We start from the raw sequence: 49673 nt of genomic DNA on the forward strand, positions 1-49673 counted from the left end.
TTTAATACAGCATCTGATTAATTCTTATATCGCATGGTGTGTGTGGTGGTTAATTCGTCAAGTTATTTATCGTGGTATTACTGTATCTTCTCGTCGCTTGGCTCATCGTCGTTTAGAAGAAAAACTCCGTCAAAAACAAGCAGGCTTTAATGATGGTTCGACATCCGATGATGTTGTTGTTCTGAATGAAAAAGAAGAAGGTTTAGCGTTAAATGAAGTGCGTAGTCAATTATTGCGTTTTGCGGATCTTTTCATTTGGACTGCTTTGTTCGGTATTTTCTATTATGTTTGGTCAGATCTTGTCACGGTGGCTAGTTATTTGCGTGAAGTGACCTTATGGCAGCAAACGACGACTACTGAAGCGGGCACAGTGATGGAAAGTATCACTTTATTTAATCTTCTCGTTGCTTTGGTTATTGTAGGGATTACTTATGTGTTAGTACGCAATATCTCAGGTATTTTAGAAGTATTAATTTTCTCACGGATTAAACTTTCACAAGGCACACCTTATACTATTACTACATTGTTAACTTATGTTTTAGTTGCGGTTGGTGGTGCCTGGGCATTTGCTACATTAGGCATGTCGTGGTCTAAATTGCAATGGTTGTTTGCTGCCCTTTCAGTTGGTTTGGGCTTTGGTATGCAAGAAATCTTTGCAAACTTTGTATCTGGGATTATTTTATTGTTTGAACGCCCAATTCGAGTGGGCGATACCGTTACTATAAACGGTGTCACAGGTACGGTAGCAAAAATCCGTATTCGTGCTATTACGATGATTGATCCAGATAGAAAAGAAGTGATTGTACCTAATAAATCGTTTGTAACAGGGCAAGTGACCAACTGGGCATTATCAAATACCATTACTCGTTTAGTCATCTCTGTGGGAGTTGCTTATAACTCCGATTTAGAATTAGTAAAACGTTTGTTGTTACAAGCGGCTAATGAATTGCCAAGTGTTTTAAAAGAGCCTGAGCCAAGAGCGTTGTTTTTAAATTTTGGTGCAAGCACTTTAGACCATGAGTTACGAGTTTATGTTGGACAGGTTTCAGATCGTAATGATACGCTTGATTTATTAAATCGTCGTGTAAATCAATTGTTTAAAGAAAATAATATAGACATTGCTTTCAATCAATTGGATATTTTTATTAAAAATAAAGACACGGGTGAAGAGATTCCTTTTATTAATATGGAAAAATTAACTAAAACTAATTAAAGAGAAATAATATGGCGGGTAACACAATTGGACAACTTTTTCGTGTGACAACCTTTGGGGAGTCACATGGTATTGCATTAGGCTGTATCGTTGATGGGGTACCGCCAAATCTTGAATTATCAGAGAACGATATTCAACCAGATTTAGATCGTCGTAAACCTGGGACATCACGATATACCACGCCGCGTCGTGAGGATGATGAAGTTCAAATTTTATCTGGTGTGTTTGAGGGAAAAACGACAGGCACAAGTATTGGAATGATCATTAAAAATGGTGATCAGCGTTCGCAAGATTATGGAGAGATTAAAGATCGTTTTCGTCCAGGACATGCGGATTTTACCTATCAGCAAAAGTATGGCATCCGTGATTACCGTGGTGGAGGGCGTTCGTCAGCGCGTGAAACAGCAATGCGAGTTGCAGCGGGAGCGATTGCAAAAAAATATTTACGCGAACATTTTGGTATTGAAGTCCGCGGTTTTTTAAGTCAAATTGGCCATGTGAAAATTGCGCCGCAAACCATCGGAGACATTGATTGGAAAAAGGTAAACAGTAATCCATTCTTTTGTCCTGATGAAAGTGCGGTAGAAAAATTCGATGAATTGATCCGTGAACTTAAAAAAGAAGGGGATTCTATTGGCGCTAAACTTACTGTTATCGCTGAAAATGTTCCAGTAGGATTAGGTGAGCCAGTATTTGACCGTTTAGATGCGGATCTTGCTCATGCATTAATGGGAATTAATGCAGTAAAAGGCGTCGAAATTGGTGATGGTTTTGCTGTGGTTGAGCAACGTGGAAGTGAACATCGTGATGAAATGACACCAGATGGATTTGCAAGCAATCATGCAGGTGGCATTTTAGGCGGAATTAGTTCTGGTCAACCGATTATCGCCACTATTGCGCTAAAACCGACTTCAAGTATTACGATTCCTGGCCGTTCAATCAATCTTAATGGTGAACCCGTAGAAGTTGTAACAAAAGGTCGTCACGATCCTTGTGTGGGTATTCGTGCTGTACCCATCGCAGAAGCCATGATGGCGATTGTCTTATTAGATCATCTATTACGTTTTAAGGCACAGTGTAAATAATCTTAGTATAAGATGGGAGTCTGTGCCTAGGGTAGGTATACCCTAGGTTAGTTTGATACTACCCTTTTGGGGTGGGTGTAAAGTTCCCCAAAGGGGAACTATTTTTCTAACCGTGGGTATACTTACCCACGGCAAGACATAGGATATACTTACCCACGGCAAAACCTAGGGTATACTTACCTACGGTAAAACTTTAGAATGAATAAAATTTTATTAAAAACAACCATAATTTTTACCGCACTTTTCTCTATAAATGTTGTTGCCTCTCCTCTAGATTGGCAAAAAGTGAAACGTCCTATTCCAAGTGACGATGGGAAAGCAAAACCTATTGGTAGTTATACCAATGGGTGTATTATAGGGGCGCAAGCACTACCGCCGAAAGGTGAAGGTTACCAAGTGATTCGTATGAATCGCAATCGCTATTATGGCCACCCAAATATGATTCAGTATCTTGAACGTTTGGGACAACGTGTTAAAGCGGCTGGGTTGCCAACGATGTTAGTAGGCGATATTGCCATGCCAGGTGGCGGACGATTTTTAACTGGTCATGCTAGCCATCAGATGGGATTAGATGCGGATATTTGGTTAAGAATGGGCGAAATGTCAGATGCCGATGCACTGAATTCTGATGGTAAAGGTTTATTAGTTGTAGATAGAAAGGCGCAACGAGTGGATGAACGCGTATGGAATGGCAATCATGCGACGTTAATCAAGTTAGCCGCGCAAGATCCAAATGTGACGCGTATTTTTGTTAATCCTGCGATTAAGGTAAAATTATGTCAAACCGCTGGCAATGATCGAGGTTGGCTACACAAAGTTCGTCCTTGGTATGGTCACGACTCTCATTTTCATGTTCGTTTAACTTGCCCAGCAGATGCGCCTTATTGTGAAAATCAAGCCCCCGTTCCTGCTGGTGATGGTTGTGGAGACGAATTATATTCTTGGTTTGAACCGCCAAAACCAGGCGCTTCAGTGAGCAAACCTAAAGTTACACCACCAGAGCCGTTTTTGTGCCAACAAATTTTGAACTCACCGAATCGGAGTGAATGGTTAGAATAGCATTAAGGTAAATCAATATGGATATCGGAATTGATCTTTTAGCAATATTGTTTTGTGTTGGTTTTGTTGCATCATTTATCGATGCGATTGCTGGCGGTGGTGGATTAATCACTATTCCAGCGTTGCTCATGACAGGTATGCCACCTGCAATGGCGTTAGGCACCAACAAATTGCAAGCTATGGGGGGCGCATTATCTGCAAGCCTTTATTTCTTGCGAAAAAGAGCGGTCAATTTACGCGATATTTGGTTTATTTTGATTTGGGTTTTCTTAGGTTCATCCCTCGGTACATTATTGATTCAATCAATTGATGTGGCGATTTTCAAAAAAATTCTACCTTTTTTGATTTTAGCCATTGGTCTATATTTTTTGTTTACCCCTAAATTAGGTGATGAAGATCGGAAACAACGAGTAAGTTATCTGTTATTTGGTCTTTTAGTTAGTCCATTTTTAGGTTTTTATGATGGCTTCTTTGGACCTGGGACTGGCTCAATTATGAGTTTAGCCTGTGTTACTTTGCTAGGATTTAATCTCCCGAAAGCGACAGCACATGCAAAAGTGATGAATTTCACTTCGAACCTTGCTTCTTTTGCGCTTTTTTTATTGGGGGGGCAAATTCTTTGGAAAGTGGGTTTCGTGATGATGGCAGGGAGCATTTTAGGAGCGAATTTAGGTGCCAAAATGGTGATGACGAAAGGTAAAACCTTGATTCGACCGACGGTTGTTATCATGTCTTTTATGATGACGGCTAAAATGGTTTACGATCAGGGTTGGTTTCATTTTTAGTTCGGAAAGCGCGCAAAAGTGCGGTTAAAATTAATTACATTTTATTATGTCGGATAATCAACAAAATTTACGTTTGACGGCGAGAGTGGGCTATGAAGCGCACTTTTCATGGTCGTATTTAAAGCCTCAATATTGGGGAATTTGGCTCGGTATTTTCTTTTTATTGTTGTTAGCATTTGTACCTTTTCGTCTGCGCGATAAATTGGCGGGAAAATTAGGTATTTGGATTGGGCATAAAGCAAAGAAACAGCGTACGCGCGCGCAAACTAACTTGCAATATTGTTTCCCTCACTGGACTGAACAACAACGTGAGCAAATAATTGATAAAATGTTTGCGGTCGTAGCTCAAGTTATGTTTGGTATTGGTGAGATTGCTATCCATTCAAAGAAACATTTACAAAAACGCAGCGAATTTATCGGTCTTGAACATATTGAACAGGCAAAAGCTGAGGGCAAGAATATTATTCTTATGGTACCACATGGCTGGGCGATTGATGCCTCGGGTATTATTTTGCACACTCAAGGCATGCCAATGACTTCTATGTATAATCCACACCGTAATCCATTGGTGGATTGGCTTTGGACGATTACACGCCAACGTTTCGGTGGAAAAATGCATGCTCGCCAAAATGGAATTAAACCTTTTTTAAATCATGTTCGTAAAGGCGAAATGGGTTATTACTTACCAGATGAAGATTTTGGTGCGGAGCAAAGCGTATTTGTTGATTTCTTTGGAACTTATAAAGCGACATTGCCGGGATTAAATAAAATGGCAAAACTTTCTAAAGCTGTTGTCATTCCAATGTTTCCTCGTTATAACGCTGAGGCTGGCAAATATGAAATGGAAATTCATCCAGCAATGAATTTAAGTGATGATCCTGAACAATCAGCTCGAGCAATGAACGAAGAAATAGAATCTTTTGTTACGCCAGCGCCAGAGCAATATGTTTGGATTTTGCAATTATTGCGTACAAGGAAAGATGGCGAAGATCTTTATGATTAAGAATAGGGTTTGAAAGTCATATTCTCGAAAACGGATATTCAATAAGGTAAATAAAAAATGGAAGAAAAAATTCGGCTGACGCAATACAGCCATGGTGCGGGTTGAGGTTGTAAAATTTCGCCTAAGGTGTTAGGGACAATTTTACATTCAGAACTGGAAAAATTTTATGATCCAAATTTGCTCGTTGGCAATGAAACTGCTGACGATGCAGCGGTGTATGATCTTGGTAATGGAACTGCAATTATCAGTACCACCGACTTTTTCATGCCGATTGTGGATGATCCTTTTGATTTCGGACGAATTGCCGCGACCAATGCCATTAGTGATATTTTTGCTATGGGCGGTAAGCCGATTATGGGAATCGCCATTTTAGGTTTTCCAACCAATGTATTACCTGCAGAAGTTGCACAGAAAATTGTTGATGGCGGTCGCTTTGCTTGCCATCAAGCGGGGATTGCTTTGGCGGGAGGGCATTCCATTGATTCGCCTGAACCTATTTTTGGTTTAGCCGTGACAGGTGTGATTGACACTGAAAAAGTGAAACGTAATGCTTCTGCAAAATCAGGTTGTAAGCTTTATATGACTAAACCGCTTGGTATTGGTATTTTGACGACGGCGGAGAAAAAAGGAAAACTTAAGCCAGAACATCAAGGTTTAGCCACTGCCGCCATGTGTCAAATGAATTCTATTGGCAGTCAATTTTCCCAAGTGGATGGCGTCACAGCAATGACGGATGTCACAGGATTTGGTTTACTTGGTCATTTAATTGAAATCTGTGAAGGTTCAAATCTAAGTGCGGTAGTTTTTTCGGATAAAATTAAAACCTTGGACGGAGTCAAAGATTATATTGCACAAGGTTGCGTACCTGGTGGAACAGGGCGTAATTTTGATAGTTATGGACATAAAGTTGGGGTATTGACGGAAGAACAAAAAGCGATTTTGTGTGATCCTCAAACATCAGGTGGTTTATTGGTGGCAGTTGAGCCTAATAGCGTTCAAACGGTCATTGAAATAGCCAAAGATGCGGGCATTGATTTATATGAAGTGGGTGAATTAAACCCTAAATCAGAATCCGATGTCGTCGTTGAAATAGCTTAATAAAAAAGCGTGGAGATTTTAAAATCCACGCTTTTTTATTTTATACAAGGATTATTTGCCGATAACGTCTAATCCGCCCATATATGGACGTAGCACTTCTGGCACAGTGATTGAACCATCCGCATTTTGATAGTTTTCAAGCACTGCCACTAAAGTACGGCCAACAGCCAAGCCAGAACCATTTAAGGTGTGCACTAAGCGCGTTTTCTTATCACCTTTCGCTTTACAACGTGCTTGCATACGGCGAGCTTGGAAATCCCACATATTTGAGCAAGAAGAAATTTCGCGATAAGTATTTTGTGCAGGCACCCACACTTCTAAGTCGTAAGTTTTGCAAGAACCAAAGCCCATATCGCATGTGCAAAGTAAAACTTTACGATACGGAAGATTTAATAATTGCAATACTTTTTCTGCGTGACCAGTTAATTCTTCAAGCGCTTCCATAGATTTATCTGGATCAACGATTTGTACCATTTCCACTTTATCAAATTGGTGCATACGAATTAAACCGCGAGTATCACGACCGTAAGAACCTGCTTCAGAACGGAAACATGGCGTATGTGCGGTCATTTTTATTGGTAATTCTGCTTCATCAATAATCACGTCACGCACTAAATTAGTGACGGGCACTTCTGCGGTTGGAATTAATGCATAAGGTTGTTCGCCTTCTAAGGCTAAAGTATGGAATAAATCTTCACCGAATTTTGGTAATTGACCTGTTCCGTAAAGTGTTGCGTGATTCACTAAATAAGGCACATAGGTTTCTAAATAGCCGTGTTGTTCAGTATGAAGATCTAACATGAATTGCGCTAATGCACGGTGCATTTTGGCGATTTGACCTTTCATCACGGCAAAACGTGCACCAGCCAATTTAGCCCCTGCGGCAAAATCTAAGCCATTTGCTTCTTCACCCAAAGTGACATGATCTTTCACTTCAAAATCAAATGCACGCGGAGTGCCCCAACGTAAGATTTCTTTATTTTCAGAGTCATCTTTGCCTAATGGCACTTCATCTGCTGGTAGATTTGGAATACTTAATGCAATTTGATTGATTTCCGCAAGTACCGCATCTAATTGTGCTTTTGCTTCAGTCAATTGGTTGCCCATATTATCCACTTCAGCCAATAATGGTTCGATATCTTCACCACGCGCTTTGGCTGCGCCAATGGCTTTGGAGCGAGTATTACGTTCAGCTTGTAAGTTTTCTGTAGTGACTTGTAAGTTCTTGCGTTGTTCTTCTAATGAGGTGAGTTTTGCTGTATCAAGAATAAAGTTACGTTTTACTTTTAATTTTTCTGCGACTTCCGCTAAATTATTACGGAGTAAATTTGGATCGATCATGGTATTTCCTTACTTTTTTCGTTGAAATGAAAACGGTTTTATTCTATCGCACGTTATTGAAATAAACCAGTTAAAAGCTGAAGGAAAAGCAAGATTCTGAAAATAGAGAAAAATACATCGCCTCAAACATTAAATAATGGATTGATTACAAAATGGAAATCGTTATTCGAATAAGTGAAAAATGCTGCAGACGCTAAAATTGACGTTTCTTGGGAAAACAAATTGAAAATGATGCAATCTGTTCAACCGTTAGATAATAATTTGGTGGCATTCCATTTTGTTCAACAGCCTAATTTTGTGATGTCAGAGAAACCTTATGTTATCTCAACGGGTATTGGTGCTGGTTTTGGAATTATTCTTAGTTTGTTAGCTATGCTGATTTTAGGTGCTGGAAGAAATAAAAAAGCAAAAGAGTAAAGGATAATTTGCGAGAAATAAATTTTTGTGATCATTGTCAAATTTTTAAGATCGTCTTCTGTTTATTTGGGGCGAATGTAGTAAACTGAAACCAGTTAAAACCACTATAGGAGCAACGCTATGTTTCCCGAATACCGAGAATTAATCACCAAACTTAAAAGTAATGATGCTTATTTCGATCGTCTTTTTGAAAAGCATAACGAATTAGATCATGAAATTAAGAATATGCAGGAAAACATTCAGCTCGCCACTCATATGGAAATTGAGGCTTTGAAAAAAGAGAAATTACGGATTAAAGATGAGCTTTATGAATATCTCAAGAAAAAATCACAAGAATAGTAAAAAACCGGCTGATGCCGGTTTTTTTTGTTGCACTGTTTTAGCTTACACCACGGGTTTTTGTCGATAAAACAATAAGCCCGGTAAAGCTAGTCCAAATACTATTGCGCCTAGGATAAAACTGGTATTAATAAAGGAACTAATCATTTGTTCAAATAAAGCATCGGAAAAGCCGAAATGGTGGATTTGTACCATTGAAATCATTGCTTTATAGGCATGAACACCGGGGATCATGGGGATAATTGCGGCAACGGTGAAGGCTTTGGGATGGGCTAAATAACGATGGGAAAGATGCACGCCTAAAAATCCAATTACGCAAGTGGCAAAGAAGGTGGCAAATACAATAGGCATATTAATATGCAGTAATAATGTGCGTGTAACATGCCCTAGTGCGGCTAAAATTGCGCAATATTTTAAGGCTTTGGGTGGCACATTAAATACTAAAGCAAAGCCTACAGCTGGAATTGCGGCAAATAACATATCATCAAGTAATTTCAAGATAAATATTGTGATATCTAATAACATTTTAATGCCCCCAAGTTGTAATATGTAATACGCTTAAAGCGAATACAATACCAAGACATGCGCCAAAAGTGAGAATAGTCGCAATTGTCCAACGGCCTAATCCCATATTGACATAACCTTTTAATATATCTGCCAAAGAATTAATCAGCGGAAATCCTGGCACAAGTAATAACACACTAGATGCTAAGGCAATTTGAGGATCGTTACCTAAGTTATATTTTAAGCTCATTCCAGAAATCAGCGAGGCGACAAAAGAGGTGATAGAAAAGACGATAAGGGGATTATAGTGCCGTTTAGAAAATTCTTGTCGCACAAACATTGCAATGATTGCTGCAATAAAGGTAATGCCACAAATTATCCAATCGCCACCCGATAAATGGGCGAATGCCGCACAAGATAAGCCAATCATAAACACTACTAACCAGCGGTTATATTTAAGCGGTTTTAATTGGTCCAATTTTCTTTGTGCGATTTCTAAGTCATACAAATGATGTTCAACGGCAATCACAATGCGCTGAACATCTGTTACCATTTGCATATTAATGCCTTTATCTGTATTTTTTCGTGCGGTGGTAATGCAATGATTATCTGATAAGGTCGTTAGCACAACTGCATTTGCCGTGAGCGCACATTCTACACTTTCTACGCCAAGTGCTATGCCTAAACGCTGCGCCATTTGCACTACCACAGTGCTTTCTGCCCCATGTTGTAACAAGAGCAGTGCCGTTTGTACGCACACGCGAGTCACCGCCCGTTGATATTCGTGTTCCATATCTTTCTTCTCTATCAAAATATACCTAGAAAGAATTATAAAAATCTTTTCTGAAAAATGCGCAAAAAAGAACCGCACTTGTGATTTAAGTCAAAAAATTTTTAGTGAAAAATTTTGTTACATCGATCACAAAATAAACAATTTTTCTTTGCTGATACAAAAAAACAGGACTAACATTTAAATGATAATTGTTATTGTTTGATATGGAGATTAAAAAATGAAACATAAATTTTCCTTTATGCTCTGTCCACTCACCTTGCTTATTCATCAAAGTATCTATGCTTCCCCACAAATAAATCAGCTTGATACGATCTCTGTTTTAGGGACTTCTGAAAGTAAAGCCGAAGCAGGTAAAGATAAAATGTTTTCAGAAAACCAAGTAACCGAATATAAAAGCAAGAAAGAAATTGAAACTTACAAAGGACATTCTGTAGCGGATTTATTGACAGGTACAACGGGCGTATATAGTGGTGATGCACGCAATAGTGGTGCGTTGGATCCTAATATTCGTGGTGTACAGGGGCAGGGTAGAATTCCTGTTTTAGTTGATGGCACAGAACAAGCTATCACTGTTTGGCGTGGTTTTGCGGGTGTGAGCAACCGTAACTATCTTGATCCTTTCTTAATTAGTAGTGTCTCTGTTGAAAAAGGCCCAAATTTGAACCGCACTTTAGATAGTGGCGCAGCGGGCACTATTCGTTTAAGCACATTAGAACCTGATGACATTATTAAAAAAGGTGAAAAATTTGGTATCGAATTTAAAGCTGAAACAGCTAATAATTCTATTAAGCAACGTGGTTATCCTATTTCTATTGGTGTCGATTACCGGAGTTTAGAACATCCAGAAGATGTAACTGCGGGAGAATATGCAGCATATTTTAAAACGTCGGATCGCTATCCTGCACGATCTCAAGGTCGTAATAAATTTTTCAAAGACAATGCTTATCGTTTAGCTGTCGCGACCAAAGATGAACACTTTGAAGGATTATTATCTTATGCCTATCGCAGTAAAGGCAATTATTTTTCTGGTGGTCATGGTGGGCATAATTATGGTGAGGGGATGACAATTTGGGACTATGACAAAATCCATAACTTCGGTTCAAATTACACTACTGATGATCCTTATATTCCTTGGATTGCTACCGTATACACACCGAAAAAAGAAGTGCCGAATACTTCTTTTGAATCCAAATCTTACTTAGGTAAAGCCACATTCAAATTTAATGATGAAACCAAACTTAAATTCGGTGTGCGTCATAGCGATATGACTTACGGAGAAATTATGCCTTCACGTTTATGGCAAACTGGTTACCAACAAGGCACGGTGTTGCAATGGCCACTTGCCAATGTAAAACAAACTGCCGTGGATACTCACTTTGAATACAACCCACAAAATAACCGCTGGATTAATTTTGCTTTTGGTGCTTATGCGGTGTTTAACAAAGCAAAAACCAATACTTCTGGTGCTTCCCCAGCTGATGTCTTAGCAAGGGACAACGATTTTAATAGTAAAGGTTTGAATATTAGTGGTAAGCCTGCCCCCTGCTACCCTGGAGAAGCCTGCTACAATGAAAACTATTTACGCGCGGTATCAGAGTATATGAAACGAGTACAAGAAGAATGGAGAAAATATTATACATCTAATACAAAAACGCCAAATCTTTATGGCTTATTTAATACCCAAGAAGCCCAAGCGCAATGGGCGAAAGATAACCATTATGGTGTAAATGCCAGTAACCGTTTTGAGTTGCATAAAAAATTAAATTTAGATGTGATGGCAGCTTATAAATGGGAAGATTTAAATTCAACTAATGTTTATGCCCAAAAATTGGGGGATGTAAAAAAACTTTGTAATGCTAACGAAGGTGGGTTTGGAAATGGTTCAAAGGAGCATAGTCAAATTTATTGTAATAGCATAGAAAATTATGTTAGTGGAGAACGGATGGGGAAACGAAAAGAATTAAATATAGGATTTAATTTTCAGTATAACCCAGTAGATTGGTTAATTTTAGATGCTGGAGCAAAATATACTCATTATAAATCTCGAGATGATGGGTTAATTAAGTTATTACAGGATAAGATGAGAGAAGATGTGAAATATGGCGGAGAGATATTATTAGAAGTAGTAAAAAGACATAAAATAACACAAGAAATGGTTGATGAGTATAATAAATATAAAAAATCAAGAAAAGAATATAATAAAGCTCTCGATTATTATAATAAAAAAGAATACGAATTTACTAAGGAGTATCGACCAAATCAGCCAGATGATAAGGATTCTACTAAATATTGTGAACTTGAAGAAGATGGAACCTGTGATATTAATGATGAAGGTGGCTTTGCTCTTAATGACAAATATTATGAGGATTATGAGATTTATCGGAAAAAAGAAAAAGAATATGTTGAAAATAAACTAAAGGAAAATAATATAACGAAACCTGAGGAACCTAAAGATGTTAATATTGATTCAATGATATTAGATATTATAGATAATAACAAAGAAAAGAAAGAAACATTTTCTATAAAGAGAAATGCGTATGGTAAATTTGATTTAGAAAGTAATCAAGCGGCTAAACAATTGATTCAAGATAAATTAACTGAAGAGCAATATAACGCATATACAGGAAAAATGGAAAAAGTTATTAAAAGAGTAAATTCAGAAATTAACAAGATTACACCTACACTAGAGCAATGGGAAAAAATGAAAAAGGCACAACGTACAGCTCACGCTTGGTCTACATCTTTTGGAATAACTGCATTTATTACAGATAATATTCGTTTATATACTCGCTATACTGAAACAAAACGTATGCCAAGTATTTTTGAGGATACTATAGGATATTCTCTTGATGCAATTACTCCATTATATAAAAGAAAACCTGAGCATAGTAAAAATATTGAAATTGGATATGTCCATGATTTAAAAGGTTTTCTACCTAACGCTAGACGTGCTGATGTTCGTTTAAACTATTTTCATAATTTGACAAAAAATATTTTTGATAGAGATTCAAATTATACTTTGCAACAGTTTGATAAGCGAATTTTGTCAGGAATAGAATTTCAATCTCGCTACGATCAAGGCAATTTATTCGCAACTTTAGGCGTAGTTTATAATTTAAAAAATAAATTTTGTGATAATAGTTTTGAAATATTTAATTATGATGAAAATCAAGGAGTCTCTAAAAAAATACCTTATTGTGTTAATGGAGGAAATGGAAGTGGGTATTTAAAGAATACTATACTGCCAAAATATTCAATTACAGCTAATTTAGGATTACGTTTTTTAGATGAAAAATTAGAACTTGGATCACGCTGGTTATATCATTCTCAAGTAAAGGATACTCGCGCTAAGTCATTAAGAAAGGCAGGAATTACGTGGGCAAGTGGAGAAACTAATCGCTGGAATCCAGTATTAGTTGTTGATGCTTATATTAATTATCGGGTGAATGATAATTTCACAATTGAATTAGTTGGAACAAATTTAACTGATCGATATTATCTTGACCCTATTACTCGTTCAACAATGCCAGCTCCAGGAAGAACTATAAAATTAGGTATGACCGCAAGATTTTAATTATTTCTAAACCGTGAAATTCAAAAGAATTTCATTTACATCAACATCTCAAATAGGAGAAAAACTATGTCTGTAATTAATAAGACAATTTTAGCAGTGGTAGTATGTGGTGTAGTAAGCGTTGCGCAAGCACAGGTAGTGGGAAATGTATCAACTGATACAAATCAAACTCGATATATAAAAATCAAGGCAGGAGAAAAAGATGGAAAGGCTGGCGTTGAGATATATGACAGTAGTATTCCTAATGATCCCGCTGTCTTAAGTAAAACAGCAAATAATAAAGGACAGTCCTTTGAAAAAATGGCAGAACGTGCCGATAAATGGATTTCACACCTTACAGGGGTAGCGAAAAAAGATAAAAATGGTGTAATTGTGGCTAAAATGAATAAAATGCCAAATCTAACACTTATTATGCCAGATCATCGTGGCTTAGGTCGTTTATCCTTTAAGCAAGTAGGAAATCAAGATACTTATTTTGGTGAATGGGAAAATGTAGATGCAGCAACAAGTGCGGCTAAAAATGTTAGTGTTTATTATGCTGGTTCAGATCCAACAAAAACCTTACCAAGTGGTAAAGCCACTTATACAGTGGAAGGTATTAATAAGTACGGAAACTTTAATAGTCGATTAATGAAGGGGACATTTGATGTTGATTTTGAAAGAGCTAGTATTAGTGGTTATTTAAGCAAACCTAATTTATCTCTTTCTATTGAGAGTAAAATTGATAAAACAAATGCAACTTTTGAGGGAATAGCTAAAGTAGAAGGAGTAACTGGTAAATCAGAAGGTCGTTTCTATGGTGCGAAAGCAGAAGGCTTAGCAGGCATGGCAACATTTGCTTCAAAACCTGAATACAACACAGCCTTTGGCGGTACTAAAAATTAAGTTTAATAAACAAAAGGCTTGCGAAAGCAAGCCTTATTGTAAACAGGATGTTTTATGTCGAAATTCCCTTTTATCTTTCTTTTTATTCCTTTTTTGGTACTTGCTAAAAATCAAGAAAAAGATTTCCGCTTACAGCAACAATCCCAATTAAATCAACAACGACAAGAACAACAATTTATTCAACAAGATAAATTCTTTACTACATTAACAATAAACAACCAAGAATTTAAGGTGAGTGATAATATAGAGGAAATAATGACCGCTCTTTTTCTCGCAATTAATCACAAACAAACGAATGATATTCAACATTTATTAATCCGTTATAAACAATTTCCGCAAGCAGAACGAGGAATGATTTTATTTGCAGAAGCGAATATTGCATTTAATCAAGGAAATACCAAAAAATCCATTCAACTTTACGAGCAACTTGTTCAACAAGAACCCGATTTCACACGCGGAAAATTAGATTTAGCTAAACTCTATTTTCTAAACTGGCAAAACAATCAATCTAAAATTCTTTTTAATCAGATAGCATTGCCACAACAACCAAATGTAATGGCACGTGTAAACCAATATTTATCACAACTTGATTATCGTGAATCTTGGCAGGGTTCCTTTTCTTTTGGCACAATTTATAATTCTAATTTAAATCAATCTGGTAATGAAATCAGTAAAGAAATTGTCGAAAATCCTTATCTTGGTACATTAGAATTTACACGAACTAGACCAACTATTCAAAAAAGCACAGGATTTAGTTATGAAGCGGTATTAAATAAATATACTGAAATATTAAATAATCAAGGTATTATTTTTAAAGGATTAGCTTATGGTGAGTTTTATCCGAAAAAATCAGAATTTACTGAACATAATATTTCACTTGGATTAGGATACCGTTTTAAAGATCAAGAAAATCAATTAGATCTTTATCCTTTAATTGAAAAAACAAGAGCCTATCATCATTGGTATAGCGAAAGAAAAGGGTTTAATATCTCCTATTCAACGATTTTAAATCCGAATTTATACTTTTCTTTGCAAACAGAATATAAATGGGAAAAATATCAAGATCGTAATTTATCTTATCAAGATGGAAAAATTCTCTCTTTCTTTTCTACTTTAGTTTATAGCTTACCAAATGATTGGATTTTATTTGGTGGATTGGATTATGCGAAAAAGTTTTCAACAGAATCAAAAATTGATCAATATGCTAGAAAGGGGTTAAGAATAGGTATTAATAAAAGTTTTGAAAGCGGAATTGATATTACTGCGCAAGGTATTTTTAGAAAAATAGATTATCAAGATTATAATGCACTTTTAGGAAAAACAAGAAAAGACAATGAACAAAAATATCTGTTTACCTTTGCCATTCCTAAATTCAAATTTTACGATATTGTACCTAGTATCAATTTTATTCATACAAATCATCGGAGTAACGTAGAAATGTTATATCGCTATAAACAGAATGAAGTGGTATTGAAATTTGAAAAAAACTTTTAAAAACAAACCGCACTTTGAGAGATATTTAACTCTAAGTGCGGTTTAATTTGTCTGAGTTTTTATGATTAAAGTTTGACGACTTTCGCTTGTTTAATCATATTATCGCCCACTTCAAGAATGGTAATTTGCAAGCCATCAATTTCGCAAACCGTACCTTCATCGGGAATTTCTTCTAAGTGTTCTAGGATTAAACCATTAAACGTGCGGGCATCTTCTGTATCCAATTCCCAGTTAAACATTTTGTTGAGATCGCGTAGGTTGGCAGAGCCATCAATAATCATGGAACCGTCGGATTGTTGAGTTACTTCCTCGTCAATGCTTGGGGCGGTGGAAGTGGTAAAATCACCAACGATTTCTTCCAAAATATCTTCCAAAGTTACAAGCCCTTTAATATCGCCGTATTCGTCCACAACTAAGCCAATGCGTTCTTTATTTGCACGGAAATTTGCAAGTTGCGTTTTTAATGGCGTGCTTTCAGGAATGAAATACACTTCATCAGCCGCACGAATTAAGGTTTCTTTGGTAAATTCATTTTTTTCAAGCAGTAAGCGGAATGCTTCACGCACGCGCAAAATGCCAAGCACTTGTTCATCAAGGCTACCTTTGTAAAGTACAACGCGGTTGTGTGCTGCGTGATTGAGCTGGCGCATAATGGCTTTCCAGTCATCATCAATATCAATGCCGCCGATTTCGTTGCGCGGAACCATAATGTCATCAACGGTGACGGTTTCCATATCTAAAATAGAAAGCAACATTTGTGGATGTTGTTCGTCAGGTGTGGCTTCGCCTGCTTCTGATACAATACTACGAAGTTCCTCACGGCTAATTACTTGTTTTTGCATATCGGGTTTTAATCCCACCAAATGCATTAATGATTTGGTAAAAATATTCATCAACCAAACTAGCGGATAGAAGATTTTAAGTAATACCGTCAAAATATGGCTGGAAATGAAACCGACTTTTTCCGCGTGCATCGCTGCTACAGTTTTGGGGAAAATTTCAGAAAATACAAGCATCACGAAAGTGAGTAAACCCGTTGCAATCGCCACACCAGCATCTCCATATAAACGCATACCAATCATGGTCGCAATCGCTGATGCGCTGATATTCACAAGGTTATTAAAAATAAGAATAAAGCTTAACAAGGTATCTGGCTTTTCTAGCAGTTTTTCTGCTTTTTGTGCGCCTTTATTGCCTTGTTCGGATAGAAAACGAAGACGATATTTATTGAGAGAGAGTAGTCCAGTTTCTGAACCAGAAAAATATGCAGATAACACTAAACAGATAATGAGAATAATAAATAAAGTACTAAGGGGAATACTGTCCAAGGGAAAATCCTTTTGTTTGTTAATCAACAAAAAGTGCGGTCATTTTTCACCGCACTTTTTACCTGTTATTTGATTTTGCAAAATCAAATGGCTACTCAAATAGCCAAGAGTGGAGAGAATGATACCCGAAATTGGCTAAATAATCATTCTTTTTCCTTATCTCCTATGCTTTCTTCATGAAATCGCCTACTCAAAAAGCCATTTTCATTTGAAATGATGAAAAACGCCTAAATTTCGGTATAATCAGCGCAATTTTTTAAGAAAAACAGGATTGTTAGCCATGTTTGAGAATTTATCGGATCGCCTTTCCAAAACTTTACGTAATATCACTGGAAAAGGCCGTTTAACGGAAGATAATATTAAAGAAACCTTGCGCGAAGTGCGTATGGCATTACTTGAGGCAGATGTTGCCTTGCCTGTAGTGCGTGAATTCATCGCAAAAGTAAAAGAAAGCGCGCTTGGGGAAGAAGTCAATAAAAGCTTAACGCCGGGGCAAGAGTTCTTAAAAATCGTTCAGCGTGAGCTTGAAAAAGCTATGGGCGAAGCGAATGAGAGTTTAAACCTTGCAACCCAACCACCAGCGGTTATCTTAATGGCAGGTTTACAAGGTGCGGGTAAAACCACCAGTGTGGGTAAATTGGCAAAATTCTTGCGTGAACGCCATAAAAAGAAAGTGTTAGTAGTGTCTGCCGACGTATATCGCCCAGCTGCGATTAAGCAACTTGAAACCTTGGCTCAATCCGTTGGCGTGGATTTTTTCCCATCGGATGTCAAACAAAATCCAGTTGATATTGCTAAAGCGGCGCTTGCTGATGCAAAACTGAAATTCTATGATGTGTTGATTGTGGATACGGCAGGTCGTTTGCACGTTGATACAGAAATGATGGACGAAATCAAGCAAGTCCATGCAGCGTTAAATCCAATCGAAACCCTTTTCACTGTTGATGCGATGACTGGTCAAGATGCGGCCAATACGGCAAAAGCTTTTAATGAAGCATTGCCACTTACAGGTGTTATTTTGACAAAAGTGGACGGTGATGCGCGCGGTGGTGCGGCGTTATCGATTCGTCAAATCACAGGTAAACCAATCAAATTCTTGGGTGTGGGCGAGAAAACGGAAGCACTTGAGCCGTTCCATCCTGATCGCGTTGCGTCTCGTATTTTGGGCATGGGCGATGTGCTTTCATTGATTGAGGATCTTGAACGTTCTGTTGACCGTGAAAAAGCAGAAAAAATGGCGCAGAAATTCAAGAAAGGCGATGATTTCACTTTAGATGATTTCCGCGAGCAGCTTATCGAGATGAAAAAAATGGGCGGCATGATGTCTATGCTTGAGAAATTACCGGGTGCAAAAAATTTACCTGATCACGTTAAAAATCAAGTGGATGACAAAATGTTTATCAAAATGGAAGCGATCATTAATTCTATGACCCTAAAAGAACGTGCCAACCCAGATATTATCAAAGGATCTCGCCGTCGTCGTATTGCATTAGGCTCTGGTACTCAAGTGCAAGATGTGAATAAATTACTTAAACAATTCGATGAAATGCAACGCATGATGAAGAAAATGCGTAAAGGCGGCATGGCTAAAATGATGCGTGGAATGCAAGGCTTGGGCGGAGGCTTAGGCGGTCTTGGCGGTTTAGGCGGAATGTTTAAACGATAATTTCAGAAGATAAAAGTGCGGTAAAAAAGAAATATTTTTACCGCACTTTTGCATTTTACGCTGGATTATCTATATCTTTAAATTCTACATCAAAGCCATATTCTTTCGCCAACCATTCGCCTAATGCCTTGATACCATATCGTTCTGTTGCGTGATGACCTGCAGAGAAGAAATGTAATCCTTGCTCACGGGCAGAATGAATTGTTTGTTCTGACACTTCACCAGTAATAAATGCATCGCAGCCTTGTTCTGCAGCAAGATCAATATAACCTTGTCCGCCACCAGTGCAGATACCAATTTTTCGGATTAAGTGCGGTCCGTTTTCAATGCAAATTAACGGTTTTCGATTTAACACTTTTTCTATTTTTTCTGCAAAGTTTTCACCTGTCATCGGTTCTTTTAATTCGCCCCAAACGGGAATACTCACAGCGCCTTTTTCTAATGGTTGTAAATTTTCAATATCGAGCAGTTTGGCTAATTGTGCATTATTGCCTAATTCTGGGTGCACATCTAATGGCAAATGATAGCCATATAAATTCATGTCATTCACTAAAAGGGCTTTAATTCTCTTGCCTTTCATTCCTAGAATACAAGGGTTTTCACTTTTCCAAAAATAGCCGTGATGAACCAAAATCGCATCGGCATTTTGTCTGATTGCGTAATCAATCAAAGCCTGACTCGCCGTTACGCCAGTAATGATTTTTTTGATTTCTGTTTTACCTTCGACTTGTAAGCCGTTGGGCGCATAGTCATTGATTTTATCGGAAGAAAGTTTTTGATTAATGAGTTGTTCAAGTTCGAGATTATTCATAATGGATCGTTGATTGGAAAAAGTTGAGATATGGTACAAAATTCCAAAAAAAATGGCTAGTGCGAAGGAGTGGGGGAATGCACTAGCCAAGTTTCATTACTATTAAATTACTATCTAGTATCTAAAACAGGATTCATTGTATACATAAATTTATAGCGATCAAGAGGAAATAAGAAATTTTTTATTTTATTTAAAGTGCGGTTTAAATTTCTTACGTTTTTTAATAGTTCAATAAGTCAAATTTATCAGTAAAGAAGGGGAGCTTGGCTTTGGTGAAAGGTGTTAATGATGGTAAGGAAAGCAAAATATTTCGTTGGGATGTGCAGCCGTTGTGCTACAATTCGCAGGTTTTTTAATTTAGCAAAAGGTTTACTTATGAAAAAATGGTTGTTGATTATCGCAGGCGCATTGATTATTTCAGCTTGCGCAAATAAAGATGTGTATTTTAACGGCGCAGAAGGTTCTCATTCAGGTGTTAAATTTGATAAAGATTCTCGCCAATGGGGATTGAATCAATAAAAAAGTGCGGTTGATTTTTAACCGCACTTTCGTTTTTCTATTGGTAGAGATTATTCTACTTTCACAATCCAGCCTTCAGGTGCTTCGATATCACCGAACTGGATGCCTGTGAGCTCTTCATAAAGGCGACGTGTTACTGGACCCACTTCAGTTTCAGAATAGAATACATGGAATTTGCCTTTATGCTGGATTCCGCCAACAGGTGAAATGACCGCAGCAGTACCACAAGCACCCGCTTCAGCAAATTGATCTAGCTGATCGATATAAACATCGCCTTCAATTGCTTCCATACCCAAACGCTCTTTTGCGATATGTAAAAGAGAGTATTTGGTGATACTTGGTAAAATAGATTCTGATTTTGGTGTGATGAATTTATTGTCTTTTGTGATTCCAAAGAAGTTTGCCGCACCGACTTCTTCAATTTTAGTGTGCGTTTTTGGATCTAAATAAATAGCATCAGCGAATTTACGTTCTGGCGTACCTTGTTCTGCCGCTAATACATGTGGCAGAAGGCTTGCAGCGTAGTTACCACCCACTTTTACGCCGCCTGTTCCCATTGGTGCAGCACGATCGTATTCTGTGGTAATAAAGTTAGATGGTGTTAAACCACCTTTGAAATAGGCACCCACTGGGCAGCAGAATACAGAGAAAATAAATTCTGGCGCAGCTTTCACACCGATGTTTTCACCCACACCAATTAAAAATGGACGTAAGTATAAGGTTGCGCCAGAGCCGTAAGGGCCGACCCATTCTTCGTTTGCTTTTACCACTTCTTTACATGCACGGATAAATAATTCAGTGGGTACTTGTGGCATGAGTAAACGATCTGAAGTATGTTGCATACGTTTTGCATTTTCTTGTGGACGGAATAAGTTGATTGAGCCGTCTTTGCAACGGTAAGCTTTTAAGCCTTCAAAGCATTGTTGACCGTAGTGAAGTGCGGTAGAACCTTCGTGAATATGTAAAGTATTGTCTGTGGTGAGTTTGCCTTCGTCCCATTTGCCATCTTTCCAGTGTGCGATGAAACGGTAATCTGTTTTAATATAACTAAAACCAAGGTTATTCCAGTCTAAATCTTTCATTTTACTTCCTTAATATTATTTTTTTGAATGAAATGCCGTTTAATCTACACCATTCCCGAGGTGATTTAAATAATAAATTCTCGAAATTATGCAATTTTTAGCCAATTAAAAAGGAATAATGAAATTTTGGAAACAGGGCAGGAAATAAAGATATAGTTATGCTAAAATCGGGATGAAAAAAACGCCACTCAATGAGAGCAGCGTTTAACCAAATCGGTTTAATAATATACAGGAAGTAAATGAGTAACATATTTGTTACTCAAGTTCGGTTACCCGAACTATATGCAAACACAACATCATACTTAAGTCCGAAACTCATTAACTAGTAAGGAATTACCAATCATTAAGTATGGTTGTATTGTAAGGAAAAGGGTAGGAAAGGACAAATGACGTTTTTTTATTTGAAGTATTAGAAAAACTAATTCGAATTAAATCTTGTCTATTATAGACAAAAATTTTATGAATGGAAATACTTATGTATAAACGTTTGCCACCATTGAATTCGCTAAAATCTTTTGAGTCAGCTGCTCGCCATTTAAGTTTTACTAAAGCGGCAGATGAGCTTTGTGTCACACAAGCGGCAGTTAGTCATCAAATTAAATTATTAGAAGAGTTCTTAGGAATTGAATTATTTAAGCGAAAGAATCGTTCTTTAGAATTAACAGAGCTTGGAAAAGCATATTTTGTTGATATTAATAAAATTCTGCGTCGCTTAAATGAAGCAACAGAGCGATTATTAACGTTAAAAACGGATCCGCATTTAAATATTAGTGTGCCACAAACTTTTGGTATTCAATGGCTCGTGCCACATTTAAGTGAATTTAATCAGCTTTATCCGCAAATTGAGGTGCGTTTAACGGGCGTGGATCAAGATGAAGGCTTGTTAAATAAAGAAATTGATCTTGCCATTTATTATGGTTTAGGACATTGGCAGAATCTTCAAGTGGATCGTCTTGGTGAAGAAAATTTATTGATTTTAGCCTCACCTGAATTGTTAGCCGAAAATCCAATTATTCAGCCTGAAGATTTAAAAAAACACACATTAATTCACATTCATACGCGCGATAATTGGCAAGCGATGGCAAATCATTTACAGTTAGATGATTTAAATATTCAGCAAGGGCCGTTATTTAGCCATACATTTATGGCGTTACAGGCTGCTATTCATGGACAAGGCATTGTATTAGCTAATCGGTTATTAGCCTTGCAAGAAATTGAAAATAGCTCATTAAAAGTAGTATTGCCAACCAATTTACCTGATCCGAAATCATTTTATGTGGTCAATCATCTTGATCGCCTTGATGATCAAAAAATTCAAGCATTCCGTCAGTGGATTATTAACTCAATTAAACAAGAAGAAAATGAATAAACTCGTATTATATTGTCGCCCAGGTTTTGAGAAAGAAGTTGCCGCAGAGATCACTGATCAAGCAAGTAATTTAGGTGTATTTGGTTTTGCTCGAGTACAAGATAATTCGGGCTATGTCATTTTTGAATGTTATCAACCTGATGAGGCTAATCGCCTTGCCCGAGACATTCCTTTTAATCGTTTGATTTTTGCTCGTCAGATGATTGTGGTTTCCGATTTATTGGAAGATTTAGATCCCGCTGATCGTATTAGTCCCATCGTGGCGGCGTTTGAAGAATTATCACAACAAATTAATTTTGCTCAATCTAGCGAGCTTTTTGTCGAAACTGCAGACACAAATGAAGCAAAGGAGCTTTCCACTTTTTGTCGTAAATTTACCGTGCCTTTACGTCAGACATTAAAAAAACAAGGCTGGCTTTCGGCAAAAGCGACTCAAAAGAGCGGTCAATTTTTACATTGTTTTTTTGTGAAACCGAATTGCTGTTATGTCGGATATTCTTATGTGGATAATCATTCCCCCCATTTTATGGGAATCCCTCGTTTAAAATTTCCGGCAGATGCGCCGAGTCGATCTACGTTAAAACTGGAAGAAGCTATTTTGACTTTTATTCCACGTAAAGAAGAGAATAAACGTTTAAATGAAAATATGATTGGTGTTGATTTAGGGGCTTGCCCTGGCGGTTGGACGTATCAACTAGTCAAACGAGGTTTATTTGTTTATGCAGTTGATCACGGAAAAATGGCTGCGAGTTTGCATGATACGGGGCGCATTGAACATTGTGCGGAAGATGGTTTTAAATTTCAGCCCCCAAAAAGGAAAAAAGTGGATTGGTTAGTCTGTGATATGGTGGAACAACCAAGTCGTATTTCTTTATTGATTGGTAAATGGTTGTTGAATGGTTGGTGCCGAGAAACGATCTTCAATTTAAAATTACCCATGAAAAAACGTTATCAGGAAGTTGTATTATGTTTAGAAAACTTGGCTGTGATGTTGGCTGAGCAGAATTTGAATTTTGAGATTCAAGCAAAACATTTATATCACGATCGTGAAGAAATCACGGTACATATAGCATTAAAATCTTGAGTGAATTGTTTTCATAACCAAAAAGGACGTCGCGAATGAATTTACACGAATACCAAGCAAAACAACTATTTGAGCATTATGGATTACCCGTAAAAAATGGGGCGGTCTGTCAATCTGTTGATGAAGTAGATTTGGTACTGGCTCAACTTTCAGGCGATAAGTGGGCAGCGAAATGCCAAGTTCATGCGGGTGGGCGTGGTAAAGCGGGTGGCGTTAAATTAGTGCACGATGTAGAGGAAGCAAGATCTTTTTCAGAAAAATGGCTAGGACAACGTTTAGTCACTTTTCAAACGGATAAATCGGGTCAGCCAGTAAACCAGATTTATTTTGAAGAAACTTGCGATATTGATAAAGAATTTTACTTAAGTGCGGTTGTTGATCGCGCCTCTCAAAAAGTGGTGTTTATTGCTTCTCCTGCGGGTGGTATGGATATTGAAGAAGTCGCGCAAAATTCACCGCACTTACTCCACAAAGTCACCATTGATCCTTTATTTGGAGGATTGCCTTATCAAGGCCGTGAATTGGCGTTTAAATTAGGGTTAAGTGGTACGCAAAACAAACAGTTTACCGATATCTTTATGGGATTGTCTCGTTTGTTTTTAGAAAAAGATTTATCTTTAGTGGAAGTTAATCCACTTGTTCTGACTAAACAAGGCAATTTGGTTTGTCTAGACGCCAAAATATCTGTTGATGATAACGCTTTATTTCGCCATAAAGATCTCTTAGCACTGCAAGATTTAACTCAAAATGATGCTCGTGAAGCAGAAGCTGAAAAATTCCAGTTAAACTATGTGGCTTTAGAGGGCGATATTGGTTGTATGGTAAACGGGGCTGGGCTTGCAATGGGAACCATGGATATTGTGAAACTCTATGGTGGTAAGCCTGCGAATTTTCTTGATGTGGGTGGTGGTACAACGAAAGAGCGGGTTGCTGAAGCGTTCAAAATCATTTTAACCGATCCTTCAGTGAAGGTGATTTTAGTGAATATTTTTGGTGGCATTGTTCGTTGTGATTTGATTGCTGAAGGCGTGATTGCTGCAGTAAATGAAGTGGGCGTGAGAGTGCCTGTGGTTGTACGATTAGAAGGGACTAATGCTGAAATAGGTCGCCAAATTTTAGCGGAAAGCGACGTTAATATTCTTACCGCACAGAGTTTACAACAAGCCGCAGAATTAGCCGTGAATGCAGCAAAAGGAGAACACTAATGGCGATTTTAATTGATAAAAATACGAAAGTGATTTGCCAAGGTTTTACTGGTGGACAGGGGACTTTTCATTCTGAACAAGCATTAGCCTACGGAACGCAATTAGTTGGTGGCGTATCTCCAAATAAAGGTGGAACTACCCATCTTGGTTTGCCTGTTTTTAATACAGTTCGTGAAGCTGTCGAAAATACGGGGGCAACCGCGACAGTCATTTATGTGCCAGCACCATTTTGTAAAGATGCCATAATTGAAGCTATTGATGCAGGGATTAAGTTAATTGTCTGCATTACTGAGGGCATCCCTACATTGGATATGCTTAAGGTGAAACAAAAATTAAATGAAACAGGCGTTGTGATGATTGGGCCAAATTGCCCGGGTGTGATTACACCTGATGAATGTAAAATAGGCATCATGCCGGGACATATACATAAAAAAGGCAAAGTGGGGATTGTTTCTCGTTCTGGTACTTTAACGTATGAAGCGGTAAAACAAACTACAGATGAAGGTTTTGGTCAATCGACTTGTGTGGGTATCGGTGGCGATCCCATTCCAGGCTCTAGTTTTATTGATATTCTCGAAAGATTTCAACAAGATCCCGAAACAGAAGCCATTGTGATGATTGGCGAGATCGGCGGTTCCGCTGAGGAAGAAGCCGCAACCTTCATTAAAGATAAGGTCACTAAACCAGTGGTTGCCTATATTGCGGGTATCACTGCGCCAAAAGGTAAACGGATGGGACATGCGGGGGCTATTATTAGTGGCGGAAAAGGCACTGCCGCAGAAAAAATTGCTGCGCTTGAGGCCGCAGGTGTGACCTGTGTAAAAAGCCTCGCTGAAATTGGTGCAGCCTTGAGAAAGATATTAAAATAATTTCATAAAATTAACCGCACTTTAGTTTGATAAGGCGTAGATTGACTCTCTACGCCTTTATTTTTATATATTCGCCATTATAAAGTGAGCGCAAAACTGCTATAATCAGCACACACTTTTTAAGGAAGAAACAGATGAGCCAATTTTTTTATATCCACCCTGAAAATCCACAAGCGCGCTTGATTAATCAAGCCGTAGAGATTTTACAAAAAGGCGGTGTGATTGTGTATCCGACGGATTCTGGATATGCCTTGGGCTGTATGATGGGCGATAAACATGCAATGGATCGCATTGTAGCGATTCGTAAATTGCCTGAAGGACATAATTTTACGTTGGTGTGTAGTGATTTATCGGAGCTTTCAACTTACGCAACGGTGAGCAATACTGCGTATCGTTTGATTAAAAATAATACGCCTGGGAGTTATACTTTTATTCTTACTGCAACGAAAGAATTACCGCGCCGTTTAATGACATCAAAACGTAAAACCATAGGTTTACGCGTACCAGATAATAAGATCGCTTTAGATTTACTTTCAGCCTTAGATGAGCCGATTTTATCTTGTTCGTTAATGTTGCCAGGTGAAGAACATACCACGCAATCTGATCCTGAGGAAATTCGAGATCGTTTGGAGCACCAAGTTGATTTAATTATTCATGGTGGATATTTAGGGCAAGAGCCTACAACAGTGGTGGATTTAACGGAAGAATCGCCAGTGATTTTGCGCGAAGGAAGTGGAAGTACTGCTCCTTTTATTTAACTTATAGACGCTTGTGAAAGCGACCTTTCCATTATTTAAGGAAAACAATGAAACCTAGTCAAAAACAAACTCAAAGACAACCGTACTTTTCCAAAGATTCAGCAAAGAAAAGTGATTTTTCAGCTAAAAATGATAGACGTTCAGTGTCTCGTACTGCTCGCGTAGAAATGGTAAATACGAAAAAAAGTGCGGTTAATTCTGACAACAAATTTTTATCTAAGCCAAAAGCGAAACCCGTTGTAAAAGCCTCGAATCAACCTAAAGTAGAGGGTGAAAAATTACAGAAAGTTTTAGCGCGTGCTGGACAAGGCTCTCGTCGTGAAATTGAAACAATGATTGCCGCATGCAGAGTGAGCGTAGAGGGTAAAATTGCGACTTTAGGCGATCGTATTGACGTACATTCTGGCGTGAAAGTGCGTATTGATGGTCAAATTATTAATCTTAGCCACGCACAAAAAGAAATTTGCCGCGTGTTAATGTATTACAAACCTGAAGGTGAACTTTGTACTCGTAGCGACCCAGAAGGGCGTGCCACAGTGTTTGATCGTTTGCCACGTTTAACAGGTTCTCGTTGGATTGCGGTGGGGCGTTTAGATATTAATACATCAGGTTTATTGCTTTTCACTACTGATGGTGAATTAGCAAATCGCTTAATGCACCCAAGCCGTGAAGTGGAACGTGAATATTCGGTGCGAGTATTTGGTCAAGTTGATGATGCGATGTTAGCGCGTTTACGCAAAGGCGTTCAGCTTGAAGATGGACCTGCCAACTTTAAAGAAATTAAATTTACAGGCGGTGTGGGTATTAACCAATGGTATGACGTAACCTTGATGGAAGGACGTAACCGTGAGGTTCGCCGTTTGTGGGAATCCCAAGGGATTCAAGTTAGCCGATTGATTCGTATTCGTTACGGCAATATCAAACTGATGAAAGGTTTGCCTCGTGGTGGCTGGGAAGAAATGGATCTTGAAAGCGTCAACTACTTGCGTGAACTTGTGGGATTACCGGCTGAAACCGAAACGAAATTAGATGTTACACAGCCACGTCGTCGTCCAAAATCTGGACAAATTCGTAAAGCGGTAAAACGTTATTCTGAACTGAGCAAACGTTATAAAAAATAAGGACTTTTTTTATGAAAATGCAGCAACTGCGGTATATTGTTGAAATTGCTAACCATAATTTAAATGTAACTGAAGCGGCTAATGCGCTTTATACATCACAGCCTGGAATTAGTAAGCAAGTGCGGTTGCTGGAAGATGAATTAGGTCTAGAAATTTTTGAACGTCATGGCAAGCATATAAAATCAATTACACCAGCAGGGAAAAAGATTATTTCGATTGCACGCGAGTTACTTGTTAAAGCGCAAGGTATCCGTGCCGTTGCTGATGAATATACTCAACCAAATCACGGTGTATTACGCATTGCGACGACAAATACTCAGGCGCGTTATATGCTGCCAAGCGTGATTGAACGTTTTTCCAAAAAATATCCTGATGTGAGTTTGCATATTCACCAAGGTTCGCCAACACAAATTCATGATGCATTAATGTCGGGAGAGGTGGATTTGGCGATTACTACCGAAGCGCCTTATTTATTTGATGATTTGGTTCAGATTCCATGCTATTGGTGGAATCGCGCAGTGATTGTTACGCCAGAACATCCGCTTGCCAAAGTGAAAGAATTGACGATTGAGGAATTAGGTAAATATCCGCTTGTGACCTACACTTTTGGTTTTACAGGTGTTTCTGATTTAGATTACGCATTTAATAGCGCAGGCATTTTGCCGAATATAGTCTTTACCGCTACTGATGCCGATATCATTAAGACTTATGTACGCTTAGGCTTAGGGGTGGGCATTATGGCATCTATGGCTCATACGCCATTAGATACAGATCTTGTGGCGATTGATGCAAGTCATTTGTTCCGCCCGAGTATGACGAATATTGCATTTAAACATAGCACGTTCTTACGCAATTATATGTACGATTTCATGGAATATTTTTCACCGCACTTAACTCGTAGCGTCGTGGAAAAAGCCGAGCGTTTGCGTGATAACAATTCAGTGAAAAAATTATTTGAAGGCATTGAATTGGAAACCAAATAATAATGTATAAATGAAGTGCGGTTGAAATTTAATAAGAATTTCAACCGCACTTTTTTATACTAAAAATAGAACTGGAACAAGGTTCATCACACCAACTGTCGCGATAGAAAGTAATAATCTTGATGCGCCAAAAATAAAACCACGATTAGTGCCATTATCAAATTTCACTAATAAGTTTGCCATCGCCGTGAGGGCATACACTTCAATGACTGTAAAAATGACAAGATAGGCATAGGCTGAAAATACGGAAAGATAACGTAAAGTTATAAACCAAGGCACGATAATTCCAATAGCCAACAGAGGGGCAACCCATGCCGCTTGTTTGATTGTTAAATTAATTTTTCTGGAAAAATAGCTTTGTAATAGTACAGTGAGTAAGCCGTTGCCAAATAACGCTATCGGTGAATGTTCAGGCATGCCAAGTTTATTGTTAAATAAAAAAGGAAAAATGACAAAGAAAGAGCTCGCAATAGCAAGAGGTAAAAAGAGCATTAAATGCACCATGAGGAATTCTTTTGTAATAATTTCTTTGATTTGTGTAAAGCGAAATTTTACTAACGTTTGTAAGGTTTGAATTTGATAGAAAGGCTTCACCATTAAGGCGAATAATACGGCTTCCATTGAAAAACAGACCCAAATGAGCAAGTCGATATGTTCGTATGTAATAAATGGGATGACTAAAAGCGGCGCAAACATGGATGACATGGAGGTCACTTTTAGATATTTCCCTTGCAAGCGCGTTTTTTCTTTGTATTCATCCCCAGCCAGCACAAGCAAACATGCTTTGGCATTGGTTCCAAATAAGCAACTGCCTAAACCAAAACCAGTGGTCGCAATAAGAAGCAATAAATAATTATCTGCCGCGAGAAAGAAAATATAAGCTATCACATCTAAAAAACAGCCGAGCAACATCATTTTGGCTAAACCATAGCGATCGCCCCAAATACCAGCAAGAATGGAAAGAGCTTGGTTTGAGAAAAAGAGTAGTGATAAGGAAAAGGCGATTTCGCTGTTGCTCAATCCTTTACTTTGTAGATAAATCAGAAATACCGTTTGCACAGAAAAAAAGGCAAGGGTGGAAAAGAAACGCCGAGTAAGTAAAAGTTTTTGTAAATTCATAGAGTCAAATGATAAAAAGAAAAGCACGCGTTGAATAACGCGCGCCATGAGTTTTATAAGTGCGGTTAAAATTGATATTAAAATTTTACCGCACTTGAAAGATTAAAACAGATTGTGATATTTCACTAAATCTTTACGCTGAATAGCAAATACGCCTAGTCCGCCATTTTTAAGTTCTACCCATTCAAATGGTACCTCTGGATATTGCTCAATTAAGCTCACCATGCTATTGCCCACTTCACACACCAACAAGCCATTTTCAGTTAAGTAATCTGGCGCTTGTTTCAAAATTTGTTTGGTAATGTTTAAGCCATCATGACCAGAACCTAAGGCTAACTCTGGTTCAAAATGGAATTCTTCTGACATATCGGCGAGATCTTCTTCATCCACATAAGGTGGATTGGTCACGATAAGATCGTATTTTTGTCCTAAAATATTTTCAAATAAGTTTGATTGAATCGGGAATACGCGATGCTCTAATTGATGACGTGAAATATTGATCTCCGCGACATTAAGTGCATCAACTGATAAATCGACTGCATCCACTTCCGCATTCTGGAAAGCATAAGCACAAGCAATGGCAATACAACCGCTACCTGTGCATAGATCGAGAATATGATTCGGCTCTTGTGAAATTAAATCTTCAAAGCGATCTTGAATTAACGCACTAATTGGAGAACGTGGAATAATGGTTCGTTCATCCACATAAAATTCGTGACCGCAGAACCAAGCACTATTTGTTAAATATGCCACTGGTACGCGTTGTTCGATTCGGGTTAATACAAGTTGAACTAAGGTTTCTTTTTCAGATGGGGTTAATCGACTGTTAAATAATTCGGTAGGTAAATCAATGGGTAAATGTAAGCCACTTAAAACGAGTTGCAGGCTTTCATCCCAAGGATTATCGTGCCCTTGCCCGAAGTAAATATCAGATCGATTGAGAATACTATACGTCCAACGCAGAAAATCTTGGATGGTTTGCAGTTCGTTTGCAACATTATCTTCCAAGATAGTTGCAACTAATTCTTGGTTATGTGAGGTTTCCATCGCATTTCTCCATAAAAGTGAGTAGAAAAGTTAGCATAAAATTCCGTATGAAAATTTGGCGTAGTTATACCACAGATGAGAATGTAGAACTATGATATGATACGCAAAATTTGAAATTAATGAGAAAAAATGCAAGACGAATTTGATTTATTCCGTGCGGAAACCAAAGGCATTAAACTAATTAAACAAGATACTTTTGTTCCCCCTCGCCAAAAACGTGATCAGAAAAAAATAGAATTGAAAGAATTACGAGCGAAAGAAGATACATTGTTCTATTTTTCTGATGAATATGAGCCGTTACTGAATGACAATGATGGTGTTGTGAAATATTTACGTGATGGGGAAGATTCCCATTTATTAAAACAACTTCGTCGCGGAGATTTTTCGCCAGAATTGTTTTTAGATTTACATGGTTTAACCCGTGAACAAGCTAAACAAGAATTAGCCGCACTTTTACTGGCTTGTGAAAATGAGCATGTTGATTGTGCCAGTATAATGACGGGCTATGGCACCTTTACCTTGAAAAAGCAAATTCCACGTTGGTTAGTACAACATCCTAAAGTGCGGGCATTACATCAAGCGCCAAGAGAATGGGGCGGTGAAGCCGCAATTTTGATTTTGGTTGATTTGTAAAAAACGTTATAAAAAATACCGCACTTTTACTGCCTAGGGCAAAGTGCGGTATTTTCTTTTATGTTTTTACTTGAACTATTGTGTCGCTTGAATTGCAGTTAAGGCAATTGTGTACACAATATCATCAACTAAGGCACCGCGAGATAAGTCATTGACTGGTTTGCGCATACCTTGAAGCATTGGGCCAATAGACACTAAATCTGCAGAACGTTGTACTGCTTTGTAAGTCGTGTTACCCGTATTTAAGTCAGGGAATACGAATACCGTTGCTTTACCTGCTACTGGTGAATTTGGTGCTTTAGAGCGAGCCACATCTTCCATCACAGCCGCATCGTATTGTAATGGGCCATCGATTAATAAATCAGGGCGTTTTTCTTTTGCAATACGAGTTGCTTCTTTCACTTTTTCTACATCAGCACCGCTACCAGATGTACCTGTTGAGTAAGAAATCATTGCGACTTTTGGATCAATACCAAATGCTTTCGCAGAATCCGCAGATTGAATTGCGATTTCAGCAAGTTGTTCTGCTGTAGGATCAGGGTTTACCGCACAGTCACCGTAAACAAGTACTTGATCTGGTAATAACATAAAGAAGATAGAAGAAACAATTGAACTACCCGGTGCAGTTTTGATGATTTGCATTGGTGGACGAATGGTGTTTGCAGTCGTGTGAACGGCTCCAGATACTAAACCATCTACTTCATTTGCTTCTAACATCATGGTGCCAAGCACTACGGTATCTTCTAATTGTTCACGAGCTGCAGTTTCTGTCATACCTTTTGCTTTACGTAATTCAACTAAACGAGCAACATAGTTTTCACGAACATCTGCTGGGTTAATGATTGTAATGCCTTTACCTAGTTTAACACCTTGTGCTTCAGCTACACGTTGAACAGATGCTGGATCTGCTAAAAGCACACATTCCGCAATGCCACGTTCTGCACAAAGTACGGCAGCTTTGATTGTACGAGGTTCATCACCTTCAGGAAGCACAATGCGTTTTTTCGCAGCACGAGCAAGTTCAGTCAATTGGAAACGGAATGCTGGCGGGGATAAACGACGTAAACGAGTAGAATCTGCAACTAAGTTATTGATAAAGTCACCATTAAAGTGTTGGCTAGTGTATTGTTTGATGTTTTCGATACGCTCTTTATCATCAACGGGCACTTCAAGATTAAAGTTTTGTAAATTTAATGCTGTTTGCCAGGTGTTACCTTCAATACGGAAGATTGGCAATTTTGCTTTTTCAAAAGCTGGTTGGCAAAGTTTATTGATTTGAGCATCAATTTTGTAACCGCCAGTTAATAAGAGACCGCCGATTTCAATACCATTTGACGCTGCGAGAGCGGCTGCAACAAGTACATCTGGACGATCTGCTGAAGCGACTAATAAGCTACCTGCACGGAAATGCTCAACCATATTTGGTAAACTTCTTGCACAGAAAGTGATACCACGGATACGACGGTTAATATCTCCTTCAGTGATAATTGATGCGCCTAAGTATTTCACTAAATCGATCGCACGTGTTGCGATTAAATCTGCTGACCAAGGCACACAAGCTAATAATTTGATTGAGCTATTTGCAAATAATTTGCTCACTTCTGCTTCACATGCATGGCTGTGTTGGAACGAATCAAAGATTTCAGCAAGATCAGGGCGTGTACGACCAGATTCATCAACGGGTGCATTAAATTTGTTTACAACTACGCCTAAAAGATTCGGATTGTTTTTACCACCAAATAGAGAGGCTGCTGCTTCTACGCGATCTTTTAATTCAGTTGGGGTTTCAGTTGCAGGTGCTGCAACTAATACGATTTCTGCATCTAATGCTTGTGCAATTTCATAGTTGATGCTATTTGCGTAACCGTGTTTTCTTGTGGGAATTAAGCCTTCAACCACAACGATATCGTTGTTTTTAGTTAATTGTTGGTGATTTGCCACAATTTTTTCTAGTAATACATCAGACTGATTTTGCCCAATCAATGATTCCGCAACGCTTAACATAAACGGTTCAGACGTTTCAAGGGTAGTGCTGGTGCGAATGATAGAGGTTGTACGATCCAGTTTATCTTCACCTGTGCTTGGTTGAGAAACAGGTTTCATAAAACCAACTTTTGCGCCTTTTTGTTCAAGAGAATGGATTAATCCCAGACTAATGCTAGTTAAACCCACGCCTGTGCTTACAGGGATAAGGATAATCGTGCGAGACATAGTTAAACCTTAATGTGTATATGTTATAAATAAAAACTGCCGAAAAATTCGGCAGCTTGTTGTTAAATTAGAAACAAAGTTTAGCGGTATCTTGTGCGATAACTAATTCTTCGTTAGTTGGAAGAACAATCGCTTTAAATGCGGAATCATCAGTGGTGATTACGCCATCTTTACCGAAACGTGCCGCTAGATTGCGTTCGTTATCTACTTTAATACCAAATAATTTTAAGTGATTTAATGCTAATTCACGAACGTGTGCTGAGTTCTCACCAATACCACCAGTGAAAGCAATCGCATCTAAATGATCATCACCTAATACAGCCATATAAGCACCGATGTATTTCGCTAAACGATAGCTGTATACGTCTAAAGCGCGTTTTGCTTCTGGTTTAGATGCGTCATCGTAGTTATCTTCAGCATAACGGCAGTCGCTTGTTACTTCAGTTAAACCTAAAAGACCAGATTTTTTCACTAAAGTCTCTTCGATTTGTTCCATAGACATACCTAAAGTTTTGTATAGGTAGAATACGATTGCAGGGTCGATATCACCACAACGAGTGCCCATGACTAAACCTTCTAACGGAGTTAAGCCCATTGATGTATCGATACATTTACCGTTACGCACAACAGAAACAGAACCACCATTACCTAAGTGACAAATAATCGTATTGACTTGGTCTGCTGGTTTACCTACATATTCAGCGACTTCACGAGAAACGAAGTAGTGGCTGGTACCGTGTGCACCGTAGCGACGAACGCCATGTTCTTTATATAAAGAGTATGGAAGGGCATAAAGGTATGCTTCTTCAGGCATGGTTTGGTGGAATGCCGTATCAAAAACTACTACGTTTTTATCTTTTAAGTGCGGGAATGCGTTGAATGCTTCGCGAATACCGATTAAGTGCGCTGGATTGTGAAGTGGCGCAAATTGTGCAGCATCTTCAATACCTTTAACGACTTCATCAGTTACGATAACAGATTGGGTGTATTTTTCACCGCCATGTACGATACGGTGACCAATTGCCGCGATAGAGTTTTTAAGCTCATCTGTCATGATATTAGACGCGATAAAGTTAAGTGCTTCAGTATGAGCTGCGCCTGCGCCTAAATCTGCGTTACCTTTCTCACCATTGAGTTTCCATTTGATACGAGCTTCTGGTAAGAAAAATGCTTCCGCTAAGCCGGATAATTTTTCTTCACCTGTTGCAGGATCAAGAATTGCAAATTTTAGTGAAGAACTACCACAGTTAAGGATAAGAACAAGTTTTGACATGGGAACCCTATATTTGATTAAAGTTAATGGAAATCCACCTTGCTGATGGACTGAAAAAATCTGGCATAGGATACACCTTTTGATAAACAAAATAAATTCATCCCAGCATAAAAAGACAACGATTTATGGAACTTTTTGAAAAATTAAACTTTTTCAGTAAGGTGACAATTTCAGGCAAACTGGGGTATGATAAGTGCGGTTGTTTTTTAAAGGTGTTTTTATGGCATTTTTTTCCATTTTAAAACAGGGACAGATTTATCTTAATACTTGGCCACAGGAGGCTAAATTAGGGATTATTTTCCCAGAAAACCGCATTATGAAAGCCACGAGTTTTGCACAAAAATTCATGCCCTTTGTTGCTGTATTTGCAGTGGTGTGGCAACAGATTTATGCAAAAAATGATTTGATGGCCTTTTCTATTGCAATTTTGACCGCACTTTTTGCCTTGCTTATTCCTTTTCAAGGTCTTTATTGGCTTGGCAAGCGTGCGAATTCGCCATTAGAAAATCAAAGTGCGGTGTGGTTTTATGATATTTGCGAACGCTTAAAACAACTACATGAACCCTTGCCTTTTGTGCAAGATCAACCGACATACCAACATTTAGCAGAAGTCTTAAAGAAAGCTCAAAGCAAATTTGAACGAGCTTTTTGGCAGGAAATTTAGTTTACGCAAACGTTTTCTTTTTGGCTTTATTTTTGTAGAATACCTCGGTCGTTTTAAACGGCCGTTTTTCATTGAGAGATTTTTTAATGATCGATTACATTATTATTGGCATTATCGCTTTTTCCATTCTTGTCAGTTTATTACGCGGTTTTGTGCGCGAAGTGCTTTCACTCGGTAGCTGGGTTGTGGCATTTATTGTAGCAAGTCAGTTCTATCCTTATCTTGCCGCTTATCTTACGCAAATTGAATCAATGTATGTTCGTAATGGAACCGCAATCGGGATTTTATTTGTACTGACTTTAATTGTGGGCGCTATAGTAAATTATGTGATTAGTCAATTAGTAGATAAGACGGGTTTAAGTGGCACAGATCGTGTGTTAGGTGCGATTTTTGGTTTAGTACGCGGTGCGCTGATTGTCGCTGCGTTATTATTTTTTATGGATACCTTCACCAATTTTGAACAAACTGATTGGTGGAAAGAATCTCAATTAATACCGCACTTTGGTTTTATTATTGAATGGTTCTTTCAACAACTTCAGGCTAGTTCAAGTTTTTTAAATCCAACGCTTAATCAATAAGGAACACAAAATGTGTGGTATTGTCGGTATTGTTAGCCAAAGTCCGGTTAATGAATCTATTTATGCAGCATTAACTCTTTTGCAACATCGTGGACAAGATGCGGCAGGTATTGTAACGGTTGATGATGAAAACCGTTTCCGCTTACGTAAAGCTAATGGTTTAGTGAGCGATGTGTTCCATCAAGAGCATATGCTACGCTTGCAAGGAAATGCTGGATTGGGTCATGTTCGCTATCCTACGGCAGGAAGTTCTAGTGTCTCAGAGGCGCAGCCTTTTTATGTGAATTCTCCCTATGGTGTCACTTTAGTGCATAACGGCAATTTAACCAATTCAGTGGAATTAAAAGAAAAAGTCTTTAAAACAGCTCGCCGCCATGTAAACACTAATTCAGATTCCGAACTTCTTCTTAATATTCTAGCTAATCATCTTGATCATATTCCTAAAAACCATCTCGATCCACAAGATATTTTCTATGCTGTTCGTAAAACTCACAACGATGTTCGTGGTGCTTATGCTTGTTTAGCGATGATTATTGGGCATGGCATGGTTGCGTTTCGTGATCCTTTTGGTATTCGTCCTTTGGTGTTGGGTAAACGCGAAGAAAATGGCAAAACCGATTATATGTTTGCCTCTGAAACTGTAGCTTTAGATATTGTGGGTTTTGACTTTGTTCGCGATATTGCACCAGGTGAAGCCGTTTATGTGACGTTTGATGGTGAGCTTTATTCGCAACAATGTGCCGAAAGTGCGGTGTTAAATCCTTGTATTTTTGAGTATGTTTATTTTGCACGTCCAGATTCAACGATTGATGGCGTCTCTGTTTATGCTGCACGTGTTCACATGGGCGAAAAACTAGGACAAAAAATTGCAAAAGAATGGACGGATGAAATTGATAATATTGATGTGGTGATTCCCGTTCCTGAAACCTCCACAGATATTGCGTTACAAATAGCTCGAGTACTAGGGAAACCTTACCGACAAGGATTTGTGAAAAATCGCTATGTTGGTCGTACGTTTATTATGCCAGGACAAGCACAGCGTATTAGTTCTGTTCGTCGCAAATTGAATACCATTAAAGCTGAATTTAAAGATAAAAACGTCTTATTGGTGGACGATTCTATCGTTCGAGGTACAACCTCTGAGCAAATTGTTGAAATGGCTCGCTCAGCTGGCGCGAAGAAAATTTACTTTGCCTCTGCTGCTCCAGAAATTCGTTATCCGAATGTATATGGTATTGATATGCCGAGTCGCGATGAACTGATCGCTTACGGTCGAGATGTTGATGAAATTGCGCATTTAATTGGTGTGGACAAATTAATTTTCCAAGATCTGACCGCACTTACCGAATCAGTTCAATTAGAAAATCCGTCTATTCGAGGGTTTGATTGTTCAGTGTTCACTGGCGAATATATTACAGGTGACATCACGCCAGAATATTTGGACAAAATCGCAAGTCAACGGAACGATAGTGCAAAGAAAAAACGTGAAAAACAAGCATCTAATCTTGAAATTTATAATGAACAATAAATGGCGATAAGGCGAGATATTTAGTCCGATAAAAATCACCGCATTAAAAAAGTGCGGTGATTTTTTTATTTGTTTTTTAGGATATCTTTTAGATAGTTTTCGCAATCAGAATATTGAAATTGGAATCCAGCGTTGAGTAATTTTTCAGGCACAACATTTTGGCTTTCTAGTAATAGATTCGCTCGTTCGCCAAGAATGAAATGTAATATCCATTTTGGAATGGTTGCAAAGGCAGGACGTTTTAATATTCGAGCCAAAGTGTGGTTAAATTTATACTGTTTTATGGGATTAGGGGCGGTGAAGTTAAATGAGCCTTGGCATTCTGAATGATCGAGTAAAAATAAAATGCCATTGACCATATCTTCCAAAGCAATCCAGGGAAAATATTGCTCTCCATTGCCCAGTTTGCCACCAAGTCCCCATTTATATAAAGGCAACATTTGAGCAAGGGCACCCTCTTTCTTAGAAAAGACCATGCCTGTTCGAATCAAACAAACTCTTGCATCAGCTTGTCTCGCAATATTTTCCCAATCTTGGCATAATTGTGCGCTGAAGGTTTTTGTTGTTTTGCTTGTTTCGGTAATTTTTTGTTCGTCTTGATCTCCGTAAATTCCAGTCGCTGAACCTGAAATAAAAATAGGGTATTGCTGATATTGGTTAATGAATTCAACCAGTTGAGTGGTGAGGCTTAAACGACTTTCTCGTAAAATAGATTTTTGCTTTGTCGTCCAAGCTTTATGAAAAATCGGCTCGCCAGCAAGATTGATGATCGCATCGAACTGTTCTTGTAAATCGAGTTCTGAAAGTGCGGTAATAAATTTGATATTTTTTTGCTTTGAGATAGTGTACGGCGTACTTGAGCGCGTTAAGATCGTCACTTGTTCATTGCGTAAGCAGAGTTGTTCGACAAGTGCTTTGCCAATAAGTCCCGTGCCTCCAGTTAATAAAATGTTCATTACAACGCGTTTTCAAATAAACGTTGAACATTTGTGAGTAAGTCAACAATTTTTGTACCACGGGTTGGTGTGATAAAAATTGTATCATCACCTGCGATAGTGCCTAAGATGCCTTCTGATTTTCCAATTGAATCGAGCAAGCGAGCGATGAGTTGTGCCGCACCTGGAGAAGTCTTAATGACAATTAACATATCATTGTAATCAACGTCTAATACAAGATTTTTTAATGGACTACTAGTATTAGGAACACTTAATTCACCTGGTAAGCAATAGACCATTTCCATTTTGGTATTACGGGTACGAACAGCGCCAAATTTGGTGAGCATTCTGGATATTTTTGATTGATTAATGCCTGTAAAGCCTTGTTTTTTTAAGGCATCGACAATCTCACTTTGAGAGCCAAAGCGTTCTTGATTGAGTAATTCTTTAAAAGCGCGAGTTAAATTGTCAGTCATTTTATTTTTCAATAGTCAAAAATTTGCATAAGAATTGCATAAAAATTCATTTTCATCAACTTGAATGTAAATAAAAGCTAAGAGAAGGAAAAAATTACCTCAGAAATGTGAACTAGATCATAGAATGATATTTCTCTGTTTGTAATTGTGAGATGAAAATTTTAAAATCAGCTCATCTTAAATTAACTAACACATAAGGAGTATTTATGAAAGTTGCAGTATTAGGCGCCGCAGGCGGTATTGGTCAAGCATTAGCGTTATTACTAAAACTTCAGTTGCCTGCTGGTTCAGATTTAGCATTATATGATATTGCCCCTGTGACCCCAGGTGTTGCAGTGGATGTGAGCCATATTCCAACTGCAGTGAATGTGAAAGGTTTTTCTGGTGAAGATCCAACACCAGCACTTGAAGGTGCAGATGTTGTATTAATTTCTGCTGGTGTTGCACGTAAACCTGGTATGGATCGTTCAGATTTATTCAATATTAATGCAGGCATTATTTGTGGTTTAATTGAAAAAGTCGCGGTCACTTGCCCGAAAGCTTGTGTTGGTATCATCACTAACCCAGTAAATACTACCGTTGCGATTGCGGCCGAAGTATTGAAAAAAGCAGGTGTTTACGACAAACGTAAATTATTTGGTGTGACAACTTTAGACGTGTTACGTTCTGAAACCTTTGTGGCTGAATTAAAAGGTTTAAATGTTTCTCGTACAAGCGTTCCTGTTATTGGTGGTCACTCAGGTGTGACTATTCTTCCATTACTTTCTCAAGTTCAATATGCTAAATGGAATGAAGATGAAATCGAACCATTAACAAAACGTATCCAAAATGCAGGTACAGAAGTGGTCAATGCAAAAGCGGGTGGTGGTTCTGCAACGCTTTCAATGGCGCAAGCTGCAGCACGTTTTGCTCGTTCTTTAGTGAAAGGATTGAGTGGCGAAACAGTTGTTGAATGTACTTATGTTGAAGGTGACGGCAAATATGCTCGTTTCTTCTCTCAACCAGTTCGTTTAGGCAAAGATGGTGTAGAAGAAATTTTACCAATTGGCCTATTGAGCAATTTTGAACAACAAGCCTTAGAAAATATGTTGCCGACTTTACGTGCTGATATTGAATTAGGTGAAAAATTTATTAATGGTTAATTATTAAAAAGTAAGGGGAGCATTAGCTCCCTTTTTCATGTTTCGATAAAAAAGCCACCAAATGGTGGCTTTTATTTGTGTCTTTATTATTTCTGACGCATTGCAGGGAATAAGATAACATCACGAATTGATGGTGCATTTGCATAAAGCATTGCTAGACGGTCGATACCTAAACCTTCACCTGCTGTTGGTGGTAAACCGTGTTCTAGCGCAACAACAAAGTCTTCATCTTTAAACATCGCTTCATCATCGCCAGCTTCTTTCGCAGCGACTTGTGCATCAAAACGTTCATTTTGATCTTCCGCGTCATTTAATTCTGAGAAACCATTACCGATTTCACGACCACCGATAAAGAGCTCAAAACGATCTGTTACATCAGGATTTTCATCATTACGACGTGCAAGTGGTGAAATTTCCGCAGGGTGAGCCATTAAGAATGTTGGTTGAATTAAGTGATGTTCAGCCACTTCTTCAAAGATTGCGTTCACAATGCTGCCTAAGCCCCAAGATTTTTGTACTTCAATACCTAAGCGTTCTGCCGTGGCTTTTGCACGATCAAAGTCATATAAATCTTCTTTTACGATACCTTTGTCTGCACCATATTTAATCGTTGCATCGTGTAACGTAATACGTTCGAATGGTTTACCAAAATCAAATTCGTATTCGCCGTATTTCACAATGGTAGTACCAAGAATATCAATCGCTAATTTACGAAGAAGTTCTTCAGTGTTATCCATTAAATCATGGTAATCCGCATAAGCTTGGTAGTATTCAAGCATGGTAAATTCTGGATTATGGCGAACAGAAACCCCTTCATTACGGAAGTTACGGTTTAATTCAAATACTCGTTCGAAGCCACCCACTACTAGGCGTTTTAAATAAAGTTCAGGTGCGATACGCAAATACATATCCACATCTAATGCATTGTGATGAGTTACGAAAGGACGCGCAGATGCGCCGCCTGGAATCACTTGTAACATTGGCGTTTCCACTTCCATAAAGCCTTTAGAAATGAAATATTCACGAATACCTGCGACAACTTTAGAACGAATAATAAAAGTGCGGCGAGATTCTTCGTTAGAAATTAAATCTAAATAACGTTGGCGATAGCGAACTTCTTGGTCGGTTAAGCCATGGAATTTGTCTGGTAATGGGCGAAGTGCTTTAGTTAAAAGTTGAACTTCTGTGGTTTTCACTGTGAGTTCATCTGTTTTTGTTTTAAATAAAGTGCCTTTAACGCCAACGATGTCACCTAAATCCCAAGTGCCAACGTCATCTTTATAAACGCCTTCAGGCAAATTATCTCGTGCAACATAAAGCTGGATTTTACCGCTCATATCTTGAATGGTGATAAACGTCGCTTTACCCATTGCGCGGCGAGTCATAATACGGCCAGCAACTTGTACTTCAACGCTTTTCTCTTTTAAGATTTCACCGTCTTCTGCATCATATTGATTGTGTAAATCTTGTGCGAGCGCATCACGACGAAATTTGTTTGGAAATGCATTACCTTTTGCACGTAGTGCGGCTAATTTTTCACGACGAACGAGCATTTCGCCATTGAGATCTAATTCTTTAACTTCTTGTTCTGACATGTTGTTTACCTTTAATTTTAACTTTAAAAATACCTTCAAAAATAACCGCGCTTTTGGGTTATTTCTTATGATGGGATAAGTAACGCGTCTTTACTTATCCTACAAATTATGCTTAAAGCCCAGCTTTTAAACTCGCTTCAATAAATCGATCTAAATCACCGTCTAATACGGCTTGCGTATTACGGTTTTCCACGCCAGTACGCAAATCTTTAATGCGTGAATCGTCTAATACATAAGAGCGAATTTGGCTTCCCCAACCAATGTCGGATTTATTATCTTCCATTGCTTGCTTATCTGCATTTTTCTTCTGTAATTCAAGCTCATACAATTTCGCTTTTAATTGTTTCATCGCTTGATCTTTGTTCTTGTGCTGTGAACGGTCGTTTTGACATTGCACCACAATACCACTTGGCATATGGGTAATTCGCACCGCACTTTCAGTTTTGTTTACGTGCTGACCACCGGCCCCTGATGCACGATAAACATCAATACGTAAATCAGCAGGATTGATTTCAATATCAATATCGTCATCAATTTCAGGGTAGACAAATGCCGCGCTGAATGATGTGTGACGACGGTTATTGGAATCAAATGGACTTTTGCGCACCAAACGATGAATACCGGTTTCTGTTCGTAACCAACCAAAAGCATATTCACCGCTCACTTTAATCGTTGCCGATTTCAATCCAGCTACATCACCGTCAGAGACTTCCATCAGTTCAGTTTTAAAACCTTTGCTTTCAGCCCAACGGAGATACATACGGAGCAACATTTCTGTCCAATCTTGAGCTTCCGTACCGCCAGAACCAGCTTGTAAGTCTACATAGCAATCACAAGCATCATGTTCGCCACTAAACATTCGACGGAACTCTAATTTTTCGAGTTGTAGTTCGAGTTCATCTAATTCAGCAACTGCTTCATTGAAGGTGTCTTCGTCTTCTGCTTCGATGGCAAGTTCTAATAATCCATCAACATCTTCTAAACCTTGTTCTAAATTTTTGATGGTATTTACAACTTGTTCTAAAGAAACGCGTTCTTTACCAAGCGCTTGGGCTTTATCTGGATCATTCCAAACATCCGGCTGTTCTAATTCCGCATTGACTTCTTCTAAACGCTCAACTTTGGCATCGAAGTCAAAGATACCCCCGAAGCACCGAAGTGCGGTCGGATAAGTCGGTGATTTTATTTTTTACAGGATTGATTTCAAACATAATAAATTCACTGTGTGATAAAGTGTGGAATTATATGCTATTTTCTTATTTTTGGATAGTTTGACCTTGCAGAAATTAGCAATCTCTCTATAATTTCAGACTTTCTTACTCAAGCTAATTTAGGAACAAAAAATGAAGAAAATTCTTACCGCACTTTTGTGCGTGGCTGCGGCTAATGCAATGGCAAACGATGCCACGATTAAAAGCAAATTACAGTCTCTTGGCGCATCAAATATTGATGTGAAATCCTCGCCAATTTCAGGCATCAAAACTGCCGTAACAGATCAAGGCGTACTTTATGTGACGGAAGATGGAAAATATGCTTTCCAAGGTAAACTTTACGAACTCACAAATAATGGCCCTGTTGATGTGGCGGGTAAAATTTTAGTGGATAAACTTAATTCTTATAAAAATGAGATGATTGTTTATCCCGCTAAAAATGAAAAGCATGTTGTGACGGTATTTATGGATATTACTTGCCATTATTGCCATTTATTACATCAGCAATTAAAAGAATATAACGATCTTGGTATTACCGTGCGTTATTTAGCTTTCCCTCGTGCGGGCATGAATAACCAAACTGCAAAACAAATGGAAGCAATTTGGACGGCAAAAGATCCTGTTTTTGCTTTAAACGAAGCTGAAAAAGGCAATTTACCGAAAGAAGTTAAAACCCCAAATGTTGTGAAAAAGCATTATGAATTAGGCGCGCAATTTGGCGTAAATGGCACGCCGAGTATTGTTACCTCAACTGGTGAGCTTATTGGCGGTTATTTAAAACCAGCTGATTTATTGAGCGCACTTGAAGAAACAGCGAAATAATTTTATAATGAAAAGCAAGGGGCAGATGCCTACCCCTTGTATTTAGTCGGTTATGCTTAATATGCTGGGGAGCTTAAAAGCATTAACAATACTAAGACTATGATATAAATACATAATTTAGGCATTATTAAAATCCTTAGCTGACACAATAGTTAGACTAATGGTCAGTAGAGCTTTTAACCCCTGTCAGCATTCAGGGTTAAAAGCCCTGACCGACAGGAAAAAGTATAGATAAAAGAGCTGTTGATTTCAACAGCTTTTTGCTTTTAGATATGAATTAATATCCAGTGAAAAAACTTATCAAACGCCGTGAAATTCCAATTGGAAATTCTGTTTCAAACCATCCGTTATTAGATCGCCTTTATCGCGCACGCCATATTCAAAACACCGAAGAATTAGACCGCACTTTAAAATCAATGCTGAATCCAAATCAGCTATATGGTATTGAACAAGCGGTAAATTTATTAGTAGAAGCTTACCAACAACAGCAAAAAATAGTGATTGTTGGGGATTTTGATGCTGATGGTGCAACTAGTACAGCATTGAGTGTGCTTGCTTTAAGACAACTTGGTTTTTCTGATGTAGATTACCTTGTACCAAATCGATTTGAACAGGGTTATGGTTTGAGTATTCCTGTGGCTGAAATGGCGATTGAAAAGGGTGTACAGATGTTAATGACGGTGGATAACGGCGTTTCATCTTTTGAAGGCGTTGCATTTTTAAAAGAAAAAGGTATTCGAGTTTTAGTCACGGATCATCATTTACCTTCCGAAACTTTGCCGCCAGCTGATGCTATTGTTAATCCTAATTTAAGTCAGTGTGGTTTTCCTTCAAAATCCTTAGCGGGCGTTGGTGTTGCGTTTTATTTGATGTTAGCCGTACGAGCAAAATTTCGTGAGCTCGGTATTTTTACTGCAGAAACACAACCTAATTTTACTGACTTGCTCGATTTAGTGGCATTGGGTACTGTCGCAGATGTGGTGCCTTTAGATCAAAATAATCGTATCCTTGCTTATCAAGGTTTAATGCGGATTCGTGCACGGCGTTGCCGTCCCGGTATTGTTGCATTAGCAGAAGTGGCTAACCGTAATATTGAACAGTTTACTTCAAGTGATCTCGGTTTTTGTATCGGACCTCGTTTAAATGCAGCGGGGCGCTTAGACAATATGTCGATTGGGGTAGAGCTTTTACTGGTGGACGATATGCTAAAAGCCAGAGAATTAGCGTTAGATCTTGATCAACTCAACCAAACGCGTAAAGAAATTGAAGCAGGCATGAAGCTTGAGGCGCTAGAAATTTGCCAAAATCTCACCGCACTTTTTAAAGAGTTACCTTCGGGGATTACACTTTATCAACCAGATTGGCATCAAGGTGTGTTGGGCATTGTGTCATCTCGGATTAAAGAGCAATATCATCGCCCTGTGGTTGCCTTCGCGAAAGATAGTGAGGGAATTTTGAAAGGTTCTGCGCGTTCTATCGAAGGTTTGCATATGCGTGATGTTTTAGAACGTATTCATTCGCAACATCCTAATATGATTTTAAAATTTGGTGGCCATGCGATGGCTGCGGGATTAAGCCTCCGAGAAGAACACTTTGATGATTTCCAACATGTTTTTAATCAAACCGTTGCCGATTGGCTTGATGAAGAACATTTACAAGGTGTAATCTGGACCGATGGTGAATTAAATTCAAATGAATTTAATCTTGAAACGGCGGAACTGATAAAATCAGTAGGCCCTTGGGGACAAGCTTTCCCAGAGCCTTGTTTTGATGGCGAATTTAAAATTTTAGATCAGCGTGCAATTGGACAAAATCAAAACCATCTCAAAATGTTAGTAGAGCCAAAACAAGGTGGACCTTTATTAGATGCAGTTGCGTTTAATATTGATACAAGATTGTATCCCGATCTTTCAATTAAACAGGCGAGATTTGCATATAAATTGGATGTTAATGAGTTTCGTGGTAACCGAAATGTACAGCTTTTAGTGGAATATATTGAAGCGATTGATGAGTAATGTTTTGAAATTTTATGGATTATTCGTATTAGGTTTATTTGGGTTTACATCATCGGTTCTAGCTGAAGTAAATCAAAAAGAATTTTCTACTCAAAATTCACCGCACTTACCATCTTCTGATGTCATGCATTTTGAAGATGGCCGAGATTATTTTTCTTATCAAGACCCTATTGAACAAGCGCCTAGAGCGGATAAAAAAATACGTATTCAATTCTTTTTTGATTACGATTGCCGCGTATGTTCGTCAGCGCAAGATATTTTGGAGCTTTATAGTCAAATGCGTACAAATAAAGTTGCGTTGGAACAATATCCTATTGCAACTGCGGATAGTCAGTTTAGCGCACGCATTTTTTATACCTTGCAAGCATTAAGTGCGGGTGAATTATCTAATGTTTTGCTATTTGAAACTTCAGAAAAATCCCGTTATGCAGAGTTATCTGTTACAAATAAAATTCAACAATGGGCAGAAGAACAAGGGCTAGATAAGCCGTTATTTATTCAAACTGAAAATTCAGAAAGAATAAAAGAACAAATTCAAGATGCGATTGAATTGACGCAAGAATATGGTGTGTTTACCTATCCTTACGTTGTCATTGGGGGAAAATATGTACTCACGGCGAGCACGCTTTATAACGATGATTATAGCGTTGCAGTGCTAGATTTTTTGGTAAATAAAATAGAACAGGAACAAAAGTGATGAAAATTGGAATTGTTGGCGCAATGGCGCAAGAAGTAGAAATTTTAAAAAATTTAATGGCAGAGAGAACTGAAACTCGAGTAGCAAGTGCGGTAATTTTTGAAGGTAAAATTAATGGTAAAGATATTGCATTATTACAATCAGGCATTGGCAAAGTGGCCGCTGCCATTGGCACTACGGCATTGTTGCAATTAGCCAAGCCAGATTTTGTGATCAATACTGGTTCTGCGGGTGGGGTAGCAAAGGGCTTGAAAGTTGGGGATATTGTAATTTCTGATGAGACACGCTACCACGATGCGGATGTGACAGCTTTTGGTTATGAAAAAGGGCAGTTGCCCGCTAATCCCGCAGCATTTTTATCGGACAAAAAACTAGCTGACCTTGCTCAAGAAATCGCAGAAAAGCAAGGACAATCAGTAAAACGTGGCTTAATTTGCTCTGGCGATAGTTTTATTAATAGTGAAGACAAAATTGCACAAATAAAAGCTGATTTCCCGAATGTGACAGGTGTTGAAATGGAAGCAACAGCGATTGCGCAAGTTTGTCATGCCTTTAACGTACCTTTTGTGGTTGTTCGAGCTATTTCTGATGCAGGTGATGGCGAAGCGAGTATGTCATTTGAAGAGTTCTTACCGTTAGCTGCAAAACAGTCTTCGGCATTAGTATTAGGGATGATAGACAGACTGTAGTAATAATCTTTTAATAAGATAATAAATTCTAAAATTGAATTATAAACATTATTTAAAAAGGCATAGCTTATTAGCTATGCCTTTTTATATGAGCCTATTAGAATTTATAGTTTAAACTCAGAATATAAGTTCTTCCTCGTGCAAAGTTATAAAGTACAGATTTATCTTTTCCTCCATCTTCACAAGTATTATTTTTACTACAAATTGAATCATTTAAGCTTGAATAATAGCGCTGTGAAGCAGCATCATTGCCTGAGTCTAAAGGATCAACATAACGTTTATCTAGTAGGTTTTGTATTTCAGCTTTGATAATTAAATCTTTAACAGGTTCATAACTTACATGCAAATCTAAAATAATCGGTTGTTTATTAATTTCCTCTGTTTTCTTAATTGCATAATAAGTTCGTTCATGGCTCGTATTTAATTCAAATTGAGAACCGTTAATATAATCTTCTTGAATGGTTGCTCGTTTACTTTTCCCATAGTAACGTGCTGCGATACCAAGAGTTAATTTTTGATCAAACCAGCGAGATCCTAGTTCTAATCTTCCATAATCTTTCGGTAACATTGAGATACGAGATAGACCATAACCTTGTTTTAGAATATCCTCTTTTGACGCATTATTAGGACGTGGACTTGCATCTGCATAATTGGTTGGTTGATTTGTTCGTTGATATGCATAAGACAGATTTGCAAAGAAACGTCCCATGTCATAGTTAATTTCTAACTCAACGCCGCTCTTTTTCACAATCGGCTTATAATTTTGATGAGCAATGGTAAATCTAAATCTATTCTCAGAAGCCCAGTCAGGAACAACGCCATCTCTCCACCATACACCATATACATTATGAATATAATTTTTGATAAAACTACGATAGCCCACTAATTTTAAACCTAATACATCTTCTTTAGTGAAAACGCCTTTTTTGTAGGTATTAAAACCAAGTTGATAAGTTTCAGCTCGCTCAGGTTTTAATGCCGTATTTACGCCAACATCAGATACTTGAGAGAAGAACATTTCTTGAATATTTGGCATTCTATGTGTGCGCGAATAGGTGAAAAACGGCATAAAATAATCATTGATATCCGCGCTAAGTGTTGCCGAGTGATTTATCGCTGTTTTATGTCCTGATTTATGCAAAATCGGTTCATTAATTTGTGTTGGTGTATTTTCGTAACCTACATACTCACCGTTAAATGCATAATGCGTAAAATTGACACTATAGTCTAAATGGTAAATACCTTTAGAAAGTGCGGTATCAAAATAAACAGTTTTAAATTTTTGTTTACCAGAAGGTTGTAAGATTACTGAACGTTGGGGGAGTAAAGTTCTAGTACCCTCAAATTTTCCTAAATAATTGTAACGACCAGGATCGTGCGATGCTTCTTTGGAAAATAAACTTAATTCGTCTGGAAAACGATTTTTGCTATATTCATTGGTAATATAGTTAAAACCTAACGTAGCTTTTAAATCAATTTCTTTTGGTAATAAGAATGTGTAGCTGTTATTAATATCAATGATATTTGCTACATTTTTTGTGATAAGTTTATCTGTGACTCGCCAGCCAGAAAAAAATCCTCCCTTAGGATAAATTGTTTTTCCAAGGTTATGTGCCACCATTAAGTTAAGATCGAGATAACTGTTATTATTAAAATTATAATTGACTTGGTAATTTTGATTCTCAATTTTGCGAGAACCAATTTTATTATCTAATGTACGTAGTTGCGCCCCTAGAGTATGGTGATCATCCCCATACTCAAATTTTAATAAATGGCTACGAGAACGAGATTGCAAACTGCCAGGTTCAATAGGGGCGACGCTATATTGATCTTTATTACGTTCAAATGATTTGTCAGTTTTTTCAATTCCATCATCACCTTTCTGGAGCTCTTCAATATCCTCAGGTTTTTTTCCAGCTCCTAATTGTTGTAGAATGTTTTTTCTAGCCTGATTTTTATAAATATTTTTTACACTGGTCTCTGTTTCTTCAGGATCGTATATATTGGATTTTTCAATATGAGTAATACAATTTGAATCGGTCCATATTGTTTCTGTTTCTCCTGTTAAATCATTAGAGCTTGTCGTTTTTTCTGTACTTCCATGAAATGTTGGAGAGGGGGCATTGCAAGACCAATGGTTTTTGTTTAAATCAGGTGTCCATTGTCCAGCTGAATTTAAAACATAACCTGCATTGCGGAAATAGGCTTCTTTCTCTTTAGCAAGAATATCTTGCCCTAGCGAAGACAATCGTTCTCCTCCACCAATACGATAATCTTGTGAAACTTCACGTTGGCTATAACCATATGCCACGCCTACATAGCCACCATTATCAAGCCATTTTCTGCCTGCAGCCATCGTCATAAAATTGGATTTAGTTGCATTACTTCCCGTCATTCCTTTTACGATGAGCCCAAAAGGTTTGTCATCAGTAATAACATCATTAACACTTAGTGTTCTAAAATTAGCACTACCAGACAAGGTATTTATACCATTAGAACCGGAAAAATTACTTTTATTAACATCTACACCAGCAATAAAATTGGGCTCTATCGCTGCTCCAAATTGAGAGCTACCACCAGATTGTCCTGAATCCATTGAGGTAGAATAAAAAGTTTGTGTGATACCATCGACCATAGTATTGACACGACCTAA

44 protein-coding genes are annotated in these 49673 nt (G+C 38.1%); 29 read left to right on the forward strand and 15 right to left on the reverse strand.

Annotation, left to right across the window (positions count from 1 at the left end):
- The 6 genes from AAX18_RS03465 to selD form a co-directional block, all read left to right on the forward strand.
- Positions 1 to 1213 (forward strand): mechanosensitive ion channel domain-containing protein (locus AAX18_RS03465; protein WP_046952967.1); only part of this gene is annotated, 1213 nt, incomplete at its 5' end.
- Between the two features lie 11 nt (positions 1214 to 1224).
- Positions 1225 to 2298 carry a chorismate synthase gene (gene aroC, locus AAX18_RS03470; RefSeq protein WP_046952968.1) on the forward strand — a complete coding sequence of 358 codons (1074 nt, stop codon included), beginning with the start codon at positions 1225 to 1227 and terminating at the stop codon, positions 2296 to 2298.
- Positions 2299 to 2496: 198 nt separating this feature from the next.
- Positions 2497 to 3357, forward strand: a complete 861-nt coding sequence (gene mepA / locus AAX18_RS03475; RefSeq protein WP_046952969.1) for a penicillin-insensitive murein endopeptidase — start codon at positions 2497 to 2499, stop codon at positions 3355 to 3357.
- 17 nt (positions 3358 to 3374) lie between these two features.
- Positions 3375 to 4142, forward strand: coding sequence for a TSUP family transporter (locus AAX18_RS03480; protein WP_046952970.1), 768 nt, complete (start codon positions 3375 to 3377; stop codon positions 4140 to 4142).
- 46 nt (positions 4143 to 4188) lie between these two features.
- On the forward strand, positions 4189 to 5145 hold the full coding sequence (lpxM, locus tag AAX18_RS03485; protein ID WP_046952971.1) for a lauroyl-Kdo(2)-lipid IV(A) myristoyltransferase: 957 nt from the start codon (positions 4189 to 4191) through the stop codon (positions 5143 to 5145).
- Positions 5146 to 5202: 57 nt separating this feature from the next.
- Positions 5203 to 6243, forward strand: a complete 1041-nt coding sequence (gene selD, locus AAX18_RS03490; RefSeq protein ID WP_080948102.1) for a selenide, water dikinase SelD — start codon at positions 5203 to 5205, stop codon at positions 6241 to 6243.
- Positions 6244 to 6294: 51 nt separating this feature from the next.
- Here selD and serS read toward each other — a convergent pair whose 3' ends face one another.
- Complete coding sequence (gene serS, locus AAX18_RS03495) at positions 6295 to 7584, reverse strand: serine--tRNA ligase (protein ID WP_046952973.1); 1290 nt, start codon at positions 7582 to 7584, stop codon at positions 6295 to 6297.
- A 228-nt stretch (positions 7585 to 7812) separates the two neighbouring features.
- Here serS and AAX18_RS08985 point away from each other — a divergent pair, with 228 nt between their 5' ends.
- Both AAX18_RS08985 and AAX18_RS03505 read left to right on the forward strand, forming a co-directional pair.
- Positions 7813 to 8001, forward strand: coding sequence for a hypothetical protein (locus tag AAX18_RS08985; RefSeq protein WP_230599539.1), 189 nt, complete (start codon positions 7813 to 7815; stop codon positions 7999 to 8001).
- Between the two features lie 120 nt (positions 8002 to 8121).
- Positions 8122 to 8340: a YdcH family protein gene (locus AAX18_RS03505; RefSeq protein WP_005628252.1), complete on the forward strand. Its 219-nt coding sequence runs from the start codon at positions 8122 to 8124 to the stop codon at positions 8338 to 8340.
- A 45-nt stretch (positions 8341 to 8385) separates the two neighbouring features.
- Here the strand turns inward: AAX18_RS03505 and AAX18_RS03510 are convergent, their stop codons facing one another.
- Positions 8386 to 8865: a threonine/serine exporter family protein gene (locus tag AAX18_RS03510; RefSeq protein ID WP_005628250.1), complete on the reverse strand. Its 480-nt coding sequence runs from the start codon at positions 8863 to 8865 to the stop codon at positions 8386 to 8388.
- Position 8866: 1 nt separating this feature from the next.
- Complete coding sequence (locus tag AAX18_RS03515) at positions 8867 to 9637, reverse strand: threonine/serine exporter family protein (protein WP_032825681.1); 771 nt, start codon at positions 9635 to 9637, stop codon at positions 8867 to 8869.
- Between the two features lie 217 nt (positions 9638 to 9854).
- Between AAX18_RS03515 and AAX18_RS03520 the strand changes: the two genes are divergently transcribed.
- The 3 genes from AAX18_RS03520 to AAX18_RS03530 all read left to right on the forward strand — a co-directional run bounded on the left by AAX18_RS03520 (position 9855) and on the right by AAX18_RS03530 (position 15590).
- The gene (locus AAX18_RS03520; RefSeq protein ID WP_046952974.1) at positions 9855 to 13211 is read left to right on the forward strand and encodes a TonB-dependent receptor domain-containing protein; all 3357 of its coding nucleotides are present in this window, start codon (positions 9855 to 9857) and stop codon (positions 13209 to 13211) included.
- A gap of 66 nt (positions 13212 to 13277) precedes the next feature.
- Positions 13278 to 14096 carry a hemophilin gene (locus AAX18_RS03525; protein ID WP_046952975.1) on the forward strand — a complete coding sequence of 273 codons (819 nt, stop codon included), beginning with the start codon at positions 13278 to 13280 and terminating at the stop codon, positions 14094 to 14096.
- Between the two features lie 54 nt (positions 14097 to 14150).
- A complete protein-coding gene (locus AAX18_RS03530; protein ID WP_046952976.1) occupies positions 14151 to 15590 on the forward strand; it encodes a porin family protein in 1440 nt (479 codons plus the stop codon).
- Between the two features lie 65 nt (positions 15591 to 15655).
- Here AAX18_RS03530 and AAX18_RS03535 read toward each other — a convergent pair whose 3' ends face one another.
- Positions 15656 to 16918, reverse strand: a complete 1263-nt coding sequence (locus tag AAX18_RS03535; protein WP_046952977.1) for an HlyC/CorC family transporter — start codon at positions 16916 to 16918, stop codon at positions 15656 to 15658.
- A 280-nt stretch (positions 16919 to 17198) separates the two neighbouring features.
- On the opposite strand from AAX18_RS03535, the gene ffh reads away from it, so the two are divergent.
- Positions 17199 to 18584 carry a signal recognition particle protein gene (ffh, locus tag AAX18_RS03540; RefSeq protein ID WP_046952978.1) on the forward strand — a complete coding sequence of 462 codons (1386 nt, stop codon included), beginning with the start codon at positions 17199 to 17201 and terminating at the stop codon, positions 18582 to 18584.
- Positions 18585 to 18639: 55 nt separating this feature from the next.
- Here ffh and AAX18_RS03545 read toward each other — a convergent pair whose 3' ends face one another.
- Entirely contained in the window at positions 18640 to 19395 is a 756-nt protein-coding gene (locus AAX18_RS03545; protein WP_046952979.1) for a Nif3-like dinuclear metal center hexameric protein, read from the reverse strand.
- A 375-nt stretch (positions 19396 to 19770) separates the two neighbouring features.
- Between AAX18_RS03545 and AAX18_RS03550 the strand changes: the two genes are divergently transcribed.
- Complete coding sequence (locus AAX18_RS03550; protein ID WP_005634891.1) at positions 19771 to 19914, forward strand: hypothetical protein; 144 nt, start codon at positions 19771 to 19773, stop codon at positions 19912 to 19914.
- Between the two features lie 50 nt (positions 19915 to 19964).
- On the opposite strand, the gene AAX18_RS03555 is transcribed toward AAX18_RS03550, so the two are convergent.
- Entirely contained in the window at positions 19965 to 20996 is a 1032-nt protein-coding gene (locus AAX18_RS03555) for a branched-chain amino acid aminotransferase (protein WP_005646627.1), read from the reverse strand.
- A gap of 475 nt (positions 20997 to 21471) precedes the next feature.
- Here AAX18_RS03555 and AAX18_RS03560 point away from each other — a divergent pair, with 475 nt between their 5' ends.
- From AAX18_RS03560 to cysB, 7 genes are all read left to right on the forward strand, one after another.
- Entirely contained in the window at positions 21472 to 22365 is an 894-nt protein-coding gene (locus AAX18_RS03560) for a transcriptional regulator GcvA (protein WP_005626304.1), read from the forward strand.
- Positions 22358 to 23449, forward strand: coding sequence for a 23S rRNA (cytidine(2498)-2'-O)-methyltransferase RlmM (rlmM, locus tag AAX18_RS03565; protein WP_005626302.1), 1092 nt, complete (start codon positions 22358 to 22360; stop codon positions 23447 to 23449). The genes AAX18_RS03560 and rlmM overlap by 8 nt, the downstream gene beginning before the upstream one ends.
- Positions 23450 to 23484: 35 nt before the next feature.
- Complete coding sequence (sucC, locus tag AAX18_RS03570; protein ID WP_046952980.1) at positions 23485 to 24654, forward strand: ADP-forming succinate--CoA ligase subunit beta; 1170 nt, start codon at positions 23485 to 23487, stop codon at positions 24652 to 24654.
- Positions 24654 to 25523 carry a succinate--CoA ligase subunit alpha gene (gene sucD, locus AAX18_RS03575; protein ID WP_046952981.1) on the forward strand — a complete coding sequence of 290 codons (870 nt, stop codon included), beginning with the start codon at positions 24654 to 24656 and terminating at the stop codon, positions 25521 to 25523. The genes sucC and sucD overlap by 1 nt, the downstream gene beginning before the upstream one ends.
- Positions 25524 to 25657: 134 nt before the next feature.
- Positions 25658 to 26281 carry an L-threonylcarbamoyladenylate synthase gene (locus AAX18_RS03580; protein ID WP_046952982.1) on the forward strand — a complete coding sequence of 208 codons (624 nt, stop codon included), beginning with the start codon at positions 25658 to 25660 and terminating at the stop codon, positions 26279 to 26281.
- A gap of 47 nt (positions 26282 to 26328) precedes the next feature.
- The gene (gene rluB, locus AAX18_RS03585) at positions 26329 to 27402 is read left to right on the forward strand and encodes a 23S rRNA pseudouridine(2605) synthase RluB (RefSeq protein ID WP_046952983.1); all 1074 of its coding nucleotides are present in this window, start codon (positions 26329 to 26331) and stop codon (positions 27400 to 27402) included.
- An 11-nt stretch (positions 27403 to 27413) separates the two neighbouring features.
- A complete protein-coding gene (gene cysB, locus AAX18_RS03590) occupies positions 27414 to 28385 on the forward strand; it encodes an HTH-type transcriptional regulator CysB (protein ID WP_046952984.1) in 972 nt (323 codons plus the stop codon).
- A 54-nt stretch (positions 28386 to 28439) separates the two neighbouring features.
- On the opposite strand, the gene AAX18_RS03595 is transcribed toward cysB, so the two are convergent.
- A complete protein-coding gene (locus AAX18_RS03595; RefSeq protein WP_046952997.1) occupies positions 28440 to 29504 on the reverse strand; it encodes an MFS transporter in 1065 nt (354 codons plus the stop codon).
- 102 nt (positions 29505 to 29606) lie between these two features.
- A complete protein-coding gene (gene prmB / locus AAX18_RS03600) occupies positions 29607 to 30551 on the reverse strand; it encodes a 50S ribosomal protein L3 N(5)-glutamine methyltransferase (protein WP_046952985.1) in 945 nt (314 codons plus the stop codon).
- Between the two features lie 129 nt (positions 30552 to 30680).
- Here prmB and smrB point away from each other — a divergent pair, with 129 nt between their 5' ends.
- The gene (gene smrB / locus AAX18_RS03605; protein ID WP_046952986.1) at positions 30681 to 31184 is read left to right on the forward strand and encodes an endonuclease SmrB; all 504 of its coding nucleotides are present in this window, start codon (positions 30681 to 30683) and stop codon (positions 31182 to 31184) included.
- A 75-nt stretch (positions 31185 to 31259) separates the two neighbouring features.
- Here the strand turns inward: smrB and pta are convergent, their stop codons facing one another.
- Together pta and AAX18_RS03615 are read right to left on the reverse strand one after the other, a co-directional pair.
- Complete coding sequence (gene pta / locus AAX18_RS03610; protein ID WP_046952987.1) at positions 31260 to 33395, reverse strand: phosphate acetyltransferase; 2136 nt, start codon at positions 33393 to 33395, stop codon at positions 31260 to 31262.
- A gap of 67 nt (positions 33396 to 33462) precedes the next feature.
- Positions 33463 to 34668, reverse strand: coding sequence for an acetate kinase (locus tag AAX18_RS03615; protein ID WP_046942601.1), 1206 nt, complete (start codon positions 34666 to 34668; stop codon positions 33463 to 33465).
- A gap of 220 nt (positions 34669 to 34888) precedes the next feature.
- Here AAX18_RS03615 and yfbV point away from each other — a divergent pair, with 220 nt between their 5' ends.
- The 3 genes from yfbV (at position 34889) to purF (ending at position 37438) form a co-directional block, all read left to right on the forward strand.
- Complete coding sequence (yfbV, locus tag AAX18_RS03620; RefSeq protein WP_032828024.1) at positions 34889 to 35332, forward strand: terminus macrodomain insulation protein YfbV; 444 nt, start codon at positions 34889 to 34891, stop codon at positions 35330 to 35332.
- Between the two features lie 86 nt (positions 35333 to 35418).
- A complete protein-coding gene (locus AAX18_RS03625) occupies positions 35419 to 35910 on the forward strand; it encodes a CvpA family protein (RefSeq protein ID WP_046952988.1) in 492 nt (163 codons plus the stop codon).
- Positions 35911 to 35920: 10 nt separating this feature from the next.
- Positions 35921 to 37438, forward strand: a complete 1518-nt coding sequence (gene purF / locus AAX18_RS03630; RefSeq protein ID WP_046952989.1) for an amidophosphoribosyltransferase — start codon at positions 35921 to 35923, stop codon at positions 37436 to 37438.
- Between the two features lie 65 nt (positions 37439 to 37503).
- Here the strand turns inward: purF and AAX18_RS03635 are convergent, their stop codons facing one another.
- Positions 37504 to 38394 (reverse strand): TIGR01777 family oxidoreductase, encoded by an 891-nt coding sequence (locus AAX18_RS03635; RefSeq protein WP_005626266.1) that lies wholly within the window; start codon positions 38392 to 38394, stop codon positions 37504 to 37506.
- Positions 38394 to 38849, reverse strand: a complete 456-nt coding sequence (argR, locus tag AAX18_RS03640) for a transcriptional regulator ArgR (protein ID WP_005626264.1) — start codon at positions 38847 to 38849, stop codon at positions 38394 to 38396. The genes AAX18_RS03635 and argR overlap by 1 nt, the downstream gene beginning before the upstream one ends.
- Before the next feature lie 206 nt (positions 38850 to 39055).
- Between argR and mdh the strand changes: the two genes are divergently transcribed.
- Positions 39056 to 39991 carry a malate dehydrogenase gene (mdh, locus tag AAX18_RS03645; RefSeq protein ID WP_005626262.1) on the forward strand — a complete coding sequence of 312 codons (936 nt, stop codon included), beginning with the start codon at positions 39056 to 39058 and terminating at the stop codon, positions 39989 to 39991.
- An 86-nt stretch (positions 39992 to 40077) separates the two neighbouring features.
- On the opposite strand, the gene lysS is transcribed toward mdh, so the two are convergent.
- The gene (gene lysS / locus AAX18_RS03650; RefSeq protein ID WP_046952990.1) at positions 40078 to 41586 is read right to left on the reverse strand and encodes a lysine--tRNA ligase; all 1509 of its coding nucleotides are present in this window, start codon (positions 41584 to 41586) and stop codon (positions 40078 to 40080) included.
- A gap of 112 nt (positions 41587 to 41698) precedes the next feature.
- Positions 41699 to 42797, reverse strand: a protein-coding gene (gene prfB, locus AAX18_RS03655; RefSeq protein ID WP_155397207.1) for a peptide chain release factor 2 whose coding sequence is annotated in 2 segments (ribosomal slippage) — positions 41699 to 42721 and positions 42723 to 42797 — 1098 coding nt in all. Because the reading frame shifts where the segments join, the coding sequence is not laid out codon by codon here.
- A 132-nt stretch (positions 42798 to 42929) separates the two neighbouring features.
- Between prfB and dsbC the strand changes: the two genes are divergently transcribed.
- The 4 genes from dsbC to mtnN all read left to right on the forward strand — a co-directional run bounded on the left by dsbC (position 42930) and on the right by mtnN (position 47020).
- Positions 42930 to 43619 (forward strand): bifunctional protein-disulfide isomerase/oxidoreductase DsbC, encoded by a 690-nt coding sequence (gene dsbC / locus AAX18_RS03660; RefSeq protein ID WP_046952992.1) that lies wholly within the window; start codon positions 42930 to 42932, stop codon positions 43617 to 43619.
- Positions 43620 to 43906: 287 nt separating this feature from the next.
- Positions 43907 to 45634 (forward strand): single-stranded-DNA-specific exonuclease RecJ, encoded by a 1728-nt coding sequence (gene recJ, locus AAX18_RS03665; protein WP_046952993.1) that lies wholly within the window; start codon positions 43907 to 43909, stop codon positions 45632 to 45634.
- A complete protein-coding gene (locus AAX18_RS03670; RefSeq protein WP_046952994.1) occupies positions 45627 to 46331 on the forward strand; it encodes a thiol:disulfide interchange protein DsbA/DsbL in 705 nt (234 codons plus the stop codon). The genes recJ and AAX18_RS03670 overlap by 8 nt, the downstream gene beginning before the upstream one ends.
- On the forward strand, positions 46331 to 47020 hold the full coding sequence (gene mtnN / locus AAX18_RS03675; RefSeq protein ID WP_046952995.1) for a 5'-methylthioadenosine/S-adenosylhomocysteine nucleosidase: 690 nt from the start codon (positions 46331 to 46333) through the stop codon (positions 47018 to 47020). Before AAX18_RS03670 ends, mtnN begins: the two co-directional genes overlap by 1 nt.
- Positions 47021 to 47117: 97 nt before the next feature.
- On the opposite strand, the gene AAX18_RS03680 is transcribed toward mtnN, so the two are convergent.
- A partial coding sequence (locus tag AAX18_RS03680) for a TonB-dependent receptor domain-containing protein (RefSeq protein ID WP_052748874.1) occupies positions 47118 to 49673 on the reverse strand: 2556 nt, incomplete at its 5' end.

It is taken from the genome of Haemophilus haemolyticus (genome assembly GCF_001008205.1).
In the GTDB taxonomy this organism is placed as follows: Bacteria; Pseudomonadota; Gammaproteobacteria; order Enterobacterales; family Pasteurellaceae; genus Haemophilus; species Haemophilus haemolyticus_Q.

What these genes read in the sequence shown, in the direction of transcription:
- aroC (WP_046952968.1), top strand. Translation starts at nt 1,225, where the DNA reads ATGGCGGGTAACACAATTGGACAACTTTTTCGTGTGACAACCTTTGGG.
- mepA (WP_046952969.1), top strand. Translation starts at nt 2,497, where the DNA reads ATGAATAAAATTTTATTAAAAACAACCATAATTTTTACCGCACTTTTC.
- AAX18_RS03480 (WP_046952970.1), top strand. Translation starts at nt 3,375, where the DNA reads ATGGATATCGGAATTGATCTTTTAGCAATATTGTTTTGTGTTGGTTTT.
- lpxM (WP_046952971.1), top strand. Translation starts at nt 4,189, where the DNA reads ATGTCGGATAATCAACAAAATTTACGTTTGACGGCGAGAGTGGGCTAT.
- serS (WP_046952973.1), bottom strand. Translation starts at nt 7,584, where the DNA reads ATGATCGATCCAAATTTACTCCGTAATAATTTAGCGGAAGTCGCAGAA.
- AAX18_RS08985 (WP_230599539.1), top strand. Translation starts at nt 7,813, where the DNA reads ATGATGCAATCTGTTCAACCGTTAGATAATAATTTGGTGGCATTCCAT.
- AAX18_RS03505 (WP_005628252.1), top strand. Translation starts at nt 8,122, where the DNA reads ATGTTTCCCGAATACCGAGAATTAATCACCAAACTTAAAAGTAATGAT.
- AAX18_RS03510 (WP_005628250.1), bottom strand. Translation starts at nt 8,865, where the DNA reads ATGTTATTAGATATCACAATATTTATCTTGAAATTACTTGATGATATG.
- AAX18_RS03515 (WP_032825681.1), bottom strand. Translation starts at nt 9,637, where the DNA reads ATGGAACACGAATATCAACGGGCGGTGACTCGCGTGTGCGTACAAACG.
- AAX18_RS03520 (WP_046952974.1), top strand. Translation starts at nt 9,855, where the DNA reads ATGAAACATAAATTTTCCTTTATGCTCTGTCCACTCACCTTGCTTATT.
- AAX18_RS03525 (WP_046952975.1), top strand. Translation starts at nt 13,278, where the DNA reads ATGTCTGTAATTAATAAGACAATTTTAGCAGTGGTAGTATGTGGTGTA.
- AAX18_RS03530 (WP_046952976.1), top strand. Translation starts at nt 14,151, where the DNA reads ATGTCGAAATTCCCTTTTATCTTTCTTTTTATTCCTTTTTTGGTACTT.
- ffh (WP_046952978.1), top strand. Translation starts at nt 17,199, where the DNA reads ATGTTTGAGAATTTATCGGATCGCCTTTCCAAAACTTTACGTAATATC.
- AAX18_RS03545 (WP_046952979.1), bottom strand. Translation starts at nt 19,395, where the DNA reads ATGAATAATCTCGAACTTGAACAACTCATTAATCAAAAACTTTCTTCC.
- AAX18_RS03550 (WP_005634891.1), top strand. Translation starts at nt 19,771, where the DNA reads ATGAAAAAATGGTTGTTGATTATCGCAGGCGCATTGATTATTTCAGCT.
- AAX18_RS03555 (WP_005646627.1), bottom strand. Translation starts at nt 20,996, where the DNA reads ATGAAAGATTTAGACTGGAATAACCTTGGTTTTAGTTATATTAAAACA.
- AAX18_RS03560 (WP_005626304.1), top strand. Translation starts at nt 21,472, where the DNA reads ATGTATAAACGTTTGCCACCATTGAATTCGCTAAAATCTTTTGAGTCA.
- rlmM (WP_005626302.1), top strand. Translation starts at nt 22,358, where the DNA reads ATGAATAAACTCGTATTATATTGTCGCCCAGGTTTTGAGAAAGAAGTT.
- sucC (WP_046952980.1), top strand. Translation starts at nt 23,485, where the DNA reads ATGAATTTACACGAATACCAAGCAAAACAACTATTTGAGCATTATGGA.
- sucD (WP_046952981.1), top strand. Translation starts at nt 24,654, where the DNA reads ATGGCGATTTTAATTGATAAAAATACGAAAGTGATTTGCCAAGGTTTT.
- AAX18_RS03580 (WP_046952982.1), top strand. Translation starts at nt 25,658, where the DNA reads ATGAGCCAATTTTTTTATATCCACCCTGAAAATCCACAAGCGCGCTTG.
- rluB (WP_046952983.1), top strand. Translation starts at nt 26,329, where the DNA reads ATGAAACCTAGTCAAAAACAAACTCAAAGACAACCGTACTTTTCCAAA.
- cysB (WP_046952984.1), top strand. Translation starts at nt 27,414, where the DNA reads ATGAAAATGCAGCAACTGCGGTATATTGTTGAAATTGCTAACCATAAT.
- AAX18_RS03595 (WP_046952997.1), bottom strand. Translation starts at nt 29,504, where the DNA reads ATGAATTTACAAAAACTTTTACTTACTCGGCGTTTCTTTTCCACCCTT.
- prmB (WP_046952985.1), bottom strand. Translation starts at nt 30,551, where the DNA reads ATGGAAACCTCACATAACCAAGAATTAGTTGCAACTATCTTGGAAGAT.
- smrB (WP_046952986.1), top strand. Translation starts at nt 30,681, where the DNA reads ATGCAAGACGAATTTGATTTATTCCGTGCGGAAACCAAAGGCATTAAA.
- pta (WP_046952987.1), bottom strand. Translation starts at nt 33,395, where the DNA reads ATGTCTCGCACGATTATCCTTATCCCTGTAAGCACAGGCGTGGGTTTA.
- AAX18_RS03615 (WP_046942601.1), bottom strand. Translation starts at nt 34,668, where the DNA reads ATGTCAAAACTTGTTCTTATCCTTAACTGTGGTAGTTCTTCACTAAAA.
- yfbV (WP_032828024.1), top strand. Translation starts at nt 34,889, where the DNA reads ATGGCATTTTTTTCCATTTTAAAACAGGGACAGATTTATCTTAATACT.
- AAX18_RS03625 (WP_046952988.1), top strand. Translation starts at nt 35,419, where the DNA reads ATGATCGATTACATTATTATTGGCATTATCGCTTTTTCCATTCTTGTC.
- purF (WP_046952989.1), top strand. Translation starts at nt 35,921, where the DNA reads ATGTGTGGTATTGTCGGTATTGTTAGCCAAAGTCCGGTTAATGAATCT.
- AAX18_RS03635 (WP_005626266.1), bottom strand. Translation starts at nt 38,394, where the DNA reads ATGAACATTTTATTAACTGGAGGCACGGGACTTATTGGCAAAGCACTT.
- argR (WP_005626264.1), bottom strand. Translation starts at nt 38,849, where the DNA reads ATGACTGACAATTTAACTCGCGCTTTTAAAGAATTACTCAATCAAGAA.
- mdh (WP_005626262.1), top strand. Translation starts at nt 39,056, where the DNA reads ATGAAAGTTGCAGTATTAGGCGCCGCAGGCGGTATTGGTCAAGCATTA.
- lysS (WP_046952990.1), bottom strand. Translation starts at nt 41,586, where the DNA reads ATGTCAGAACAAGAAGTTAAAGAATTAGATCTCAATGGCGAAATGCTC.
- dsbC (WP_046952992.1), top strand. Translation starts at nt 42,930, where the DNA reads ATGAAGAAAATTCTTACCGCACTTTTGTGCGTGGCTGCGGCTAATGCA.
- AAX18_RS03670 (WP_046952994.1), top strand. Translation starts at nt 45,627, where the DNA reads ATGAGTAATGTTTTGAAATTTTATGGATTATTCGTATTAGGTTTATTT.
- mtnN (WP_046952995.1), top strand. Translation starts at nt 46,331, where the DNA reads ATGAAAATTGGAATTGTTGGCGCAATGGCGCAAGAAGTAGAAATTTTA.